The sequence below is a fragment of the Coriobacteriia bacterium genome (genome assembly GCA_016649875.1).
GTDB lineage: Bacteria > Actinomycetota > Coriobacteriia > WRKU01 > JAENWW01 > JAENWW01.
Map to the genome: position 1 here is coordinate 173,015 of JAENWW010000001.1, position 49,499 is coordinate 222,513.

Here is a 49,499-nt window from a genome sequence, read left to right on the forward strand (position 1 = left end):
AGGTCACGATGAATTTATCGTTGTTCGCACCATATGCAAGGTGACACTTTTGACAGGTCTGTGCATTACCGTCCGCAATTTTATGAGGTGAGACGCCCTCGTTGACGATGGAGGGCACCTGCTGCACGGAACTCCAATGCAAAGTCGAGGTGTCGACGGTATCGATGCCGTCACGGGTCGCACCCGACTGGATTGCATATGAATGGTTGCTTCCCAGTTCGAGAAAAATATCTTTAAAATTCGTATCTTCAGTCTCGCCCACACGTTGCGCATTCTTACCCGTGGCGTCATCAGCGCGATAAATCACATACACGTGAGCGCTGCTGACGGCAGGCCAAGAAATGGTCATGTTTCGGTAACCGGGAGTGAATACGAGTGCGCTGGTTGCGGTATTATCAAACGCAAAAACAGAGGTTGTAAAAAGACCACAAGCCACCACAGACACTACAGCAGCGACAACTCCGATATTCCGTATAACCTTTTTGCTCAGCCGCATACGCACACCCTCAATTTATAGAATTCTACGAGTAATTCTACCACATACATTGCCCGAGCAAACAGCACGTTTTTTTCGCTGACACCGTCAAAAGCTTACGAGTAATTATAACCTCTCGGACAGAGTTTTGCATCAATTCGTTACAGTGAATGTTATACCCGAAAACGTGTATTCACAACACACTCGAATTATTTTCCCGCCTCGTTTTGCTCTTTGAGCATGACATCGTGTGCGCCGCCCTCGACGATACTCGTCTCGGAAACCAACGTGAGGCGAGCTTTCTCTTGGAGTTGCGGAATGCTGATGGCGCCACAGTTGCACATGGTCGACTTCACCTTCGAAAGCGTGGTCATCAAGTTATCGTGCAGCGAGCCAGCGTAAGGAACGTAAGAATCGACTCCCTCGACGAAGGATAACTTCGCATCGCCGCCATTATCATAGCGCTGCCAATTACGTGCCCGCGCCGATCCTTCGCCCCAATACTCCTTCATGTAGTGGCCGTTGACCATGACTTTGTTGGTCGGGCTTTCGTCGAACCGCGAGAAGTACCGACCCAGCATGCAAAAGTCCGCTCCCATGGCCAGTGCGATTGAGAGATGGTAATCGTAGACGATTCCACCGTCCGAGCAAACCGGAACGTACACCCCGGTTTCCTTGAAATATTCGTCGCGTGCCGCGACGACTTCGATAAGTGATGTCCCTTGGCCGCGCCCGATACCTTTCGTCTCACGCGTTATGCAAATCGAGCCGCCGCCGATACCGACTTTGACGAAATCGGCGCCGCTTTCTGCGAGGAATCTGAAGCCCTCGCGATCGACGACATTGCCGGCTCCCACCTTGACGGAATCGCCATATGTCGCGCGAATCCACGAAAGAGTCTTTTCCTGCCACACCGAAAAGCCCTCGGATGAGTCGATACACAAAATATCTGCACCGGCCTCGACGAGCTCGGGTACACGCTGCGCATAGTCACGTGTGTTGATTCCGGCTCCGACGACGAAACGCTTGTGCGAATCGAGCAGTTCGAGGGGATTTTCCTTATGTGCATCGTAATCCTTGCGAAATACGAAAGCGATTAAACGGCCGACCATGCTTAGAATGGGAAGGGCATTGAGCTTGTTATCCCAAATGATGTCGTTTGCCTCCGAAAGTGTCACTCCTTCGGGCGCCGTGATAAGACGATCGATCGGCGTCATGAACTCGGAAACGTGTGTTCCGCCGTTCAAACGGGAAACGCGGTAGTCTTTGCTGGTGACCATGCCGAGGAGTTTGCCGTTCGAGGAGCCGTCGTCGGTGACTGCAACGGTCGAGTGTCCGCTCGCCTCTTTGAGCGCGAGGATATCAGCCAATGCCTGGTCGGGACGGATGTTTGACTCGCTCGGTACGAAGCCGGCTTTGTGCGCCTTGACCCGACGAACCATGTCCGTTTGATCTTGTATCGGCTGTGAACCGAATATGAAAGAAATACCTCCTTCTTTCGCCAACGCAACGGCCATTCCGTCATCGGAAACCGCTTGCATCACGGCTGAGACGAGAGGTATATTCGCAGAAATCGCAGGCTGCTCACCTTTTTTGAACTTGACTATAGGCGTCTTGAGGCTTGTATTGGTCGGAACGCATTGGTCCGAAGAATATCCCGGAACTAAAAGATATTCACTGAAAGTGTGCGAAGGTTCCTCGTAATAAAAAGCCATCGGTTAGCATCCTCCCATAGGTTTATACATTTTTGAGTGTTTCTATACTATAAGCAATTCTACCCCATCGCAAGCAAGGCGAAACTCAGGCGGAAAAACACACATCTTTCGGGAAAATTCGGAGAGAAGACATAGTCCGGGTATTACTGTACATTGATATCGACGGACGCAGGAGAAACGCAATCGGGAGGCATCATGAAATTCATTAGGGATATGTTCGACGATCTTCGTAGGGGCATTTCCCACTACACACTCTCCTTCCTCTTCACGCTCATCCTCTTCTTCGGGTCGACGATTATGATCTTCTCCGATTCATCGGCGGAATGGGCCAAAAACCTCATATACGCAGGCGGTCTCGGTTTTCTCGTTGCGACCTACCTCGAGACTGTCAGCCACAAGGAGAACTTCACCCGTATTTCCGATGTCGTCCAAAAAATGACGAGCATCGCCGTCTCGGTCGCCTGTTATTTCATCATCGATTCGAAAAGCATTCACAGCACCACGGGTTTTGCCGGCATCGCCGTCGCGTTCTTCCTCGCCGGGCTTTTCGCCTTTTCGACCGAGGAAAATAAAGAGAAACTCGGCTCGCATATACTCAAGAGTACGTTACTTGCGGGAGTCATCACCGGCATCATCGAAGGCGGAGTGATCTTGAGCGTGTCGGCGTTCAACTACCTGTTGGTCGAGATACCCGACTTTACCAAATGCATCGGCGTGATATCCGCGTTCGCCTTCGAGGTGATCTTCTTAAACCTCGCACTCTCCTTCATGCCGAAGCCGAAAGAGGAAATCAAGGTCCCCAAGACCATAAAAGTGATTTTTTACTACGTCGCCTTCCCCGTCTACCTGCTTCTCATCGTCGTACTGTACGCCTATCTCGTCAAGATTCTCATCACGTGGATCCTCCCGTCCGGGCAGGTCAACTGGTACGCTTCATTCGCATCGCTCGTCTTCATAGTCTTGTCGTTCATTTTGCCGCAGTATTCCGGCAAAATCGTTGATGTGTTCAAACGATTCGGAGGCATCGTCTTACTTCCGATTATCGCGATACAGGCTTACATGGTCTGGGTGCGTTTCGACGCATACGGTCTGACGACGGTCCGGTGGGTTTCAGCAATCTGTACACTGCTCGCCGTAATCTTTATGGTCATCTCACTCTTCAAAGGGATGCGCTACATCCGATACATGGTCTTGATCGCCGCCATAGCGGCGCTCGTCTTGACCATCGGACCGCTCAATGCAATCGACTTCCCCGCGTGGGAGCAAGGCAGGCGCCTCGAATCTGTACTCGTGGCAGACGGCATGCTCACCGGAGGAAAGATTACCCCGAACCCCGCGATCTCGAAGGCCGACCGTATCAAGATAACCAGCTGCTATAACGCCCTCGATATGTACAGTAGAACCAAAGAGGCATCGAACTATCCGGAATGGCTCGATCCGAAAGTTAAATTCAAAGATGCCTTCGGCTTCAAGGTCACTTATGCCGACTCGAGCGAGCAAGATCGGGAAGCCCCGGACAGAAACGTCTCTCTGCAACATTCTTGGAATTCGATTTCACTCGCCGGTTACATGAGATACACATCCGTCGATATCGGCTACGACAAAGGACCGGATCAAAATGCTCTTGCCGGAAAAATCATCGTCGGCGATAAAACATACGATATAAAGAAGTCCCTGTTAAAGCTGAACGACGACAGCACGGCAGCCGAGATGATTATCCCGCTCGATGCAACGAAGAAACTCTACCTTGAAAACTTCGAATACTCAATCACCGGCACCGGCGATTTCGACTACCTATCGATGCGAGCCTTCGTTCTTTGGAAGTAGTTTCTTTGGAAAACCTATGTCGACGTTTCTCGCGACTGCATTTTCTCGTATACTGGCTACCGTATAAAAAGCCGCCGACGGTAATGCGCCGCGACGGGACAACGATGTCATCGGAGGCTCCTTTGTCTAGAAAGCTCATCGCACTGGTCGCAACAATTTCGCTCATCGCAACGCTCGGTCTTTTGGGTGGCTGTTCGGCGAAAACATCGGGGAACACCACCGATGCATCGGGCAATCCTTCAAGCATGAAAACTCTTCCTGAAACGAAAGCGAAAACCTACACCGTCAAAAAGCTCAAAATCGAGGATCTCCGAATAGGTGAGGGTCGTAAAGTCAAAAACGGCGATAAAATATCGGTTATCTACACGGGTACATTGACCGATGGGACCCAATTCGATCAAAACACAGTGACCAACTTGTTCACTTTCACGGTCGGGCACGGTGAGGTAATCAAGGGATTCGACGAAGGAGTCGTCGGAATGAAAGTCGGCGGCGGCCGCAAGGTCACCATTCCGGCCAACATGGGATACGGCAGCGAAGGATCGGGCAAAATTCCCGGCGGAGCAACGATTATCTTCACCATCGATTTTGTCCGTTTCGCAAACTAGCTAATCTCAATAAAAATGAATCAAACAAAAAACAAATAGTCATTGACAGCCCAAAACCCATGCGCGTACTATATAGGGTACTTACGGTTCCCAACTACCACAACATGTTGGGTTAAAAGGGAAGTTTGTCAGGGATTTCACCCAATTCAAACGCTGTCCCCGCATCTGTAGGTGCTTGTTTTGTCCGATCAAGCTGCTCATAGAGTTGAGCGCGGTCACTGGATTGTATTCCGGGAAGGCTACCTGGACAAAACGCTAAGCACAAGCCAGAAGACCTGCCGGATAAGTAACCATAGTATGCGGGCGGGGTGTCCCGAGTTACAATGACGACGAATTTGCTGCTCGCACACGCGGTGCCGCGCTTTATCTTCATTCTCTCTCCCGCCTCCATGATCGTTTTCAGGAGGTCTACATGCACGAAAAACAAGAACGAATCGCGCCACAGATCGACACACCGAGCGAGATTATCACGCGTCACGGCGAATCGGTGGCTTTCGATGCACAACGCATCACATCCGCAATCGAGAAGGCGGGCTTTGTGACCGCCGAAGTCGACTCACAAGAAGCACAGCTCCTCACCGCGCAAGTTTTGAAGGTGCTCAAGCATCGTCATATGTCACAAAATGCGGAGGAATCGGCGGCACAGGCATTGCCGAGTATCGAGGAAATCCAAGACATCGTCGAACAAGTGCTCATCTCGGCCGACCACTTCGAAACCGCGCGAACCTACATCGTTTATCGTGAGCAGCGCGCTCGGGCTCGCCAAGACGCGAAAACCTACGTCGACGTAGAGGCATCGGTCAACGAATACCTCGACCAGGTCGATTGGCGCGTCAACGCCAATGCGAACCAAGGCTACTCCTTGGGCGGCTTGAACCTCAACGTCTCGGGCAAAGTCATCGCCAACTATTGGCTCAGCCACGTCTACCCTCCCGAAGTCGGCGCCGCGCACCGCAACGGCGACATGCATATCCATGATCTCGACATGCTCACCGGCTACTGCGCCGGTTGGTCGCTTCGCATCTTGATAACCGAGGGCTTCAACGGCGTACCCGGCAAAGTCGAATCGGCTCCCCCGAAACATCTGGGAAGCGCCGTCGGACAAATCGTCAACTTTTTGGGTACGCTTCAAAACGAATGGGCAGGCGCTCAAGCATTCAGCTCGTTCGACACCTATATGGCGCCCTTCGTTCGCCTCGACAACCTCGCGTACAAAGAGGTCAAACAAAATATCCAAGAACTCATCTATAACCTCAATGTTCCTTCGCGCTGGGGCACACAAACGCCCTTCACCAATCTGACGTTTGATTGGACCTGCCCCGACGATCTTAAAAATGACCGACCCGTCATCGGAGGAGTCGCCTGCGACTTCACCTACGGTGAACTCGATGCGGAAATGAACATGATCAACCGCGCCTACATCGAAGTCATGACGGAAGGCGATATGAAGGGACGCGTGTTCACGTTCCCCATTCCGACCTATAACATCACACCGGAATTTCCCTGGGAATCCGACAATGCAAAGCTTTTGTTCGGTATGACCGCGAAATACGGTCTCCCTTATTTCCAAAACTTTCTCAACTCGGACCTCAAGCCGAACATGGTTCGCTCCATGTGTTGCCGCCTCCAACTCGATTTGACCGAGTTGCTCAAACGCGGTAACGGATTGTTCGGCTCCGCAGAGCAAACGGGCTCCGTGGGCGTCGTCACCGTCAACTGCGCGCGACTCGGACACCTCTATAAAAACGACGAAGCGCGCCTGCTTGCCGAACTCGACAAGCTTTTGACGTATGCGCGCACCTCTCTCGAGCTGAAGCGCAAACTCATATCACGCCTCATCGACAACGGACTTTTCCCCTATACCAAGCGTTATTTGGGAACGTTGCGCAACCATTTTTCAACTATCGGCGTAAACGGCGTCAACGAGATGATTGCAAACTTCACCGAGGGAACAGACGACATCACAACCGCGACCGGAAATGCGTTCGCCGTGACCGTGCTCGACCATATCCGAGCGCGTATGGTCGAATTCCAAGAAGAAACCGGACATCTCTACAACCTCGAGGCGACACCGGCGGAAGGCACAACCTATCGTTTCGCCCGTGAAGATCAGAAACGCTACCCCGATATCATCCAAGCGGGCACGCATGAAAGTCCCTACTATACCAATTCGAGCCAACTGCCCGTCGGCTACACCGACGACCCGTTCAAGGCGCTCGGTATGCAAGAAAACCTCCAGAAAAAGTACACGGGAGGCACCGTATTGCACCTCTATATGGGCGAACGCATGGACAGCGCGGACGCTTGCCGCGATCTCGTGAAACGATCGCTGGAAAACTTCCGTCTTCCCTACATCACCATCTCACCGACGTTTTCGATCTGTCCCAACCACGGCTATCTCGACGGCGAACAAATAACCTGCCCGCAATGCGAGGCGCAAGGCATTGAGCAAGGCTGCGAGGTCTGGACACGCGTCATGGGATACCACCGACCCGTCAACTTGTTCAACATCGGCAAGAAACAAGAATATGCAGACCGCAAGAACTTCGTGGCGCCGCTCAGTCTGTCGGACTGATGGCCGAAAACGCGCACACGATATGCATGCCGCCCGTCTCAGATGTCGCTTGGTTTTCAAGCATCGACTGGCCGGGACGACTGTGTGCGACGGTGTTTTTGCAAGGTTGTCTTTGGCGATGCGTATACTGTCATAATCCCGATTTGCAGCCGATGCACGCGAACAAAGATGAGAGCTTCAGCATCGCAAGGATTTTCGAAACGCTGCAGCAGAGGGTAAAACTCCTCGACGGAGTCGTACTTTCCGGAGGAGAGCCCCTCTACCATGAGGGAAGCATCGAACTGGCTCGCTCGATTGCCGCGTACGGCTTCGATGTCGGGTTGCACACGGGCGGATCCCACCCACGACGTTTGCGCGAAATGCTCGGCGATGTCGATTGGGTCGGATTCGATTTCAAAGCACCGTTCGAATTGTATGAACGTATCACCCGTATACCGGAATCGGGCGAACACGCACAGGAATCATTCAATCTGCTTCGCGAGTCGGCCGTAGCTTTCGAAGTTCGGACCACCGTCGACGCACGTGTACTCACACTTCATGATCTTGAGACCATGGAAACACACCTCAAAACCCATGGCATCGATTCATGGGTCCTTCAAACCTGCAACATACCATCAGGGCTCGGAGCAATCGCTCCAAGCCCTGAATCGCTTACGTTGATACATACCTATTATGAATTACACGAGGACACAATCGCCCGGGTTCGCTAGAGCATAAAGCACCGCATACGAGCTTTGCGAATCACTCGGACCTTTGCGAAGCATCGGTTCCCCGGTTGCGGCGACGAGGGATTCTCGCCCCCGGCTCGACCTTATGTGCGCTGTTTGCCTCTTGCGTGTTGTGTTCCGGCTGACGATTGTTGTTCCGCCCGTTCGAAACGGAACGCCTCGGCCTTTGGGCGGGCCTCTCCGCGGCACTGTTTTTCTTCTGTTCTCCCGACGGCTTGCTTTCGCCGGACTTATTCTCAGTGGAAGCACCGTCAGCATTGACCGCCGCGCTGTTTTTTGCTCCGCCGTTATTTCGATTCCGCCCACCGCGATTTCTGCGAGGACGCTTCTTCTCATTTTTCGGCACATCCGCATTCGGCACATCCGCATTCGACGCGTCCTGCGAAGGCTCGGCTTTACCGTCGCTATCCTTAAACGTCAGCTTCGGCAGCAAAAAGTCATCGACCTCGGTATCGGGCTTCTCCATGATTTCTGCAAGGGCCTCCTTGGAAATCGAACAAGGACACTTGCAGTCGCCGCCTTTGCCGCACGACATTTTCGAGAGAGGAACTTTCAACTCTTCGGAAGAGTTATCCTCTTCATTTCTGAAACGCACGGTCACTATCTCACGAAGTGCATCGAGAGCGGTGACTTTCCCCTCTCCTAGCGGAGAGTCGATGGTCGCATTTTTGCGAGGAGAGCGTGCATTGAAGTCCTTGTAAGCCTCGACTTCGTAGCGCAAACAGCACATCAAGCGCCCGCACAGACCCGATATCTTCAACGGGTTGAGCGGCAAGCCTTGCTCCTTGGCCATCTTGATGGAGACGGGAGCGAACTCGCCGCCGAGACGCGCGCAGCACAAAACCTCACCGCAGTGGCCGATTCCGCCTACCATGCGCGCTTCATCGCGCACGCCGACTTGGCGCATATCTATGCGCATGTGGAAGTGCGCAGCAAGGTCTTTGACCAGACTACGAAAGTCGATGCGCTCTTCGGCGGAAAAATAAAAGATTATTTTATCTCCACCGAAAATATATTCGATATCGACCGGTTTCATGTCAAGATTGCATCTCTTGATAGACTCGCGAAAAACGACGAGAGCCGCTTTCTCTTTCTCTCCGAGCCCAATGGCCTTTTCAAGGTCCTCCTCGGTGGCGATGCGAATAATCGGCTTGAGTTCGGCCTTAAGTGCCGAAACTTCGGCATCGTGGGGAGCGTGCTGCACCAAACCGAGTTCTTGTCCGCGGTCGGTTTGCACGATGACTATGTCACCTTCGAGTGGATTGGTATCGGCCTGGTCGAACCAGAGCGTCTTTGTGTAGCGTAAACGTACTCCTGTTACTTTGGGCATTGCAAAACCTCTCGTATTTCAAACAACACCGTCTCAATGACGAGCTGTGTACTGATATTTAACTGCACTCTTTTGCGCGCGTGGGCGATTTGCTCGAACACCTGCGCGATTTGAACGGGACGAAACGTATGACAAATACCGCTGATATCGTCGGTGATGTCGACATTCAGAACAAGTTCGTTGGTTCCCTGTGAAATACATAGTGTATCACGGAGGAGGCTTTGAAGCGTACTCAGCACCTCATTCACATTCTGCTTTTCGTACGCAGAACGCTTCCGGTCATTGTATTTCTTCAATTTTGCAATCGCCGAAGAGTCCAGCAGTTCGGCTTGAGCCGCCAAATCGATTTCCTGTTTTTGCGCCATTTCCTCAACGGGCCCTTTGACGTTTCGCATCAGCTCTTGGGCCATTTTCAAAACATCGAGGTCATCGGCATCGACCAAATCCCGAAAAACACGTACCACTGCGGCGCGAGAGGCCCGACGGGCCGGAGATTGCAAGAACTGGGCCGCTTCCGATATCACCGAACTGCAGGAGGCGAGCGCGATAAGCGCCTCGTTACGATCGCACCCCGTCTTTTCGATGAGACGTGCAACCATTTCTTCTTGGGGCAATGTCTTGAATCGCATGACGATGCAACGCGACAGAATGGTCGGCAAAATCGGTTCCGGCGAATGCGCCAACAAAATCACCGTGATGTGCGCAGGCGGCTCCTCCAATGTCTTGAGAAAAGCATTCGCCGAGGAATCGTTGAAAAGATCGGCGTCTTTGACGATGTAAAACTTATGCGTGGCTTCCATGGGCGCAAGCGTCGCATCGTGTATCAACGTGCGGATCTGGTCGACGAGATAGGTCGACCCTTCCGGTTCGATGATACGAAAATCCGGATGGGTATCCCTTTTGAGGCGCTGGCACACATTGCACGTGCCGCATCCTCCCTTTTCGCAGAGCACACCGGCGGCAAGCGCGCGGGCGGCGTTAATCTTTCCCAGCCCCTGCGGTCCGACGAAAAGATACGCGTGGCTGAGGTGATCTGTCGCGATGGCATTCTTCAGCGACTGCACGATATCGTCTTGTCCGATGACGGAATCCCACATCGAATGAGTCATCGGACGTCACCGGAAGATGACGGTCCGCCCTCTACCGATCCGCTCTCTGCATGATGCAATTCCGGGAAAATATCTTTCAGTTGCTCGACAACCTCGGCAAAAACATTGACGACCCCGCCATCGGCCTTGATGACGCGAACCCTCTGCGGGTCGGCTGCGGCGATGGCCAAAAATCCTTTTCTCACGCGCTCATGAAATTCTCGATTTTCGTTTTCGAGGCGATCTTGCGCTCCAGAGGCGCGACGGGCGCGCTCCAGGCCGGTTTCGACATCGATGTCGAGCATCAAGGTGCGGTCGGGAATCACCTCACCACAGGCAGCCGAATTGAGTCTCTCTATCATCTCGAGATCGAGCCCGCGCCCGAACCCTTGATAGGCAGTCGTGGAGTCGAAGAATCGATCGCACAGAACGGTCACTCCCCGACTGAGCGCCGGTTCGATTATTTCTTCAACGACTTGGGCGCGCGCAGCCTCATATAAAAACAGTTCCGTTTTATCAGCGAGATCGGTATTGTCCGGGTTGAGCAATATGTCGCGAATCGCTTCGGAAACCTTCGAACCGCCCGGCTCTCGCACGACCTCGCACTCTATGCCGCGCATTTCGAAATGTCGTTTGAGCGCATAGATTTGCGATGATTTACCGACGCCATCCCCTCCCTCGAAGGTGATAAAGCGACCCCTGCGAGAATTCGACTTCGCAGAAAGGGGAGTTTTCGCGGCGGAAGCGACATCGCCTTGTTCGTCGACACTTGAAAACGCAGCGGAGGGAGACTGCATCCGAGCACGCCATGCGGCGGGTGCTGTTTCGTAGAAGTCGTTTCCCAAACTGTCTATCGCCACGAATGCCGGAAAATCCTTCAGCTCCAAGCGCATGAGCGCCTCGGTCCCCAGCTCGGGATAAGCAACCGTCTCCGCTCTCACGATATGGCAGGCGAGAAGTGCCGCAGCCCCGCCGATTGTACCGAAGTATACCGTCTTGTGCATCCGGCATGCCTGTTTGACGACATCGCCGCGCGCGCCCTTTCCCAAAGTGGCCACAATACCCGCTCGGTAAAGTGCGGAGGTCGCCTCGTCCATGCGTCGCGCCGTCGTCGGACCGACGGCACCTATCGGGCGGCCGGCACGCGCCGGTGTCGGACCCGCATAAAACAAAAGCTGCCCTTCGAGATCGAACGGCAGTTTGTCATGAAGATCCAAATACTCGAGAAAACGCACATGCGTCGCATCCCGGGCGGTGTAAACCGGCCCGCTCAAAAGCACGTCATCTCCTGCGCGCAATATTGCGGCGGTATCTTTATCGAGAGGTAAATCTATTCTCATGCCGACTCAGCACTCTTTCCAAACGGTCGCCCGTCGTCGCCATCCGAATCTTTTCCGACCTTTTTGACGAAATAGAGTTTTTTAAATCCGTAAACCGCCGCACAAGCGATGATGAGTCCTGAAAACATGAGCGTTATCCGCGATCCGCCCAAAGCGATACCGAAGAAAGAAGTGATTCCTTCTTGTACGAGAAAACGCTCGATGACTTTGGACAAAATATCGGAAAGCGGAGAAATGACGATCATAGAAATCAACAGGGCGACACGTATGACCGCTTCGAGGGCGGTGAACACTCTGCCCCGAATCGAATCATCGACCTCGGCCACGATATAGTTGTTACCGGCCACTGTGAGCGCCGAAATGCACAAGCCGGCGCCGATTGCATACAGGCAGGCGACAAAATAACTCGATGCCATCGCAAACCCGAACATGCCTGCCGCAAAAACCGCGACGCTCAAAGGGAACAGCAGTTTGACCGGCACGACTTTCTCGATGCGTGGAATGGCAAGTGCTCCCACCACCATGCCTATGGCGAGAAAGACCAGTATGAACGTCTGCCGCGACCCGGAGAATTTCGCCAGCCACTGCGCGTGATTGGCAAACGGAATCACACCGCCGAGCGTGTTGATGTAATCGAGACCGACGGTCACCAACGCACCGCCGCCGATGAGGGCGAAAAACATCGTCACGAGCAAACCGCGCAACTCTTTGTGTGTACCCATGAACTTGAACGATTCGACGGCGCCTTGCCCGACCAAACTCGCATCGAGTTTCTTTTTGCCATCGTGCGCGGGCTTTGCCACGATGTTATGCATGGATAGTATGAGGAGCAGCGAGACGATGAAGGTGAACGAGTCGAGAACATAGCCCGCCTTCGATCCGACGAGAATCGGCGTGATGAACACTTTTGCCGGTTCAAGCCATGTCAGAAAGTCCATGCGAAGAACAACCGCGACTATCTTTTCAAAACCGGCCAAAATCGCACCTGAAGCGGCGAGGCCGACGACCATGGCTGCCTGTTGTGTCGTGTACATGATACCGTTGGCGATCGGTACGTCGTTTTCACCCACTATAGCGGGAATGAACGCATTTCGTGCAGGCCAGAAAAAGAGCGCCGCCGCTTCCATCAAGAGCACGACGAGATAAATCGCCGCAAGTGAGTTCGTCGTCAACAATATGAGCACTAGCACGAACCGAACGATATCGGCCCACATCATGATTTTTCGGCGGTCGAAATAGTCGACGAACACGCCGACGAACGACGAGAGGAACAGCGAAGGAATGATTTTAGCGATGAGAATTCCGGCCACCGCCGAAGCCGAACCGTTCGAAAGCGCCATAACGGTCGGGATCAGAATTCCGATGATCAGCCAATCGCCGATTCCGGAGACGAACTGTGCAAACCAGAGCTTCTGAAACCAGCTGCTCGAGAACAGGCGTTTGTAGCCGCCTTTGTCAAAGCCGCGATTCACCTGCTCGGCGGGAGTCTCCGCGCAATCGGGTGCCCCGGACAAGTCCTCACCGGTCAGCACTCCTTCAATGACTTGAAGCTCTTCGAATTTATTTTCCGATTGATTATTTTCCATAGATTGATTTTACACTACAAGAGACGGCGAGTACGGGAGCGCATGGCCGAGCATCCCATATTGACGGCCACGGGAAGAGCGGCTATATGACACGGCGCCGTCTGAATGTGAATGGCGAGCGCGGTCGTGTCTCCCCCGAGACCTCCCGGGCCGATCCCTGTACGATTTACCTCCTGTAAAAGGTCATCCTCGAATGAAGCGACGGTGGTATTCTCATGCCGAGAACCGACCGCGCGCAACAGTGCTTTTTTCGCCAGCCCGCCGACTTTATCGAAGGTCGAACCGACACCGATACCGATTATAAGCGGCGGACACGCCATGGATGCTTTTTTATGAACCAATTCCACGAGGAGCGCTTTGATGTCTTCCATCGTTTGGTTCGGGTTGAGCATCTCGAGGCGGGAGGCGTTGTCCGATCCCGCACCCTTCAGCATGACGCTGACGACGATTCCGGGGTGCGCGACGGGGATGATTTCGATGAAAGCCGGCGTATTCGTATTCGTATTCACGCGCGCTATGAGGGCGTCTTCCACAACCGACATACGCAGGCCTTTTTCTCGATACGCCCGCTCGACGCTTGAATGTATCTCCGCAACCAACGAACCGGAGATTTCGGTATCTTCCCCCAGTTCGATGCGGACCCATACCGTGCCCGTATCCTGGCAGATCGGAACATCGTCTCGTTCGGCAATTTCAGCATTTTTTATAAGTTGTTCGATGATATGGCGCCCGCGCGCGTTTCGCTCATTTTGCAAAGATCGATGCAACGCCTCGAGGATATCGGGCCGCAAAATCGAAGCGGACTCAGCCACCATCTCAAAAACAGCTTGTCCGATATCTTCGGCCGCGATGCGCACGACGACTATCCTCTGAGCCCGAGCGCGTCAAGCGATGCCGCGACCGTCGCAGCTGAACCGCGCAGCGCTTCGAGTTCCGCTTCGTTGAAATCGAACTCGACGACTTCCTCGATTCCTGATGCACCGAGACGTGCCGGCACACTGATGAACACATCCGATATACCGTACTCTCCCGTAAGATACGTGCAGCACGGCATGATTTCTTTCGTATCGAGAATGATTGCCGACACCATGCGGGCGATGGACGCGGCAGGCGCATAGAACGCCGATCCGGTTTTAAGATGGGCGACGACTTCTGCGCCACCGAACACCGTCCTTTGCACAAGTTCGTCGACTTCCTCGCGCGATAAAATCTCGGTTATCGGCGTTCCTTTAACCGTTGTGAAACGAGGCATGGGAGTCATCGCATCTCCATGCGCGCCCATGGCCCACGACGTTATATCGGCCACATCGGCGCCGGTCTTCTCGGCGACCGCGAACGTGAACCGCGCCGAGTCGAGCACGCCTCCCATTCCGAAAATTCTGGACTTATCCAATCCTGATTTCTTATAAGCGAGATAAGCCATGATGTCGAGCGGATTCGTCACGCACACAACGATTGCCTCAGGAGACACGGCCATGACGTTCTCGATGACATCGGCCATGATTTTCGCGTTGATTCCGAGGAGATCGTCACGCGTCATACCCGGTTTACGGGCGATACCCGCGGTAATCACCACGACGTCGCTGTCGGCGGTATCTTTGTAGTCGTTGGTTCCCGTCACGCGGGATTCGAACTGCTCGACCGAACGCATGTGCATCATATCGAGCGCTTTTCCTTGAGGCACGCCTTCGACCACATCGATGAGACATACATCTGCGACATCGTGAAACGCGAGAAGCATTCCCGCAGTCGCTCCGACATTACCCGCTCCGACTATCGTGACTCTCTTCTTAACCATCAAAACTACCCTTCCCCTTGAAAAACCTGACGATATAACAATCGAAATCCATTCAGAATCGCTTTATTCGGCTGCCGTCTTTTTCGACGTCTTTACGGCTGCTGGCTTTTTCGGCGCCTTTACGGCTGCTGGCTTTTTCGACGTCTTTACGGCTGCCGGCTTTTTCGGTGCCTTTTTGGCCGCCGGCTTTTTCTTGGCGGGCGTCTTCTTTTTTGTCCCCGCCGCCTTCTTTTTCTCGTCTTCCTCGCGCTTAGGGCAACTCATACTCGGACAAATCCGCCAAGGGCCACGTCTCGTCTCGACCTCGATTTCGGGAAATCCGCACGCATCGCACAACTCGCCTGTCGGCTTGATCTGACCCTGAGCCGGTAGAGGAAAACTGACCTCGCATGTTTCATAATTCTCACATCGAGCATATCGCTTCAGCGTACGCTGGCTGCGCTTTCCGATGATCCTGCCCTCTCGTCCGGCTTTCGCACAGACCGGACACGCGCCCAAATCGAGGGGGGCCTCATAGTTTGTTTCACACTCGGGATTCAAACAACGCTCCATAGGTTTTTTGCGGAACTGAATGATACGAACCCGAGGGGCGCCGCACTTTTCGCACTGCTCGGGAAGCGGTTCGATTTTGCCCTCGGGAAGCGGATAGGTGTTGTCGCAATCCGGATACCCCTTGCAGCCTACGAATTGGCTGTGGTTCTTCTGAGATGTTTTCACGGCCATCTCTTCTCCGCACTTCGGACAGATTCCCACCAGTGCATCGAATTCGGCGGCGGCCTTGAGAAGCTCGCCCACCTCTTCGGACTTATCAAGGAGAATGCCCATGGCCTCTGCGAGCATTTTGCGCGAGTGATCGACTACCGCAGTCCGATTTTGAACACCGAGCGCGATCTTGTCCATTTCGGCTTCGAGATCCGACGTCATGACCGGTGAGGTGATCCGATCGGCAAACGTGCTGAGCGCGTCGATAACACCGATACCGAGCATCGTGGGTCGCAACGCCTTGTCTTCGAGAGCGACGTATGAACGATTGATGAGCTTTTGAACGGCATCTTGACGAGTCGACTTGGTGCCGAGCCCTTCCTTTTCCATCTTCGTGATGATGGCGCCTTCCGAGTAGCGCGCAGGCGGCTTCGTCTGTTTCGCTTCCAACTCGGCATCGACCACGCTCACCTCATCGCCGATTTTCAGCAAAGGCAACTGGTCTTCTTTCTTTTGACCGTAGAAGTAAATCTCGCGAAATCCGGGCTTTATGATGACATTGCCCTTCGCAATGAAGTTTTCATCCTGCGCGGCGAGAACCACGGAGGTTTCCTCGACGAGCGACCTGTCCGAAAGGGTCGCCATGAAACGCCGGGCGACGATGTTGTAAAGTTTCCACTCTTCAGGTTTGAGCTTATCGGGATTTCCCGCGCCCGTCGGATGTATCGGCGGGTGGTCGGTGGTCTCTTTGTCTCCGCGCGTCGCATGCAGCGGTGCTTTCAAGAGTTTACCTGCATATTCGCGGTAATAATCTACCTTCTGGAGTTCTTTCAGGATATCTTTCAAATTAAGCGACGCGGGATACACCGTGTTGTCGACACGCGGATAGCTGATGAGTCCGTTCATATACAACGACTCAGCGATGCGCATCGTACGCGACGGCGAAAGTCCCTCTGCCGCCGCGGTCACCATCAACATTGTGGTGTTGAAGGGAACGGGTGGGTTCTTTTGCTTCTTTTTCGAATCGACCTGCGAAACCGTGGCTTTCAGGGATCCGTCTTTCATGGCCGAAACCACATCGAACGCTTTCTTCGCACAGGCCTCATCTTTGAAATGATCGCTTTCGTGGCGGGCTTTAAACGATTCACCGTCGTGCGTGGCGGCCTCTATGGACACGACCCAATAATCTTGCGGCACGAACGCATCGCGCTCTTTTTCTTTGTCGACGATGAGCTTGAGCGTCGGCGTTTGCACGCGGCCGGCACTACGAGGATTCCCTATCCCTGAAAAACGGACCTTCGTCAAATAGCGCGTGAGAACCGCACCCCAAATGAGATCGATGTCTTGGCGGGCCTCGCCAGCTTGCGCCAAATTGTCATCGACGAGTGTCGCATTTGCAAAAGCGTGGGTGATCTCTTCTTTGGTGATGGCGGAATAGCGCGCTCTCGTGATGGGCGCATCGGGGTTGACCGCCGACACGATACCGCGAGCATCGGAGCCGATGAGTTCGCCTTCGCGATCGAAGTCGGTGGCGATGACGATCGAGTCCACACGTTTCGCCAACACGCGAAGCGCACGCACGATCTCGCGCTCGGCGACTTGTTTGCCCACCGGCGCCCAAATCAGATAGGTCAATGCTTTGAGGTTCCACGATTTCAGTTCGACACCGGTCTTGGGAAAGACTTTACTCGCCTTTTTCCAAGGAGGAACAGCAAGACTAGCGGGAAGCGGCGCGGATGTCTCCTCGCTCTCCGCCCAGCGCGCTCGCCATTCTTTTTTCTTGTATTCGAGCCCTTCGGGAAAAACCACTTCGAGAATGTGCCCGCGCAGTCCCACCGTCACGCATTCTTCGCCGTTGTCGGTGAAGTAATATACTGCGGTGTTATATACTTTGTCCGCTTTGCTTTTTGTGTCGCTGAGAATATCGGCGATTTTCTTCGCTGCGATATTTTTCTCAGTAATGATTAACTTCATTCATCCTCCGTAGACTGGCTGGAAGCCTGCGCGCTCAACCGAGCCTCCTCGATACGTACGCTTAGATAATCGACCCACTCCTGTACGCCGCTCCCTTTTGTCGCGGAGATTTTAAAGATGGGAGCTTTCGGATTTAAGGCTTTCACCGATTCATCAAACTCTTTTTCATTAAAGTCGAAGAATTCCATAGTATCGACTTTGTTGAGGATGACCGCCTCGGATACCTGGAAGATACCGGGGTATTTATGGGGTTTGTCATGCCCCTCGGGAACCGAAAGAATCATGATTTTCGCATTCTCTCCCAGATAAAAGTCGGTCGGACATACCAGATTACCCACATTTTCAATGATAATCAAATCGAGATTATCGAGATCGAGCACATCGATCGCCCTTTTGATCATATCGGACTCGAGGTGACAAGCACCGCCGGTGTTGATTTGAACCGCAGGTATATCGTTGGCTTTTATCTTATCGGCATCAACGCGACTGGCGATATCGCCTTCGATGACGGCGATGCGATAACGATTGCGCAAAGCTCCTATGGTAGCCAGAATCGTCGAAGTCTTACCGGCGCCGGGACTTGCCATGAGATCGACGACGAACACTCCTTTTTCATCAAAAAGTGCGCGATTTCGCGCTGCAAGTTTATCATTGAGATCGAGAATGGGTTTGTGAATGTCAATTTTGGTCATGAGACAATCCTTTTTCCTCAACCGAGTCTTCGGCTTCTTTACTGCTATCGGCAGAAGTCGATTCCGTTTCGGAATCCGCTTCGATGGTATCGATTTGCAATTCTCTACCCTGCAGTAGCTCGATGTCAAACGAACTACATTTCGGGCACGTCATGGTGAACTGATCGTGCACATACTCATATCCGCAATCACGGCATCGGCTCTTCGGCTCGAGCATGGTCACTTCCATCTTCGCGCCTTGCGCCATAGTACCCGGCGACAGCGCCTCGAAAGCGAAATCGAGAGCACCGACCTGTATTTGTGTAAGCTCACCGATAGCGAGATGAATATAGGTTATCCGTGACTCTCCGGCGTTTTGCGCGGCTTCGACCGAAGCATCCAAGATGCCTTGCATAATGCCCATTTCATGCATAGGATACCCGCTTACTCTTTTTTCTTGTTTTTTTCTTGCACTGCACGCTCGATGAGCTTTTGCTTTCGAGTCTTCTTCGACTCGTCGGAATCGCTTTCGTCAGTGGCGTAATCTGCCTCGTATTCCGCATCTTCTTTGCGCTGTTCTTCGATGCGTTTGCCGTAAACGACGCGAGCCGCGGCAAGGCTTGCTTCATATAATACAATCAACGCCACCGACAAACCGCCCATCGTCCAAGGCGACCAGTCGGGAGTGGCGATGGAGGCGACGATGATGATGATCACATACACGTAGCGCCATACCTCGCGCAGCTTATCATACTTGATTATATTGAGACCGATGAGATAAAAGACCACCAGCGGCAGTTCGAAAGCGATGCCGAATCCCACCAAAAGCAAACCGATACCCGAAAAGTACTGACTCGCCGAGGCTAGACTGTCGACGACACCAGCCCCTTGCGAAGAGAGCCATTGGAACGCCGGTGTCAAAATGACGAAGTAAGCAAATGAGACGCCGGAGGCGAAAAGAAGCACTGCGACGACGACCGTCGGAAATATCCATTTCTTCTCATGCGGCTTGAGGGCGGGCGTGAGGAACGCGAAAATCTCATACAGTAGCACCGGCATCGAGGCGATGAGAGCAGCGAAGAATGCGACTTTGAACCGAAACGTCATCTCCTCGAAAGGACCGAGAACCGTCAACTTCCCTCCGGGCAAATACGCTTTCACCGGTGCGAGAAAGACACCCATGAGAAACTTGAAGACCGGTGTCATGTAAAAAATGAGCGCAAAAACAAAAAGCACGACGGCGATGACGGTGAGGCGTTTTCTCAATTCGTAGAAATGTTGAAGAAAAGGCATTCTCTTAGGTTCGACGGGCATTACTCATCTCCTGCCATTTCAGCTGGCGCAGAATCGGTGTCCGAAGAAGTGAGCGAGTTCGCCCAAATTTCAGCCGCAACGCTTTTTCGCTCTTGCTCCTCAGGTTTTGTTTCCCCTGACACTTCGGGTTTTGCTTCTTCTCGCTCCTCTACAGCCGGCTCCTCCGGCGGAGTCGTTTCGAGTGACTCCCTGATGCCGGCGACTTCCTTTTTCACGGCATCGGCGGTCTCCTTGGCATTGTCGTCCATATTGAGGAGGCTTATGGGATTTTTGACGGTAGAAGTGATGGTGCCGATGCCATGTTGCAATGTTCGAACGGTTTGCATATCTTCAGGTCGGAGAATTTCAGTTTTGACGACCGATTCGAATTCATTTTTTGCATTATTGAACATTTTGGCGGCAGTAGCGATAAGCTTCATAATCTCAGGAAGCTTATCGGGTCCGAAAAGAAAAAGGATAACTCCTATTATGATTACAAGCTCGAGCCCGCTTATTCCAAACATGTAAACTCTCCTTAACGATTAAAAACCATACGCGCCACTAATCGACTTCGCTCGCCTCGGCGGTCTCGCCTTAATTGCTTGCCTTTTTCAAACTATCCAACGCCGTCTGCGCCTGCTTCTTGGTCGTCGCGTCGGTGTCATACTTGACGGCATTCTCCAAAGCGGTGACTGCCTGTGTTTTGTCGGTGTTCGACAAGTATATACCGAGGTTGAACCATACGGTGGCATATTTGGGATTTTTTGCAAGTACTTCTTTTGCGATTTTCACCGCACCGGCCGTGTCTCCTGTGTAATAAAGAGAGGTGGCATAGTCACCGCCGATTTCTTTATTGTTCTTATCGAGTTCGTACGCTGCCGCCCATGCCGTAGCCGAGCTTTTGAACTTTTCCGGAGCCGCACTTTGTGCGGCCTTATCCGTGCTCGTCGAAAGCGCTTGTGCCCACTGCGAGTAAAGAGAACCGAGCTCGACCTGAGTCTGCGCATTTTTCGGGTCTTTCTTCACAAGCGCCTCCGTGGAGACTGCCTGTGTTTGATACTGCGCATTTATCGTCGCAAGCGTGGTGGTTCCGGCCGTAGCCGTACTGGTCGCATCCGAACTCGAGCTTGTAGCTGAAGAACTTGAATTCGAGTTGGTGAAGAACTCGGCGAGTCCCAAACCGGCGAACCCGAATATAAAGGTGATGGTGGTAACCCAAACGGTAACTCTCACCCAAGTCGGACTATTTGACTTATCGATTTTCATATGTTTTAACTCCATCTTAGTTGAAATGAGTACTGAGATTACTTTGTGGTACTCGAACTCGACGAACTCGGCGAAATTGCGCCACCCGTGGCAGCTGACATTCCGCTGGAAGTAGATGAACCGGTTCCCGAAACATCGGCCTGCGTGTACGTCACCTTGGGGGCGATTTGCTTTCCGACGAGAATTCCGCCGATTATCCCGACGAACAAAGCGATGACCGCAATTGCAACGACGAACATCGGCTGAATACCCTGCGACAGAGTCGCCGATTTCGTCGGAGCCGAAACGTTCGAATCGGATTTGTTCGACACCGGTTTTTTCGCGGAGTCGCTCTTCTTGTTCGAGCCCTTCTTTACGGGCTTCTTCTCATCGACCTCGTCATCAAAAAAGAATTCGTTGCTCACAGACACTACCTCCTGATATTTTATCGCCGTTGCACCGACGATTACCTACTTTTTTACAGCTTGACAACTCTTTTATAATACACTATACGCGCAATTTATCTCTGAGCTCCTCGGCACGGAACTTGAGGCGATCGCTATCGAGATGCGCCCACCGGCCGGACTCGTACACGACTCCTCCGTCGATCATGGTCATAATCACATTGCTTTGGTGCGCGGTATGCACGAGCGCACTTGCAGGTTGGTGTGTCGGAGTCTGCGCGGATTTCGAAAGATCGACGGCGATGATATCGGCTTTTTTTCCGACTTCGAGAGTGCCTACCTGATCGAGAATTCCCAATGCGCTTGCGGCATCATTGGTGGCAAGCTTCAAAAACCTACTCGCGGAAAAGAAACGCTCACTGCCGAAAGCGGCACGCTGCACGAGCAGACCTATGCGCATTTCCTCGAATACGTCCATGGAGTTGGACGCCGCCGGAGAGTCCGTGCCGAGACCTATGCGCAGCCCGGCTTGAAAGAACTTTTGCAGAGGAGCGATTCCCATGCCCAACTTCGAATTGCAACGGGGACAATGCGCTATAGCCACATCATGCGCGGCCAGGATCTCTATGTCCTCGTCATCGACTTGCGTGCAGTGAATGGCGAGTACGTTCGGGGCATCGAAAATACCCCATTGCAGCACATATCGGACCGGGCTGACTCCGGTGGGAAGCCACAGCGGCGCCGATGAATCGTAATCTTCGCGAACTTCGCGGCCGAGTATCGATGAGCCATACTTCACGAACTGATATTCCTCGCGGCTGCCGGCGAGATGCATCGCGACCGGTGTTCCGTCCGAGGCATAATCGGCCACTCTCTTGAAGAGTTGTGGGTGGCATGAATAGACTGAGTGAGGAGCGATACCGATGCGCATACGCGAGGAATCGATTTTGCCCTCCCAGTCATCGATGTCTTCCAGTGCCTGCTCCATGGTCGCATCGATGCGACTCTTCTCCATCGTTTCGACTTCGCGGTAGATAATGCCGCGAAGTCCCGCCTCTTCGGCGGCGACGGCCGACGCCCCACTTTCGGTGATATCGGCAACCGATGTAATACCTGAGGAAACCGCCTCGAGGGCACCGAGCCGTGCCGAGTCTTGCCAATCTTGATAGGTGAGCAACTTTTCGCGCTTCATGACTTCATGCTTCCATTGAGAATACGGAGAATCCTCAATCATGCCGCGCATGACGGTGTACTCCAGATGCGTGTGCGTGTCCACGAACCCGGGGCACAGTACGGCAAGGCCGAAGTCTTTTATGTCTTCTCGCGGGTACTGACTTTTAACCTCGTCGAGCGTGTCGACGGCGACGATCTTGTTCCCCTGTACGCACACGGCACCGTACTCGATGTGAGAATCGATACCCGATAACAAATAACGAGCGGTAAGAATCATGAACTACCCCTTAACGGATGTTCCCTTGGCTGTCGAGCATTTTCTCGACGCGATACTCTTTGTGTAATTTCGACGATGCCGGGCGTTGTCCCAACGTCACAAGATTACCGAACTCCTCGACGAACCACAAACATACAATCGCCAAAACATTGTAAACGGTGGCGGTGACGGGCCACTGTAGCTCAGACTTCTCACACACCGTCGATTCCGACAGCGCTTTCATTTCATCACCGAACGCACAAATCGCATTTTCCCGATCGATTGCAGGCAGCTTCATAAGCTCGTCCACTTTAGCCATGGCATGTTTCGCCTCAAGTATCCGCGCCCGCGTCGTTTCGTACGTCGTTCGATCGATCACGCCGGCTTCTGACTTGATCTCGTTGAATATCAGTCCCGCCTCATACGTGACATCGACCATCTCATCGCGCGTCATGTAGTCGCTTTCGTAGTTCATGATATGCTTCCACGACGGCTGGAGAAGAAGCTGACGATGCTCCTCGACGCTGTGCGCACGAAGTTTGTAGCCGTACTTTTCCGGATTATCAAACGCCATCGAGCCGGGATCGAGAAACGGCGCCATAGGCGAAATGAATGCGAGGAGGCGCTTATCGTTGTCCATGCGTTGATATAACCCGCGTGTGTATTCGGCCGTCTCGAGCACGGACTGCGCGGTCTGGGTGGGTATTCCTATCATATAATACAAGTCGAAGCGTGTGGCCCCGTATTTGAGAGCCAGTGCTATGGATTCCTCGATTTCATCCATCGTGTAATGACCTTTGCCGAATGCTTTACGCACCGTATCGTCATGGCTCTCGACGCTCACCTCCACCGACCAATCGGATAAGTTTTCCGAAAGAAGAGCATAGAGTTCTTCGGGTGGCGGTTTGAATAACTCGAAACCGACGGAGGTGTTTAATTTCGCCTTGCCGAGAAGTTGAATGAACTCACGCGTATAGTCGGGACCCGCCTGCAAAAAATCATTCAGCACGAACACGGGACCGGGAATATATTTTTGCGAATGCAAAATATCGCGCACAAGCAGTTCCGGATCGCGAAAAGCGATTTTCTCGCGACCGAAGTGATTCTTGAACGCTTGCGCGGAGCCCCCACAGGTGACGCAATTATGCGTACAACCGCGACATATCAGGCTCGCCGACATCGGGTACCCGAGCCACGCCTTGAACGGCACGGCACCCCAGAGGTCGTGATAGCGGATAACCGATTTCATGTTGTAAGAAAAATCGAGCGCCGGCAAATTGAAGTCTGCGGGCGAATAGGAAAGATCATTGACGATGATGTCGCCGGAATTGTCGCGCCACGTCAGATTTTGAACCGCCGCGAAATCTTGCGCGGTCGCCCCCGGTCGTGAAACGACATCCATGAGTTGACGAAAAGGTTCCTCGGTGGAATCACCGCGAAGTACATAATCGATGCATTCGTAACCGAGCAACTCCTCATGAAAAACGGAGGAGGAAAGCCCTCCGAGCAGCACCGGAATATCGGGGTGCAGTCGTTTGCAAATGCGTGCGAGCTCAATGGCACCGTGTGCATGAGGCATCCAGTGCAAATCGATTCCGAACAGTTTCGGTGTGAGCTTGGCGATATAAGCCTCGACATCGAACTTGGCATTACGCAACATCAAAAACGCGATGTTGAGTGTGCGAACTTTATAACCGAATCTTTCAAGGTACTCGGCGATGGTGCAAAATCCGAGAGGATACGTCTCGAATATCGCAGTCGACGGGACCAAGTCCGAGACTGGACCGAACATAATCGGTCTGTCTCTGAAATCATAAACGGATGGAGCATGTAACAAGATTACATCGGCGCGTGCCATATGCTTTCTATCCCCTTTCTCTTTTGCGAGAGATGATTTCGGCGCACTCTCTCTCAAACAAGATGCCTGCTCATGATGCACATAAGCAGGCGTCTTTTATTAACTTGATTGTCTTAAGAACTCTTCAAACACCGCACATATCTCGACTTAATTCACCAATCCGGTCACGTGGCAGTGTGCACAATACGTCGACTGGTGGCACTTGAAGCATGATGCCGTTCCGGCCTTGCCGGCAGCGATGTTGTGCTGTGACAACCAACTCTTCTTGGTATCGTACGTGTAACCAGGGACGTTGGTGTCGCTGTGGTGACACGTGGTACAGCCCTGAACACCGTGGCAACTGGTACATGCCGCGAGATGCTCGGTGGCTTCGGTCTTGTGGGTATTCAAGAAGCCTTCGGGGTGCGGCATAACGACACCGCCATGACAATCCTCACAGAACTTTTTAGCGTGACAGGTATAGCAACTGTTGACTTCGCGGATGCTCGGAACATCTTTGACCGCGGCACCTTCTCTGGTCTTTGCCGACTTCTCATCAATTACTTTGCTCTTCGCCTCTTGTGTCGCTTCTTCGACACGTTTGGTCTCTACGACGGCCAACTTGCCGTGCATACTACTCAGGAAGTTCGCCGCGTCATGCGACGCCGGCTTGAGCTTGAAGGATGCGGGGTGACAGGTTTTGCACTCACCGGAAGCCGTAAAAGGCGTCGAGGCGGCGATACCGTCGTCTGCGAGACGATGGCAACGGAAGCAACCGTCCATCGTCGAGAAATCATCATGCTTGGTGCTCAATTTTTTCGTTTGAGGATCATTGTTCACCGGAGTCCAGTCGCCCGACTCATTGTGGGCGACGCGGTTGTGACAGATGGTACAGGAAATATTATTTTCCGAGTGAACCGAGTGGTTGATGATGATACCGGCGCTCGGAGTCACTTTGCGCTTGGAGAGGTCGTGACACTGAGTGCATTGTGTCGACGGCATTACATATCCGCTGAGGGCGACACCATCCTCCGCGTTGAGCGGCAACGAATAGGTATTGAATATCGCCATCGGCAATTCAGGCAACGATTCTATTTTGTGGATGGTGAATCCAATCGGGCCGTCGTTTGCGGGAATGTGGCACGCGAGGCAGTTCACCTTGTTATGAGGAGAGCGGTTGTATGCACTGATGGCATCATCTTGAACTTTGTGGCAGACTTCGGCGCAGAACCAATACGATGAGCTCGCGGCGAACATGACCACGATTACCATACACAGGACTGCCAGAATCGTGCCGGTCCAGATAATCGCTCGCGGACGTGTGACCGGATTCCTAAACGAATCAATTAGTTTCATTCTTTTTCCCCTAAGTAGGTGGATTTCTACACTAATAGACATTATAAACTACAAATCCACATTTTTCCCACATTTCGTAGATGCCGAGATGAGAACGACGTCGGTCGTCCAGCCGCCAACTGCTCGTTTCATCATCACTTATTCGTCGCTGCTTGGAATTGGCTGAGAATCTGCGCGGCACCGGTGAAGTTGGTGTCATGCTCGACGCAGAACTTTATCTGCGCGATTGCCGCTTGCCTTTGTCCGAGCCCCCACAAAGAGAGCGAGTAGGCATATCGAAGAGGAAGGGCATTCGAAGTCTTTTCGACCATGGGTCCCATCATGTCGGCTCCTGCTTTGCAATAGCTTTTATCCCCGAAAATATCTCCGAGTTGGTTGTAGAGCATTCCGAGAAGAGAATAGTTGTCATACTCCCACGGTACGAAGTCGATGGCGTCTTTTCCCGCTTGGATAGCCTGCGCGATCGAAGTCTTCGTGGACTGCGCCTGAGGGTCGGCCTTCGCCGCGTTTATCGCCAACTGTCCGAGTGCGGTAAGACGCTGTGATTTATATTGGTCGTTATAGGGGTTGAGTTTTACAGCACTCGTGCAATAACCGAGTGCGGTTTCATTGTCGCCCGCGGCGGCATACGCACGGCCCTTTTCGCAAGCCGAATCGGCAAAATAAAACGTCGCCGAAAATGAGATGACGACCAACGCCAAAATCGAAGTCACCGCAAAAACCGGATACGCTACACGTGAAGGTCTGATCTCGATTTCTTTCGCAAGAGGAGAGATCAAAACTCCCATCGAAACGAAGAGCAAAAACGTACAGCCCGGAAGTGAAAGTCCGAAAAAGAGGTGCGTCACATAAGCCGCGCACGCCGCCCAAAAACCGCAATAGAGCATTTTTCCGCCGTTGAACCGCGTCGTATCGTCGTCTGCCCGGGCAAAACCCACCTTGAAAGACGCGGCGGCCGTCCAAATGACGGTGGCGTAGAAAAGCAACATGCCGAAAATCCCCACGCCGGCGGCCATTTGCAAAACGGAGTTGTGCACGTTATCGGCAACCGATAGATATCCGGCGTCTTGCGAGTAGGCAAGCGGCTGATAGCGACGAAACACCAGACGAAACGTATCGAGTCCGAAACCGAAAACCGGCCGATCCTTGATTGCATCGATTGCCGCACGCCATATTTCAAAGCGGGTCAGCGAACTGCCCTCACTGAACTGAAAAATCGAGGCGAAGCGCGCGCCGATGTTGGTCACAGCGCTATCGTTGGTCAAAGACTTGGTGACAAGCGCCACGACGGCGAGCGCGGTTCCTCCCAAAAAGCCCCCATCGACTGGCTTGATGCGAACGCGTTGTCGCAATGCGAATACCGAAATCGCCACAATGCCGACGACGCTTCCGATCCAAATCGAACGCGAATAAGCGGTAATCACCACAAGCACATTCATGAGGAGAATAATCCAGAGCGCCGCACGCCAGAGATGATTCTTTTCGGAGAGGACCAAACCGAACGTGATGAACACGCTGAACGCGAGGAACCCGGCAAGCAGGTCGGGGTTACCGTATGTCGAAAACGACCGACCCGCCTCGAAAAGCTTGGAGCCGATCATAATCGGTTCGATGCCGAAGGCTTGCAAGACGCCGTAGCCGGCGACGAAAAAACTGGAAAGTACGAGCGACTTCGCAATCATTCTGATTCTTGTGCCGTTTGTGGCATATTGTACGACGAGAAAAAAGAGAATCGCATATATCAAGTAGGACCACAGGCCGTCATAACGGCGATACTTCCCGAAAAAGCTGGTGAAGGGGGCGATTGAAGTAAGCGTGGCGATCGTCGCCCAAGCGAGGAACCCCGCGAACACGAAAAACACGGGTGACCAGCGAAGTTTTCCGCCGTTTTTCAAGATATCGTAGACCCATGCGACCAAAGCTATCACGCTTCCGATTCGCAGAATGGTCACCTTCGCCGTGTCATAGACATCGGCACTGAAAGAAAGTTTAAAGCCGAGGAACATGAAATTCGACATCGCCAACGGGACAATGAACACCAACACGATCAGCGCCCACCACGCGACTTTTCCCGAAGAGGTCAAGCCGACGGTACCTTGCGCTCTCGAATTGTTTGTTTTCGCATTGCTCATCTTCAACGTGCTCCTCTGCCCGTAAGTACCACTTTTAACGTTTCCACGACGACTTGAATATCCATACTTACGCTCTGATGGTACAAATAAATCAAATCATATTTCAACTTACGGCGCGGCGTAGTCGCATAGCCACCGTTGATTTGGGCAAGTCCCGTAACGCCGGGCTTGATATTGAAACGCTCGGCATAGCCAGGTATCATCTCGATATACTCGGCGACGAACACAGGTCGCTCAGGTCGAGGACCGATGAAACTCATGGTTCCTTCCAAAATGTTGATGATTTGCGGAAGTTCGTCTATGCGATAACGTCGCAAGAAACGCCCGACACGTGTGATACGCGGGTCTTCTTCAGAGGCGAGCACGGGTCCTGAAATCGACTCGGCGTCTTTGCGCATGGTGCGCAATTTATAGATGGTGAAATCGTTTTGTTTGAGACCGACGCGCGTCTGTTTGTAAAAAACCGGACGACCGCTCTCGATCACTATTGCAAGCGCGCTCAAAATCCAGGCGGGAGACGTGACGACAGCCACGATAAAAGCGCCTACGATGTCGATGGCTCGCTTCAACCAGCGTTCATAGCGAGGACGCTGCGCCGATACGAGCCGCATAAGCGGTATGTCACCGACGATGGAATCGATCTCCCCGAAAAATATCTCATACATCTCAGGCACGACGTCGATGGTCACCCGAATGTCGTTGTTCAGGGTGATGGTCTCCAAAATCTCTCTGATATCGACCGGTTCGGCGACCAAAAGACGGTTTATCTTGCGTTTCTTGAGTTCTTGCGCCAAAGATTCCTGCGAGCATCCGTCGAGTGCGATGAACCCGATGAACTGCCATCCCCACTTGCTGCGCTCCGTAATCGAGCGAGCCAAATCCCGGGCAACCGCGTTCGTGCCGAGAATCATCGTACGCTGCACGGGCCAGCGAATAGAAAACGCCCGCAGGAACGCGATACGCCACCCGATGAGAAAGGCAACGTTGAACAGCCAACTCAAAATAAGCGTCCAACGCGCAAACGTGACGGTGGCCGTTCCCCCGAAGAACGCTACGGCGGCCACGACGACGGCACCGAAGGTCATCGAAGACACCACCGCGCGCGTCGTGCCCCACGGTGTGTCGATTTGCTCGGGCTCATACAGCCCATAAATCCATCCGCTCGCTAAATAAACGAGCGTCAATACCCACCAGATATTGAGATAGGAGGAAAAGTTGAATGCCGGAATGTCGCCTCTGAAGCGGATGAGAAATGCCAGCAAAATCGTCGCATTGACTATAACGGCATCGACGATTATCGAAAGGAAGGTGAATCGCATTTTCGACATTATCTACGCAACGCTCCCCTATAGACCTCGGATACCTTTTCGACCATTGCATCTATTGTAAACTCACTGAGAGCCCGACGCTGCGCCTGCTCGCCTAATTTCTTTTTCAACGGTGCATCGAGCAGTATCTCATTGAGACCCACCGCAAGCGCGTGCGAACTGCCCACCTCGACCGAAAAGCCAGTCACCCCGTCGAGGTTGGCGTAAGGAACGCCTGATTCGAGCAAAGTCGACACCGTCGGAGTGCCTGCGGCGTGAGCTTCGATTTGGACTAAGCCGAACGCCTCGGAGGGCAACACGCTGGGAAGCGCGAGAACGTCTGCCGCGTGGTACCACGCGATCAGCTCCTCATCGGCGGCGTAGTCGATGATGTGAAGCCTGTCGCAAACGCCGAGTTCGCGTGCGCGCTCCTCCATCACAGTTTTGAGCGGACCCGAACCGATGGCGACATACTCGGCATCGACGAGCGGCATGGAGTCGATGAGCACCTCGACTCCCTTGTAGTACACGAACCGGCCTACGAACAAGACGATCGGCCGAGCGTCCAGTGAGGCCCGCAACTCGACCGCTCGTTTTTTCGCCGCCGTGTTATGGGCGATATGCTCGACAGGCAAGCCGAAGTTGACTTGCTCGCATTTGTGCGACCGGCGGGATAGGAAATCCGAGTATTCGATGAGCTGGGGAGAGCTTGCCATGATACGCGCCGCACCGTCCAAAAACTGCTCAAGATAGGGGCGATACACCGCCAGCGCGAACTTTTGGCGGACGATATCGGTGTGGTAGGTCACCACATAGGGAGTGTTGAGAAACGCTTTCGAGCGCAACCACTCGAACTCACCATACGGATAGGGGAAATGAAAGTGGACGATATCGGCTTGCGCGGCATATTTGTCGAGCATGCGCCTGAATTCGAAGCTGACCGGGGTCGACGCTTTCTCGAAGGCTCGCTTGCACCGCACCACTTCGACACCGTTGACGGACTCGACAACATGCCTGCCCGATTCGTTGCAGACGAGAACACGCACCTCATGTCCGGCGCGAGCAAGCGCTTCGGCTAAGTCTCGCACGTGGAATTCGATACCGCCGACATGCGGAGGATAGTATTTATTGACCAAGAGTATCCGCATGCCGCCTCTATCCCCTTACAGCGTCTCGATGAGAGAGGCGCCGGCAGCCAAGAACTCATCGAGAGCCTCTTGCGTGTTCGTTTCGGCATAGACGCGAATCAACGGCTCGGTGCCGCTCGGCCGCAGTAACAACCATTCATCATTCGCAAACAGGAATTTGATACCGTCGGTACGAATCGTATCAATCACGGTGCGCCCGGCGATTTTTTCCGGGTCCACCTTATCTTGATTGGCTACGAAGTTATCTTTGACCGACAGTTCGAGCCGCAAATCGTCACGCCGATAGTACATATATCCGACCTGTGCGACAAGATCGTCGACGAGTTCTTTGAGCGTCTTAGAACGATGCGCCATCATCTCGGTGAGCAAAAGCGCCATGAGCAGGCCATCGCGTTCGCGCACATGCGAGGGGATGCCGATGCCGCCGCTTTCCTCGCCACCGATGAGCACATCGCCTTTCAACATTTCGGCGTAAATCCATTTGAAGCCGATCGGCGTGGTGACCACAACGCAGCCGAGAAGCGCGCCGAGCCTGTCGATGGTCGTCGAGGTCGAAAGCGTCTTTATGATGCGGCCGGAAAGTTTGCGGTCCTCCACGAGGTGCTGGGCGACGAGCGCGATTATGCGGTGAGGAGATACGAAGGTGCCCTCTTCGTCGATGGCGCCGATGCGGTCGGCGTCTCCGTCGGTGACGAATCCGGCGGCAGCTTTGTTGGCCACCACGACCGTGCTTGCGGTCTGCGTCCAGGGCGGAATCGGCTCGGGGTGAAGACCGCCGAAGCCGGGATTGAGCTCACCGTGGATTTCGCGCACGTCAACACCGAGTTCGCACAGCAGCCGAGACAGATAGGACTGTCCGGCACCGTAGAGCGGATCGACCACGACGCTTAATCCCCCGCGCTTCTCAAGGTAATTCGCTATGTTTTCAGAATCGATGAACGCACGCAACGAGTCCAGATACGGGCTCACGAGATCGGTGGTCTCGATGAGTTTTTCATCGAAAACGAAGCTTTCAATCTCTGCGGGAATCTCCCTGCTGAGTGCGAGAAGCTCCGCCTCGATCTCATCGGTGAACTCGACCGGAGATGCCCCGCCGTCTGACATACGCACCTTGAACCCGAGATATTCGGCCGGGTTATGGCTGGCCGTGAGTTGGACGCCACCGACGGCACGGGAGTTTTGCGCCACCGAATAGCACAGACCGGGTGTGGGAATGTAGGCATCGCTGAGTTGTACGCGCAGTCCGCATGAGGCAAGCACCTCGGCTGCCGCGCGCGCGAACGCTCCGGCTTGAAAACGGGTGTCATACCCGACGACGATCGTCGCTGCCGGCTCCTTTCTCGCCCACACGCGACCCGCCGCCAAAGCGACACGGCGCAAAGAGGCGTACGTGAAATCGGCGCCGATGACCGCTCGCCAACCATCGGTGCCGAAGTGAATTTCGTTTGATGGCACTAGCTTTGTCCTTCTGTCAGTTTTTTGAAAAGTTCAATGTAGGAATCCACCATCTGTCGCTCGGTGAATAACTCGCGCACGCGCTTGCCGCCGGCCTCGCCCATGGCATGGGCGCGTTGCGGGTCGGTGACCAAGTCGCGAATCGCATCGGCCAAAGCGGCCGAATCATCGGGCTCGACCAAAATACCGGTTTCCCCATCTATGACGACTTCGGGGATTCCGCCGACGTTACTTGCAATCACCGGCTTGTCAAGCGACATCGCCTCAAGCGCGACGACTGCGGCAGCCTCGGCGCGAGACGACATGACGGTGATGTCACACGCCGCATACCACGGTGCGATCAGCGGAGCATAGCCGACGATTTGGAAGTCATGCTCAATACCTTCGCCTTTTGCGTAATCGCGCAAAACATTTTTCTCGGGACCGGAACCGGCCACGAAAAAGTGCGGCTTGAGCACCGGCGCATCAGACGGCCACGTGTGCAACATATGGGCGGCCGCCTCGGCCAGTACGTCGATACCTTTCGATGAGTCCATATTTCGGGCCGCACAAAAAATGAGCGGGCGGCGCTTCTCTTTGACCGTCGACACCGGAATCTTTCCGGCACCGTCCCCAGTCAGGTCGGTCGACGCCTCTTTGAACGCGTCGGCATCGATTCCATTGGGAATCACGGTGATGATATCTTTGGGAACGCCATGTCTGACTAAGGCATCGGCCACGGCTTGCGATATGGCGACATAGGCATCGGAACGGTCGCGCTTGACCGTGTCGATGAGGTCGCGAAACGTCACCTCGACATTCCCGCCGAAAAACTCAACGGGGACATTGGGCATACGTGCGGCGGTATTGACGACTTTGACGTTTGCCGGTGCGGCTTGGCGAACCAAGAGATTGGTGAAATAGCCGGTACCGCTGATTACGTTGGCATTTATGCGCCATGCGGCATCTTTTATGGCGTGGACGATGGCGGGAGCTCGAAAACGCGACATGGATATGGCGGTCACATCCGCTCCCGCGTCGATGGCCGCATGCGCGAAACCCGAACCGGCGGCAGCCACGACGGCGACACGTGCGCCCGAAGCGAGCAGTCCTTTCACGAGAGGAAGGGCGCGCAAACCGTAACGCCCGACGCTGGGACCCGAGAAGTTATTTACGATTACCACACGTAATTTGCTCGACATCGGCTGCCCTTTCATCATAGAAAACCAGGCCTGTTTATGCAGGCTGTACTCGTGCTATCAGTGTAACACTTCTCCCCTGCATGCTAGAATGGGAAGAGCTTTCGTTCGACCCATATTTCCTTCGAATCTTCACTCTTCGGGAGTTAGAACTTATGAAAATCATCAGTATCGTCGGTGCACGTCCGAATTTCATGAAAATCGCTCCGTTTTGTCACGCAATTTCTGCTTCTCCTACGTCCATCGAGCATCTCTTGGTACATACCGGTCAGCACTACGATGACAAAATGAGCGAAGCCTTTTTCACTTCGCTGTCCATTCCGGCCGCCGACATCAACCTCGGCGTGGGGTCCGGCACCCATGCAGAACAGGTCGGTCGCACGATGATCGCCATCGAACGCGTGTTGATCGAAGAACAGCCCGACTGGGTTGTCGTAGTCGGAGATGTGAACGCCACGGCGGCCTGCTCCATAACAGCCAAAAAACTCGGAATCCGCGTGGCGCATATCGAAGCGGGCCTTCGCAGCCGCGACATGAGTATGCCCGAAGAAATCAACCGACTCGTCACCGACCGAATTTCGGACCTGTTGTTGACGCCTGATCGTCTGAGCAGCGAAAACTTGATCCGTGAAGGAGTCGACCCTGAATCCATCGTGTTCACCGGCAACATCATGATAGACACGCTTGAATCGCAGCGTGATAAAGCCGCAAAGCTCGACCTGAATGAAATCATCGACCAAAATAAGCTCGCCGAAGAGAACTCGACGACTGCGCTCGAAGATGGCGGGTACGCCGTCATCACGCTGCATCGACCGAGCAATGTCGACTCACCTGAAACGCTGATGCCTCTCGTGCGATTTTTTCTCGACGAAGTCGCTACGGATATGCCACTCGTTTGGCCGGTGCACCCGCGCACGAAGAAAAACCTGCAAACATTCGGGTTGTGGGATGAATTGGTGGCGCACGATAACATGCTACTCGTAGAACCCTTGGGATATCACGATCTGTTGCGTCTCAATATGGGGGCAAAACTGATGTTTACCGATAGCGGAGGTCTGCAGGAAGAATGCTGCGTACTCGGCACCCCATGTCTGACGCTTCGCTGGAATACCGAGCGTCCCATAACGCTGCGCGAAAACGGCGGGGCAAGCGTGCTTGTGGGCAACGATATATCAAAAATCAGAGCGGAATATCACCATACTCTTTCCGCACAACGAACGCCGCTCCGCCCCGAACTGTGGGACGGACATGCCGCCGAGCGCATGGTGGAGGCACTCATCGAAGCAAATACGCGATGATATGACAAGCCCGATTACTCGCCGGCGATAACCCGTTCATAGACTTCCACGAGTTGATCCACCATGGCCGATAAGGTGTAGCGCTCCTCGACAATGTGCGCTCCGCGCAAACCGAACTCCCGACATTTCGTTTTATCCTGCTCCAACTCGTTAAGCCTTTCTCCGAGCGCCGAGGGGTTCTTCGGCGGCACAAGCAACCCCGATGAGTCCTCTTCGACTGCCTCGACGACTCCGCCGACCGCAGTGGACACGACTGCGCAGCCACCTTGCATCGCCTCAAGAACGGAATAGGGAGTCCCTTCCCCCACCGAGGACAGGGTGAAAATATCGGAGTCCGCGTATGCTCGCGCGAGATTCGGTCTCCCTGGAAGTATCTCGATTTTTCCCGCATAGCTTTTCGATTCCACATACGATTGCATCTCGCGCCGAGCCTCGTCTTCGCCCGGGCAGATCATCACGAGTTTGAAATCATAGCCCACCGGTTGTTTGATGGAAGCAACCGCATCGATGAGCGTTTTTTGATCTTTTTGAGGATTCAAACGGCCGACATGTAGCACAAGCACATCATCTATAGACAGTCCGAATTCCTTGCGAAACGAACCTTTTTCATCTCGGTAGACGGCATCTTTTATCCCGTTGTACACGACCCTGCATCGGCTCTGGTCGAGGATTCGCAATTTTCGTCCGAGCTCTTCATCGGCACGGCAGGTGACTATGAAATAGGCTGTGTGGGAACACAACCTACGCTCGATGGCCGTTTTAACCGGGGCGAGCATTCCCCTGCCCACGTGTATGCCATGCAGGGTATACACCACTCGCAGGGAGGCTTGTCGGTCGGCGAGACGGGCAAACATCGCGGCTCTGTGACCATGCGCGTGCACGATATCGGGCTTGAAATCCTCGATGGCTCTCCGAACAGCCTTCACCCGTGCCGAAGAATATCCCGAGGCAATCGATGCCGGATAATATTTCACGCCCAAATCTTCGGCGACACGCTCCAAATCTCCCCCGTCGGGGGCGACAAGCGCTACGTCATCCCCGCGTTTCGCCAACTCTGTCATGAGGTCTGCGACATGCTTTTCTCCGCCGCCTTGCAAGGAGTTCGCAGCTGCCACATGTAAAATTCGCATTGTCATTTTTCCCCGCATGGCATCGATAGATACTTCTGTTCGTTTTCAACTGAAAGAACTTGCAAATGTTATTCTAGTAACAGTATATCAATGGCGTGAAACATGCCATATTCAATCAATGGAGGAAGCATGTCGAAACTACGCGGCGCAGTAATCGGTGCGGGAAGAATGGGACGCAATCATATCCGCATCATGTCTCAACATCCGGATGTCGAAATCGTCGGCGTGGTCGACCCCGACACCGTCCATGCAAAAGAGGTCGCCGCACCTTGGGGAGCGCCGGTTTTCGCAACAATCGAAGAACTTCCCGAAATCGACGTCGCCATCGTCGTGACACCCACACAGTACCACGCCGATGCGGCACTTAAATTGATGGAACGCGGCGTACACCTCCTCATTGAAAAGCCTTTAGCTCAAAACCCGGAAGTGGCGAAACAACTCGTTGAGACGGCGCACGCCAAAGGTCTGACGTTGGCAGTTGGTCATGTCGAGCGCTTCAACCCCGCCGTCAGCACCCTGAAGAAACTCTTGCATGAGCCGAAAATGATTCTCATCGAGCGCCTCTCCCCCTATACCCCTCGCATCAAGGACAGTGTGATTTACGATCTCGCAATACATGACATCGATCTGGCCTGCTGGCTTGCCGGCGGAAACCCGGTAAAGGTCGAAGCAATCGGAATGAGCGTGTTCAGCGAAACGACCGACGTCGCGACTTCGATCATTCGCTTCGACAGCGGCTGTATCGCAACGCTTCAGACGTCACGCGCAACCCAAGACAAAGTTCGTCGTATCAGCGTATCGGAGCCGAACCGTTATATCGTCGCAGACACACTCCGCCAAGATATTGAGATTAAACGTCAGGCAGAAGTGTCCTACGAGGGCGAGGGCGAAGATCTGGTTTTCGCACAAGCCAGCATCGTCGAAATTCCGACGATCGATCGCGGAGGTGAACCGCTCGCACGCGAACAGGATGATTTTTACAAGGCGGTTATAAACAAAACCCGCCCCACCGTTTCGGGCGAGGACGGGCTTCAAGCGGTCACTTTGGTCGAACAAATCGAGCAACTCTGTAAATAATGCCACGAATTAAGTATTATGCGTAAATCTCTTTGAGAGCAGCAACGACTTCGTCTTGCTGCTCTTTTGTTATTCCGGGGTAGCACGGAATTGCAAATGTCTTGTTCGCAGCATCCTCGGCAACGGGAAGCGAAGGCTTTACCCAGCCCTCCAATTTCTCGAAGCACTCTTGCTCATGAAGCGAAAGCGGATAGTAAAGCGCTGAACCGATACCGCGCGCTTGTAGCGCCTTCATAGCCTCGGGTGCGGACTGCGACTTCAAAATATACAGGTGATAAACAGGCTCAGCGTACGACGCCTCACGAGGAAACTCGATATCGCCGACACCTGCAAGCTGCTCACTATAATAATGCGCGGCGGCACGGCGCTGGTCGTTCCACTCGTCGAGTTTGGTCAACCTGAGCGAAAGCAAACCTGCTTGCAGCGCATCAAGGCGGGAGTTCACCCCGAAGTCTGAGTGAATGTATTTCTTCGCGCTGCCGTGTGCCGCGATGAGGCGACACCTATCGGCGATTTCTTGACTGTCTGTCGTAATGCATCCACCGTCTCCGCCGCAACCGAGATTCTTGGTGGGGAAAAAGCTGAAAGCGGCCGCATCTGCAAGCGAACCGGCTTTTTTCCCTTTATAGGTCGCGCCCATCGCCTGGCATGCATCTTCAACGACGAACAAACCATGTTCTTTTGCCAGTGCATTGATGGCATCCATATCGACGCACTGTCCATAAATATGCACCGGTAGAATCGCTTTCGTGCGCTCGGTTATCGCAGCACGAACCTTCTCAGGATCGATATTATAGGTACCCGGTTCGATGTCGACCATAACGGGTCGCGCGCCCATATGCTGTATCGCTTCAAGCGTGGCGAAAAATGTCCACGGCGTCGTGATGACTTCATCGCCATGACTGATTCCCATGGCCTCGAGTATCAAAAAGAGCGCATCGGTCCCGTTCGCACACGCAATGCAATGTTTGACGCCGACATATTCTTCAAGGTCGCGTTCGAGTTGAGATACCCTGGGTCCACCGATATATGCGGCATGCGACATGACGTCGGTCCACAGCGCATCCGACTCTTCTTTAAGTTCGAAATATTGGTTCGTGAGATCTAAAAGCGGTACACCCATGATTGCTCCTCGGCTAAACTGACAACGTAAAATATCATATTGACTACTTAATGATAATACTTCAAATACATTCTATTGGTTTTCCAAGAGCTCTTCTTCAGGAACTTTCCGCACCACACGTGCAGGAGTGCCCATCATCACCGTGTACGCAGGAACATCCTTCGTGACAATGGCAGCGGTCGCAATGAAAGCCTCTTCACCGATTTCTATCGCAGGAAGAATGTGCACGCCGCCGCCGACTCTCGCCCCACGGCGAATCGTGCAGCCTTTCATTTCTTTGACACGTTCGGTCCGCCCCATGAAGTTATCATTGGTGGTGACGACCATGGGAGCGATGAATACATCTTCTTCGATGGTGACATATGCGGTAATGTATGCGCCCGCTTGGATGCGTGTGCGTGACCCGATGGAGGTATCGTTTTCAACCGTGACCGCTCGTCCCACGACGACGTTATCACCGATGACGCATCGCTCTCGAATGCTCGCGCCGTCTCCGACGAGGCAATCGTCACCGAATGTAGTACCGGCCATGACAACGGTATGCGCCCCGATGCTGCACCCTTTGCCCATTTGCAACGAAGGCAGTACCCCTTTGGCGGCCGTCGATGATTGCGCGAGTCTCGGCATTTTGCCCACGACCGCACAATCGGCAATCAGACAATTCTCTCCCAACACGACATTGGAATAAATCGTACAGTTGTTACCGATGACACTGCCGGCGCCGATTTTCGCACCGGGTTCGATTACCGTGTATTCACCGATGGACGCATCTTTGAAGTCCTGCATCATTTCCCCTTTATGGTCCGCAGCATTCCCGCCGCACTCGTGAAAATCCAGAAAAAGAACCTGTTCGAATAATCGCCGAACACCGGTTCCACTTTTTTGCGAATTTTTTCGAGATATTTGCTTTGCTTAATCTTTGTAGTCTTTTCCTCTCTATGTTTTTCCGCAAGCTCCCTACACTCCGGAGAAAGATTGTATGTCGCCATCAATTTCTCGAGGATGCCGCGTGTCGCGTACAGACTACGCACGGGATTAGAGCAAAGACTCCCGATCGAGTTGTAATAGTGGAGTAACGGCTCCTTCAGCATGACTATACGCAGTCCCTCTGCAAGGATGCGAAGCCACAAATCATAGTCTTGGGAAACGCGAATTTCAGGGTCGAAGCCCCCGATACGGGAAAAGACGCTCGCTCGCATCAAAGCACCACCGCTCACCGTTCGGTTTCCTGCAATCATCTCGCCGAGCGTAACTTCATAATAATCGTCGAGCTCTCGATATAGTTTTCTCTCACCGCGGGCATTAATTCGAATGGCATTGCACATATAGACGTCATACTCGGAATGCTGGGATATGAACCGTCCGAACGTGTCGAGATAATCTTTCGACAAAGCGTCGTCTGAATCCAAGTACGCAACCCAATCGGTGGTCAACAACGAAAACGCACGATTTCGCGCAACGGGGGCACCGCAATTTTTCTGCGTCACCACCGTGATACGCTCATCGGTTTTCGCAAGATTATTTGCGATGCTCAGTGTGGAGTCCGTCGAACCGTCATCCACGATCACGATTTGTGCCACGGACTCACCTTGCGTTTGTATCGATGCAACCGCACGAGCCAGCGTATCTTCGGCATTATATGCCGCTATCGCAAGCCCCACCGTTTCTCGGTTGAATACTTCATTATTCATGACGCATCGAGCCCTTCATAGATTTTTTGAATTTTCAGCATTTGAGCCTCGCGCGAATATCGCGCGCCCTCACGCAGCGCCGAGCGACGCATCGAGGATAAACGTCCCCTGTCAGAAGACAGCTCATCGACAGCCTGCGCGATTGCACTCGGCGTAGCCTCTTCGATCAACAGCGCGAACTCATCGATGCGGTCAAGTGATTGCATCCCGGAGGTGTCGACCGCGATAACGGCGAGCCCTGCACGCAGATAATCGAAAATTTTATTCGCCACAGTCCCATCCGTCTGCATCGAGTCGGGGGAATGCAGTTGCAGTCCGATTTGAAACTCCTGCAGTGAATCGATCAGCTTTTCTGCGGGAACGGAATCGATGAACTCGACTCGGTCACTGCAGCCGTTTTTCTTTGCGATAGCCTTGAGACGAGATTTTTGCGGGCCGTCGCCTTGGATCGCCAAACAAAAGTCATCGGTTTCATCAAGAGCGTACAAGGCCTGTTCGATCTTTCTGTTCACAAAGAGATTCCCTGAGTGAACCACTCTCAAACAGTAATTCTTATCATTGTTTACTACGCCTTCGCTATGAGAATCGGGAGCATTGACATTAAAAATTATAGCGGGGTCCACAACATCGAGATATCTGCGGTACCAATCTCCAAATGGCTTGCTCACCGTGATGAATGCATCGACGGTCGGGGCGATCTCTTTTTCAGCCTTTTCCAAGTGCTCGGCAAGCGAAGAAGGAATGCTCGTCGTTTTAGAGTGCAGATGCTCCGGCCAATACTCATATGCCTCATACACCAGTCGCGCGTCGAGTTTTTCAGCAGCTTTCGCGCAAGGCTCCAGCGCAAATACATTTATGCAGTGAATGACCGTCGGATTTTCTGCAAGCAAAACCTCATAGATGTGCTGAGATCGCTCGTCATAAGCACGCAGCGGAAGTACTCTGTTTTTAAGATGCCAGATGAATCTTCCACTTTTCGATGGAGGAACAGCACCTGAATAAAGTCGATACTCTTTTTCAAGAACGACACGAGACTTGTCGACCTCAAAACCTTGATCGATGACAGAGACATCGGCACCGATGCGAGCGAGAGCATCGACCGTGCGTCGGGCTCGAAGATCTCGATAAAAAGGAGCATCTGTCACTACTGCCACACGCATCATACGCCGCTCGCAAGGACTGAGAGAATCTCTTGTATGGTCGAATTCTTCGCCCGACTTTGAGAAAACTCGTCCGACACGACAGAGCACTCTTCACGCTCAAGGATCTCAAGCGTTTTGCCTACTATGGAATCTTTATCGGTGCCGGCAAGATGCACGACCCCTGCATCAAGCAGTTCATGATATTCCGTCTTGTTTCGGAGCACCACAACCGGCACGCCGAGTGTGGGCCCTTCCTCTTGGATGCCGCCGGAATCCGACAATATGAGTCTTGACTCGGCCATGAGGCGCACAAAATCTCCGTACCCTTGCGGTCCGATGAGATTGACGTTTTCAACTGAACCGAGAATCTGTCGCGCATCGTCTGCAACAAGGGGGTTCGCGTGCGTCGCTACATTGATTTCATACTCGGGAAGCCGGCGCGCGATTTCGGCGACAGCACCGAAAATCCTGCGCATGGGCTCTCCCCAGCTCTCGCGGCGGTGCGCCGTCACGAGAATCTTCTTGGTTTGCGGACGCGTGCCCGTAGCGGAAAGACCCAAGATTTTCTTTGCCAGAAGAAGCGCCGAAACTCCGGTGTTATACTCGGTCCTGATGATGATATTCGGGTTGATCCCCTCGGCTAAAAGATTGTCGACGCATTCTTGCGAGGGGGCAAAATGCCAACGTGCAAGACGCGCGACAAGCGTTCTGTTGAGCTCTTCGGGGAACGGTTGTCTGATGTCTCCGGTACGCATGCCGGCTTCGATATGCCCGACGTCTATCCCTTTGTACGCGGCCGATAAAGCAGCAGCAAACGTGGTCGTGGTGTCACCGTGCACCAGTACGATAACCGGCTTGGACCGGCTGAAAATTTCGCTTGTGCCGAGAAGAACTCGAGAGGTGATCTGGTCGAGAGTCTGTCCGTGAGTCATGATATCGAGATCGTAATCGGGAACGATGTCGAAAAAGTCCAGAACTTGGTCGAGCATCTCGCGATGTTGCGCCGTGACCAGCACGTGCGAATCGAAACGGGGGTCTGCTTCAAGGGCTTTTACGACGGGAGCCATCTTGATGGCCTCGGGTCGTGTGCCGAATATCGAGAGAACTTTTACTGGCATGAACATCTCCGATGTAATATTTACTTCTATTTCAGATGTGCTATTTTCTCATAATCGCTCAGCACGCGCTGTGCATTCAAAATTGCGTCGTGTCGTTTAAGAACAAACTCCCTATTTTTCAAACCGATGTCTGCGAGGTCATCCCTTTGTGCGTAAAGTTTTCGCAACACTTCGCCGAGCGTGGCCTTCGTCGCCTGAGAAAAAGGCGGTCGTTGCATCCCCGAAAGTTTCACATAACCGTCGTCGAAAGATACCACCACCGGCTTTCCATACGAGGCCGCCTCAACCGATACGACACAGTACCAACCGATCTGAACATGATCGATAACGACGTCAGCTTTCGACATTTCATTGAGCGCCTGCTCGTGCGTAGCATTTTCGACAAGCCTGAAATCGATGTCCAATCCTTCGGAAACCAGTGAATTGCACGTTTCGATAATCGACTCCGTACCCTTTGTCGAGCGTCTGCTTGGAGCGTGGACGATTCTCATCGGTAGCTGATTACTCGGCGGAATGAGCGGATTGGCCTCGATTCCCCACACACTCTGAGGCAAGAGCATCGCCCCGGGCACCGCAGGTAATAAATCGGGAGTAGTCACATAGACGAGATCCGCATATTTCATCGCTTCATCGAAGCGCCCTTGCCTGTTGTTCAGCAAACAAACAGGGGCCGAGCACGGCCAAGGACAACCGCCCTCTTGTAGATTGCGCACCTCACAACCATGATAGGTGACGGCGATGGTCTGCCCGCGCCTATGAGCCGTCTTCATATCCATCAACATGAACGGACCGTTGCCGTAATCCAATATCGAGTGACCGGTGTGAAAATGAACGACATCGTATTGTGCCATTTCTTTTCTCACAAAACGCCACTTTTTATATTGCCGGGCGAGAGAATTACAGTCTTTGAACGTCAAATCTATATCGCCGGAATTCACGAATATATTTTCGGAAATGGTAGCAAGATGAGCATCCACACCGATTGCGCGCAGCCCTTTAACGAGACTCCAGGCGTCGCTGGCTAAATTGAGAGGAGTATGCAGCACCTTCATTATAGATTCTCCTCATCAAAAACGTTCTCGTAAAGATTAGCAATACTTTGTATGTGCAGTGGCCCGCAATATTTCTTAGCGGCGCTATAAGCATTGAGCTTCTTCTGGGAAAGGCTACCTTCATCTTTTAACAACAATAGATCCCTGCGTATGGTATCAGCGCTTTCAGGGTCAATAAACACCCCGAAAGAGTCAAACTCAGGGAAAGAGGAAAATACTTTTGTTTTAGTCATCGCAGGAATGAGACCAGCAGAAATATATTCAAAAAATTTATTTGGTAATGCACCTTGCATTTGCTCATTGTAAATCTGGGGGCAAAAAATTCCGACATCATAATCGGCGATAGAATCACTGACTTCGTCTTGAGGAACCATGGGCAAAACCGATATTTTATCATGCAAGCCACGCACATTAATTTCATCTTTGAACCATTTTTCGAGCGCTCCCTCGCCTTGAAAAACAAGCTCTACACCTTTCAGCGCTGCTACTGCATCGAAAATATTCTTTAGATTTCGTTGCGCTTGAAAATAGCCAAGGCACACAATCTTCAACGGCGAATGGACAGCAGTCGGATGCTTAGCAAAAGTGAAGGGCGCATTAAAAATTACGGCTGGTTCTTTCACCAGTCCAAGCGCAGTTTGGTACTGCGATGCCAAATAATGAGAAACTGTAATAAAGACCTTTGCATCTTTTGCAAACTTTCGTTCAGACTGCCGCAAAAATAAACGTTCTGCGGACGTGAGCCTATATGCTCGATCCTTCGAGTGATCAGGCCAGTATTCGTATGCTTCGTAAACAAACGGAATAGCAAGATTTTTGGCGGCAATCGCACAACCCTCTAAAACGTTTGCGTTAACAGCGCATATGCAGTCGAGCGATTCATTGGTTAAATCTTCTGCGACTTTGCTCGTCCCGAATAAGCCGTTTTTCTTTTGCAAAACTAATGTTTGAATTCTCTTTATCGTAAAATTTTCAAGTATCCGAAACGGCCGTAACTTGATTTTGCTCGGTACCGCCGCCGCAGGATTATGATATTCAACTTGGAATGATTCCCCTGCATAACTTTTTCTTGAATATGTGTACGATATTATTTTTACGTACGCTCCCGCGCACGATAGCGCGCGAGCCGTCTTAATACTCCGTCCATCGACGATTCCGTAGACCACGATGCATATTTTTTTACCGCTAATTTGCATTATTCTCCTCTATCTTGCATGCAAGTGAATTGTATAGAGCCGTTAGCTTCTCAGCCTGACGTGGCCAGACAAATTTTTCAGCCGCCTTCAAGCTTGCTTTCTTCATATTGAAAATTCTATCGGGCTCAGAAACTAACCCCAATAATACCTCGGCAGTGTGATTAACGCCTTTCTGTTCATAAGTCATGCCGCAACCGTTCTCATCAATTATCTCTTTGATCGGAGGCAAGTCAGTCGATGCTATTGCCAACCCGGCGCACATATAGTCAAAAAGTTTATTGGGAAGCGTATTCTTAAAGTTCTCGTCGATACCTATGGAGTTTATGATACCGACATCATAATGCGAAGCAGACGCTACAACATCCAAAGGTCCGCAAGGTGGAATAAGACAAACTGTTTCTTCAAGCTTCATCTCTTTGATAAGACGCTTATATGCGTCTTCGTCTTGTCCCCATCCCTGTAGCGTGAGCGTAGCCTTACCTCTCAATTTATCCATAGCTTTTATAAGCTGAATATTATTTCTATCGGTGGCGAAATAACCCTGAAAGAACAACTTCGGCAGCCGAGCAACCAGAGATGCCGTGTCCACGATATGAGTACCTCCGTTATAGACCACTACCGGCTCGATATCGCTTTGGTACTTTTGCGTGAGCACGCGCCCGATTGCCGGACTCACGGTAATAAACGCATCGATTTTGGGAAATACCTCGGATTCAACCTCAGCGAACTGTGACCGCAAGATAGGATCGAGAAAACGTAACTCAAGATATATCTCGTGTGAATCATAGATCAATTTTGCGCCGGTAGATTTCGCCACATTATAGCCTGCCCAGAGAGTATCTAAATCGTGACAATGAATAATATCCGGATTTGCAACCAAAGCGACAGATACCATCTCGGGTTTCGCGACGATATCAGGAAATCGAGCATTCTCTCGATAAATCTTACCGAACTGTCTTTGGCGGTACCTTGTGACAGTGAGATTCACGAGCACGCGCACGGGGTACCAAATATCTTCTTGGCCCAAGCGCGGACAAAGTGTTTTTCCTTTATACATCGATTCTATAAGAACAAGTTTATAATCAGCATCAACCAAATCTTCAGGAATATTCTTACCAATCCCGACAACAGTCAGATTAAAACCGGCATCAGACACAGCCTGCGCTTCTTTACGGACTCGTGCGTCAATCTCCAAGTTATTGCTAATGAGCATCACAACTTTTATGTCACTATTTTTCCTCATCGGAAATACCATGCCAACCTATCTTTTTACATTTTTCTAAATGATATTCAATTCGCTCGACGGTCTTACTCTGTCCTTTTTTTTGCGCAACTGCTTTATATACTCTCAATATTTCGGGAGTTGTAGCTTCAATTGAATGAACTTTATATGCATATTCCGGTCCACGCTTCGCTCGAAGTGTTCGTTCCTCTGAATCGTCAATTAAATACAATAGGACATCTTTTATCGTTAATGGGGTCGCTGACATTATTGGCAAATCATGTGGATACGCCTCTTGCAATTCCGGACACACATTTGCAACAACTGCCACGCCCGACGCCATAGCTTCAACCGAGAAAACCCCATAATCGCCACAGAGCAATTGGTCGATAGCAATATCTGCACCACGCATACCGTCCAGTACTTCTTCGTGTGTCATATCGGTAAGCAGTTTAAATTCAATATCCCTAATTTTTTTAATTTCTTCTATTGCCTGTAAAACATATTTCGTGCCTTTTTTCTGCGGGGAAGACGGACCGTGAACGATAACAACCCTCTCTCGTTTGGCGTAATCCACACGTGGCTCTATGGCAGAAACATCTACGCTACGTTCCATTAAAAATGCCCGATTCTTATTTTTCTCTTCAACTGATGGGAGCATACCGTATCCCATTGCAAAGAAATTGCCCGCTTCAGCAAACTCCCTTTGTGTAGTCTCCGCAAGAATGTTGAATTCATCCATTCGGTCTGAGTCGAATGACTCCATCCACCAGGGATTTGATTCCGACCATTTAATATTATTTAGAAAATCCATTCCGTGGAACTGAGCGACAACGGGTTTATTCAACAACCGAAGTAAGAAAAAATCAATATCTTTAAATATCCCATACCGGTGCCAGCAACGCTGCGAATATTGCCAATGTACGATATCTGCCCATTTAATGAGTTTGAAATAATACCTAAAATATTGATATGTCTGTTTAATGTAAAGTGGATATCCCTTAAGTCTATTAACTGGATTTCGCACAGGAATGTAATCGATTCGCTCTTGCTCCCAGTTATCAACTCCTTGAGGCGAAATGAGGAGCTTCTTTACATCAATACCCACTTCTTTTTGTCCGACGATCATATTGTCCATAATCCAACGGATATTGATCGGAAGGTGCAGCACATGCAGCGGTCGATCAATTTTCGGAAAACTACTTTCCGCCATTATCTAAACCCATAGCCTTTCCGCATACCTCAGCTAACGTATTTACCTGCTCTTCAAAGGAATATAAACGCGCAAACACAAGAGATTCCTTTTTCATTTCATCTAATACATCTCTGTTATCAATAAACCATTGCAGCGTCGTCTGTAAATCAGCTACCGATTCCGGGTTGAAATAGCGCGCACAATCGAACCCCTCCAGTATTCGCCGTTGGGCGGGATAATCCGAAGCAGCCATGGCCAAACCGGCGGAGCCGTAAGTAAAAAGCTTATTTGGCAAAGATAATCTTGTGCTCGCGCTTTCTCTGCCACCAACAATCGCGGATATTGAAATAAGCCCTACATCATATTTTCCAGCCTCATAAACAACATCATTATGAGAACATGGACCCAACAAATGGATATCGTTCGCCCTTGGGTTTTTCTTGATTTCCACAAGAAGCGCTTGCCAGTACTCCTGGACAAAAGCTTTCCCTTGTATCGTCAGAGATGCACTTCCCCTCGTTTTACCAAAAGCCTCAATAAGAGCCTCTATATTGTATGTGGGGCGCAAGTAACTTTGAAAATAAAACTTCACTTCTGCGCCCGTATTCCGAATATCCTCCACAGTCGAAGAAGCCACGTTATAAACAACAGCTGGTTTCTTGCACCCATAATAATCGACATAACCTTGCGCTATTTCATCGCCGACAACGATTACTTCGCTCGCGCATTTTTGAACAACTTCTTTTTCCAATTTAAATAACTTGTCATCTTTCCGACTTCGATGATACGAATGGTTTTTTAATTCCGCCGGAAAGTACTCATATGATTCATAGACAATAGGTTTATCTGTCAACTCCTTCAAATGAACCGCTTGTTTAAGCATATCCACATTGATGAAGTAGTATAAATCGACGTTCAATCCGACGGCAATCTCAGCCATACCGTACCAGTGATTAAGATGGATTTGAATCAATTCCTGGACGCGTAGTATTGTCGAATTCCATAACACCCGTAAAAGCCAAATCCTATTATTAGAAGGATGACAAATGTTAAGCTTTATCGGATAACAAAGCACCCGGCACGGAGCATCCACCCGCCCCCTTTCTGGGTTCTCATCATAAGACAGCACGGTTACCTCAGCTCCAGCCGAGGAAAGCGCTAAAACTGTTTTTCGCAATCGAAAGTCAGAATCCGGTGCACTCGGGTGAAGTATGCAAATACTTTTTCCTTTTAACGATATATCGCCCTTATAATCCATGCTCTCCAACTACTCCAGAAATAAGTAAAAACCGATGCCCTTAACCAACAGATAATCCCGATTATGCCAAGGCACGGTTTCGGAATTCGTCCCAACTGCGCCGATGCCTATTCCACAGGCCAGTCGGCTGTAGCTGGCCATGAAGCTTCACTCCCATAGGCTACCGATTGGGCTGGTGCTACTTTTTGAAGCCCAAGTCTCGCCTTGTCTCGTCGACACCAATCATAGTTTTGAACAAGTTTATATATTCAGGCACTACGTTCTCCTTGCTCCACTTCCGCTGAGCATAATCAAAAGCACGCGTGCCGATGACCCTGCGTAGGTCCTCATTCCCCATTAGAGTGCACACCTGCTCCGCAAGAACATTCATGTTGCCGTCAGCACAAATAATAATCTCATTCTCACGCAGATACTTTTCAAAAGACAATTCATAGGAAATATAAGGAGTTTTCGCAATACTCGCTTCAATCAATGTTCCGGGCACTCCTTCCGAAATTGATGTGGATACAACGATGCTGGCCTCATTATACAGAGCGGCGATTTCTGTCCTGCTTGCAGCAAAAACAAACTCAAGATTCTCAATAGTCATCGCTTCGGCAATAATCTCACGGTGCAATGCTCTATCGGCGGCAGGACAAACCATTTTGAATTGAAATTGTGAAAGCACCTTTGCAAGTTCGAGAAAAATCCAAGGCCTCTTCACCGGGTCACAGCGTCCTATCCATAGAATCGTGTCACCATTATTAAACGGAAGCACGTCGAAATCCGGAGATAGCGAATTGATGATAACTGAGTCTATTCCAAAGTGATCTCTTAAACAAAGCACCTGAGTTTCATTTTGTGAAGTAACATAATCAGCCGTTTTGATTCTCTCCTCAACCATCGAAATCCACTCAGGTGGCAACAGCCCAGACCCATCAACCAGCGAATCACCGTTAATACGATATATGGTTTTTACGCCTTTATTTTGGGCAATTTGCATAAGTCGAACATCTTCCATCTGACTTGCGATTAAAAATGCCGGACCATTGTGATAGCTGAAAATCTTGTTTTCTCGCGCTTTGTTTATCCAGCGAGACAAAATTGGAATTCCATGACGAATCGAATCCATGACCTGTACGATTTTAATTCCATGCGACTCGACGGACGGAGACGTTTTCTTTGTAAGAATTATTATGTCGATATCGCCACTCTGGATAAATGCCTTAGCAAGATTGTACATCTGCACCTCAGCACCGCCGTAGTTTTCAATACTCTCTTGTTTTGTAAACAAGCCGACAGATCTTTCATTTGCAAAATAGACCGTGAAATGTGATGGCGATGCGAATTCTGACATTTGCGAAAGGCTCCAAATCTAATCATCCACTAAATATCGAGTTTTTCAGGACTGTGTCTGTCCATCGGCCCCTATAAGTTGACTATTGAAGAGGTGAGCGTACGCTCCGCCTGCCCTCACAAGCTCCTCATGCTTTCCCCGCTCGACGATTTGCCCATCGCTGACCACCAAAAGCTGATCGGCGGCAACAACTGTCGCAAGACGATGAGCGATAACGATTAACGTCTTCACACCATGAAGATCATTAAGCGTCTTTTGAATATAGCCTTCCGACTCAGAATCAAGAGCGCTTGTCGGTTCATCAAAAACCAAAATATCTGCGTCCTCTAAAAGAACGCGCGCCATTGCTATCCTTTGTCGTTCACCGCCGGAAAAACGCACCCCGCGATCACCGAGCTTAGATTCAAGCCCATTAGGGAGATCATAAACAAACATCGCATAGGCCTTCTCCAAGGCCACG

The 49,499-nt window shown here is 51.9% G+C and carries 42 protein-coding genes, 1 pseudogene and 1 riboswitch (1 of these 44 cut by a window edge); of the genes and pseudogenes, 6 read left to right on the top strand and 37 right to left on the bottom strand.

Features of this window, described 5'->3' with window-relative positions:
* Both JJE36_00825 and JJE36_00830 read right to left on the bottom strand, forming a co-directional pair.
* A protein-coding gene (locus JJE36_00825; GenBank protein MBK5210863.1) for a hypothetical protein crosses the window boundary here: on the bottom strand, positions 1–349 show its 5' portion. Its footprint begins 1,319 nt before the window's first position; only the first 349 of its 1,668 coding nucleotides appear in the window; its start codon is at positions 347–349; its stop codon lies off the left edge, out of view.
* A 335-nt stretch (positions 350–684) separates the two neighbouring features.
* Positions 685–2,190 carry an IMP dehydrogenase gene (locus JJE36_00830; GenBank protein MBK5210864.1) on the bottom strand — a complete coding sequence of 502 codons (1,506 nt, stop codon included), beginning with the start codon at positions 2,188–2,190 and terminating at the stop codon, positions 685–687.
* Positions 2,191–2,385: 195 nt separating this feature from the next.
* On the opposite strand from JJE36_00830, the gene JJE36_00835 reads away from it, so the two are divergent.
* The 4 genes from JJE36_00835 (at position 2,386) to JJE36_00850 (ending at position 7,910) form a co-directional block, all read left to right on the top strand.
* Positions 2,386–4,017 carry a DUF4153 domain-containing protein gene (locus tag JJE36_00835; protein MBK5210865.1) on the top strand — a complete coding sequence of 544 codons (1,632 nt, stop codon included), beginning with the start codon at positions 2,386–2,388 and terminating at the stop codon, positions 4,015–4,017.
* 245 nt (positions 4,018–4,262) lie between these two features.
* Entirely contained in the window at positions 4,263–4,625 is a 363-nt protein-coding gene (locus JJE36_00840; GenBank protein MBK5210866.1) for an FKBP-type peptidyl-prolyl cis-trans isomerase, read from the top strand.
* 67 nt (positions 4,626–4,692) lie between these two features.
* Positions 4,693–4,923: riboswitch (cobalamin riboswitch) on the top strand.
* Between the two features lie 114 nt (positions 4,924–5,037).
* Complete coding sequence (locus JJE36_00845) at positions 5,038–7,200, top strand: ribonucleoside triphosphate reductase (GenBank protein ID MBK5210867.1); 2,163 nt, start codon at positions 5,038–5,040, stop codon at positions 7,198–7,200.
* A gap of 26 nt (positions 7,201–7,226) precedes the next feature.
* On the top strand, positions 7,227–7,910 hold the full coding sequence (locus JJE36_00850; GenBank protein MBK5210868.1) for an anaerobic ribonucleoside-triphosphate reductase activating protein: 684 nt from the start codon (positions 7,227–7,229) through the stop codon (positions 7,908–7,910).
* 31 nt (positions 7,911–7,941) lie between these two features.
* Here the strand turns inward: JJE36_00850 and JJE36_00855 are convergent, their stop codons facing one another.
* The 22 genes and pseudogenes from JJE36_00855 to JJE36_00960 form a co-directional block, all read right to left on the bottom strand.
* Positions 7,942–9,258 carry a hypothetical protein gene (locus JJE36_00855; GenBank protein MBK5210869.1) on the bottom strand — a complete coding sequence of 439 codons (1,317 nt, stop codon included), beginning with the start codon at positions 9,256–9,258 and terminating at the stop codon, positions 7,942–7,944.
* Positions 9,246–10,367 carry a DNA polymerase III subunit delta' gene (gene holB / locus JJE36_00860; protein MBK5210870.1) on the bottom strand — a complete coding sequence of 374 codons (1,122 nt, stop codon included), beginning with the start codon at positions 10,365–10,367 and terminating at the stop codon, positions 9,246–9,248. Before holB ends, JJE36_00855 begins: the two co-directional genes overlap by 13 nt.
* Positions 10,364–11,143 (bottom strand): dTMP kinase, encoded by a 780-nt coding sequence (locus tag JJE36_00865; protein MBK5210871.1) that lies wholly within the window; start codon positions 11,141–11,143, stop codon positions 10,364–10,366. The genes holB and JJE36_00865 overlap by 4 nt, the downstream gene beginning before the upstream one ends.
* Positions 11,144–11,149: 6 nt before the next feature.
* Positions 11,150–11,686, bottom strand: a pseudogene (locus tag JJE36_00870) (fumarate hydratase C-terminal domain-containing protein).
* The gene (locus JJE36_00875) at positions 11,683–13,272 is read right to left on the bottom strand and encodes an MFS transporter (protein MBK5210872.1); all 1,590 of its coding nucleotides are present in this window, start codon (positions 13,270–13,272) and stop codon (positions 11,683–11,685) included. Before JJE36_00875 ends, JJE36_00870 begins: the two are co-directional and overlap by 4 nt.
* Before the next feature lie 14 nt (positions 13,273–13,286).
* Positions 13,287–14,087 carry a fumarate hydratase gene (locus JJE36_00880; protein ID MBK5210873.1) on the bottom strand — a complete coding sequence of 267 codons (801 nt, stop codon included), beginning with the start codon at positions 14,085–14,087 and terminating at the stop codon, positions 13,287–13,289.
* A gap of 47 nt (positions 14,088–14,134) precedes the next feature.
* The gene (mdh, locus tag JJE36_00885) at positions 14,135–15,070 is read right to left on the bottom strand and encodes a malate dehydrogenase (protein ID MBK5210874.1); all 936 of its coding nucleotides are present in this window, start codon (positions 15,068–15,070) and stop codon (positions 14,135–14,137) included.
* 63 nt (positions 15,071–15,133) lie between these two features.
* Positions 15,134–17,746: a DNA topoisomerase I gene (locus JJE36_00890; protein MBK5210875.1), complete on the bottom strand. Its 2,613-nt coding sequence runs from the start codon at positions 17,744–17,746 to the stop codon at positions 15,134–15,136.
* The gene (gene hypB, locus JJE36_00895) at positions 17,743–18,438 is read right to left on the bottom strand and encodes a hydrogenase nickel incorporation protein HypB (protein MBK5210876.1); all 696 of its coding nucleotides are present in this window, start codon (positions 18,436–18,438) and stop codon (positions 17,743–17,745) included. The genes JJE36_00890 and hypB overlap by 4 nt, the downstream gene beginning before the upstream one ends.
* On the bottom strand, positions 18,425–18,850 hold the full coding sequence (gene hypA, locus JJE36_00900; GenBank protein MBK5210877.1) for a hydrogenase maturation nickel metallochaperone HypA: 426 nt from the start codon (positions 18,848–18,850) through the stop codon (positions 18,425–18,427). The genes hypB and hypA overlap by 14 nt, the downstream gene beginning before the upstream one ends.
* 11 nt (positions 18,851–18,861) lie before the next feature.
* Positions 18,862–19,731 carry a twin-arginine translocase subunit TatC gene (gene tatC / locus JJE36_00905; GenBank protein ID MBK5210878.1) on the bottom strand — a complete coding sequence of 290 codons (870 nt, stop codon included), beginning with the start codon at positions 19,729–19,731 and terminating at the stop codon, positions 18,862–18,864.
* Positions 19,731–20,234 carry a twin-arginine translocase TatA/TatE family subunit gene (locus tag JJE36_00910; GenBank protein MBK5210879.1) on the bottom strand — a complete coding sequence of 168 codons (504 nt, stop codon included), beginning with the start codon at positions 20,232–20,234 and terminating at the stop codon, positions 19,731–19,733. Before JJE36_00910 ends, tatC begins: the two co-directional genes overlap by 1 nt.
* Positions 20,235–20,304: 70 nt before the next feature.
* Positions 20,305–20,976 (bottom strand): hypothetical protein, encoded by a 672-nt coding sequence (locus JJE36_00915; GenBank protein MBK5210880.1) that lies wholly within the window; start codon positions 20,974–20,976, stop codon positions 20,305–20,307.
* Between the two features lie 38 nt (positions 20,977–21,014).
* Positions 21,015–21,380: a hypothetical protein gene (locus JJE36_00920; protein MBK5210881.1), complete on the bottom strand. Its 366-nt coding sequence runs from the start codon at positions 21,378–21,380 to the stop codon at positions 21,015–21,017.
* Positions 21,381–21,462: 82 nt separating this feature from the next.
* The gene (locus JJE36_00925; GenBank protein ID MBK5210882.1) at positions 21,463–22,809 is read right to left on the bottom strand and encodes an amidohydrolase family protein; all 1,347 of its coding nucleotides are present in this window, start codon (positions 22,807–22,809) and stop codon (positions 21,463–21,465) included.
* Positions 22,810–22,819: 10 nt separating this feature from the next.
* On the bottom strand, positions 22,820–24,646 hold the full coding sequence (locus JJE36_00930) for a TIGR04190 family B12-binding domain/radical SAM domain protein (GenBank protein ID MBK5210883.1): 1,827 nt from the start codon (positions 24,644–24,646) through the stop codon (positions 22,820–22,822).
* A gap of 147 nt (positions 24,647–24,793) precedes the next feature.
* Positions 24,794–25,981 (bottom strand): hypothetical protein, encoded by a 1,188-nt coding sequence (locus JJE36_00935; protein MBK5210884.1) that lies wholly within the window; start codon positions 25,979–25,981, stop codon positions 24,794–24,796.
* A gap of 134 nt (positions 25,982–26,115) precedes the next feature.
* Positions 26,116–28,113 carry an O-antigen ligase family protein gene (locus JJE36_00940; protein ID MBK5210885.1) on the bottom strand — a complete coding sequence of 666 codons (1,998 nt, stop codon included), beginning with the start codon at positions 28,111–28,113 and terminating at the stop codon, positions 26,116–26,118.
* A gap of 2 nt (positions 28,114–28,115) precedes the next feature.
* Complete coding sequence (locus JJE36_00945) at positions 28,116–29,441, bottom strand: sugar transferase (protein ID MBK5210886.1); 1,326 nt, start codon at positions 29,439–29,441, stop codon at positions 28,116–28,118.
* Entirely contained in the window at positions 29,441–30,568 is a 1,128-nt protein-coding gene (locus JJE36_00950) for a glycosyltransferase (GenBank protein MBK5210887.1), read from the bottom strand. Before JJE36_00950 ends, JJE36_00945 begins: the two co-directional genes overlap by 1 nt.
* Before the next feature lie 15 nt (positions 30,569–30,583).
* Entirely contained in the window at positions 30,584–32,023 is a 1,440-nt protein-coding gene (locus tag JJE36_00955; GenBank protein ID MBK5210888.1) for a phosphoglucosamine mutase, read from the bottom strand.
* Entirely contained in the window at positions 32,023–33,204 is a 1,182-nt protein-coding gene (locus JJE36_00960) for a glycosyltransferase family 4 protein (protein MBK5210889.1), read from the bottom strand. The genes JJE36_00955 and JJE36_00960 overlap by 1 nt, the downstream gene beginning before the upstream one ends.
* Positions 33,205–33,356: 152 nt before the next feature.
* On the opposite strand from JJE36_00960, the gene wecB (JJE36_00965) reads away from it, so the two are divergent.
* The gene (gene wecB / locus JJE36_00965) at positions 33,357–34,499 is read left to right on the top strand and encodes a UDP-N-acetylglucosamine 2-epimerase (non-hydrolyzing) (GenBank protein MBK5210890.1); all 1,143 of its coding nucleotides are present in this window, start codon (positions 33,357–33,359) and stop codon (positions 34,497–34,499) included.
* A gap of 14 nt (positions 34,500–34,513) precedes the next feature.
* Here wecB (JJE36_00965) and JJE36_00970 read toward each other — a convergent pair whose 3' ends face one another.
* Positions 34,514–35,629 carry a glycosyltransferase family 4 protein gene (locus tag JJE36_00970; protein ID MBK5210891.1) on the bottom strand — a complete coding sequence of 372 codons (1,116 nt, stop codon included), beginning with the start codon at positions 35,627–35,629 and terminating at the stop codon, positions 34,514–34,516.
* Between the two features lie 129 nt (positions 35,630–35,758).
* Between JJE36_00970 and JJE36_00975 the strand changes: the two genes are divergently transcribed.
* A complete protein-coding gene (locus JJE36_00975; GenBank protein ID MBK5210892.1) occupies positions 35,759–36,706 on the top strand; it encodes a Gfo/Idh/MocA family oxidoreductase in 948 nt (315 codons plus the stop codon).
* Between the two features lie 16 nt (positions 36,707–36,722).
* On the opposite strand, the gene JJE36_00980 is transcribed toward JJE36_00975, so the two are convergent.
* The 12 genes from JJE36_00980 to JJE36_01035 form a co-directional block, all read right to left on the bottom strand.
* Positions 36,723–37,829 (bottom strand): DegT/DnrJ/EryC1/StrS family aminotransferase, encoded by a 1,107-nt coding sequence (locus tag JJE36_00980; GenBank protein ID MBK5210893.1) that lies wholly within the window; start codon positions 37,827–37,829, stop codon positions 36,723–36,725.
* 72 nt (positions 37,830–37,901) lie between these two features.
* Positions 37,902–38,618, bottom strand: coding sequence for an N-acetyltransferase (locus JJE36_00985; GenBank protein MBK5210894.1), 717 nt, complete (start codon positions 38,616–38,618; stop codon positions 37,902–37,904).
* A complete protein-coding gene (locus JJE36_00990) occupies positions 38,615–39,520 on the bottom strand; it encodes a glycosyltransferase (protein ID MBK5210895.1) in 906 nt (301 codons plus the stop codon). Before JJE36_00990 ends, JJE36_00985 begins: the two co-directional genes overlap by 4 nt.
* Positions 39,517–40,674, bottom strand: coding sequence for a glycosyltransferase (locus tag JJE36_00995; GenBank protein ID MBK5210896.1), 1,158 nt, complete (start codon positions 40,672–40,674; stop codon positions 39,517–39,519). The genes JJE36_00990 and JJE36_00995 overlap by 4 nt, the downstream gene beginning before the upstream one ends.
* Positions 40,675–40,679: 5 nt before the next feature.
* Positions 40,680–41,780 carry a UDP-N-acetylglucosamine 2-epimerase (non-hydrolyzing) gene (gene wecB, locus JJE36_01000; protein ID MBK5210897.1) on the bottom strand — a complete coding sequence of 367 codons (1,101 nt, stop codon included), beginning with the start codon at positions 41,778–41,780 and terminating at the stop codon, positions 40,680–40,682.
* A gap of 26 nt (positions 41,781–41,806) precedes the next feature.
* Positions 41,807–42,832 (bottom strand): glycosyltransferase, encoded by a 1,026-nt coding sequence (locus JJE36_01005; GenBank protein MBK5210898.1) that lies wholly within the window; start codon positions 42,830–42,832, stop codon positions 41,807–41,809.
* Positions 42,832–44,028, bottom strand: a complete 1,197-nt coding sequence (locus tag JJE36_01010) for a glycosyltransferase (GenBank protein ID MBK5210899.1) — start codon at positions 44,026–44,028, stop codon at positions 42,832–42,834. Before JJE36_01010 ends, JJE36_01005 begins: the two co-directional genes overlap by 1 nt.
* Complete coding sequence (locus JJE36_01015) at positions 44,018–45,283, bottom strand: glycosyltransferase family 4 protein (protein ID MBK5210900.1); 1,266 nt, start codon at positions 45,281–45,283, stop codon at positions 44,018–44,020. Before JJE36_01015 ends, JJE36_01010 begins: the two co-directional genes overlap by 11 nt.
* Positions 45,258–46,463, bottom strand: a complete 1,206-nt coding sequence (locus JJE36_01020) for a glycosyltransferase (protein ID MBK5210901.1) — start codon at positions 46,461–46,463, stop codon at positions 45,258–45,260. The genes JJE36_01015 and JJE36_01020 overlap by 26 nt, the downstream gene beginning before the upstream one ends.
* Positions 46,450–47,703 (bottom strand): hypothetical protein, encoded by a 1,254-nt coding sequence (locus tag JJE36_01025; GenBank protein MBK5210902.1) that lies wholly within the window; start codon positions 47,701–47,703, stop codon positions 46,450–46,452. Before JJE36_01025 ends, JJE36_01020 begins: the two co-directional genes overlap by 14 nt.
* A gap of 178 nt (positions 47,704–47,881) precedes the next feature.
* Complete coding sequence (locus JJE36_01030) at positions 47,882–49,039, bottom strand: glycosyltransferase family 4 protein (protein ID MBK5210903.1); 1,158 nt, start codon at positions 49,037–49,039, stop codon at positions 47,882–47,884.
* Between the two features lie 45 nt (positions 49,040–49,084).
* A complete protein-coding gene (locus JJE36_01035; protein MBK5210904.1) occupies positions 49,085–49,474 on the bottom strand; it encodes an ATP-binding cassette domain-containing protein in 390 nt (129 codons plus the stop codon).
* Positions 49,475–49,499: the final 25 nt, after the last annotated feature.

What these genes read in the sequence shown, in the direction of transcription:
- JJE36_00830 (MBK5210864.1), bottom strand. Translation starts at nt 2,190, where the DNA reads ATGGCTTTTTATTACGAGGAACCTTCGCACACTTTCAGTGAATATCTT.
- JJE36_00835 (MBK5210865.1), top strand. Translation starts at nt 2,386, where the DNA reads ATGAAATTCATTAGGGATATGTTCGACGATCTTCGTAGGGGCATTTCC.
- JJE36_00840 (MBK5210866.1), top strand. Translation starts at nt 4,263, where the DNA reads ATGAAAACTCTTCCTGAAACGAAAGCGAAAACCTACACCGTCAAAAAG.
- JJE36_00845 (MBK5210867.1), top strand. Translation starts at nt 5,038, where the DNA reads ATGCACGAAAAACAAGAACGAATCGCGCCACAGATCGACACACCGAGC.
- JJE36_00850 (MBK5210868.1), top strand. Translation starts at nt 7,227, where the DNA reads ATGCCGCCCGTCTCAGATGTCGCTTGGTTTTCAAGCATCGACTGGCCG.
- JJE36_00855 (MBK5210869.1), bottom strand. Translation starts at nt 9,258, where the DNA reads ATGCCCAAAGTAACAGGAGTACGTTTACGCTACACAAAGACGCTCTGG.
- holB (MBK5210870.1), bottom strand. Translation starts at nt 10,367, where the DNA reads ATGACTCATTCGATGTGGGATTCCGTCATCGGACAAGACGATATCGTG.
- JJE36_00865 (MBK5210871.1), bottom strand. Translation starts at nt 11,143, where the DNA reads ATGCAGTCTCCCTCCGCTGCGTTTTCAAGTGTCGACGAACAAGGCGAT.
- JJE36_00875 (MBK5210872.1), bottom strand. Translation starts at nt 13,272, where the DNA reads ATGGAAAATAATCAATCGGAAAATAAATTCGAAGAGCTTCAAGTCATT.
- JJE36_00880 (MBK5210873.1), bottom strand. Translation starts at nt 14,087, where the DNA reads ATGGTGGCTGAGTCCGCTTCGATTTTGCGGCCCGATATCCTCGAGGCG.
- mdh (MBK5210874.1), bottom strand. Translation starts at nt 15,070, where the DNA reads ATGGTTAAGAAGAGAGTCACGATAGTCGGAGCGGGTAATGTCGGAGCG.
- JJE36_00890 (MBK5210875.1), bottom strand. Translation starts at nt 17,746, where the DNA reads ATGAAGTTAATCATTACTGAGAAAAATATCGCAGCGAAGAAAATCGCC.
- hypB (MBK5210876.1), bottom strand. Translation starts at nt 18,438, where the DNA reads ATGACCAAAATTGACATTCACAAACCCATTCTCGATCTCAATGATAAA.
- hypA (MBK5210877.1), bottom strand. Translation starts at nt 18,850, where the DNA reads ATGCATGAAATGGGCATTATGCAAGGCATCTTGGATGCTTCGGTCGAA.
- tatC (MBK5210878.1), bottom strand. Translation starts at nt 19,731, where the DNA reads ATGCCCGTCGAACCTAAGAGAATGCCTTTTCTTCAACATTTCTACGAA.
- JJE36_00910 (MBK5210879.1), bottom strand. Translation starts at nt 20,234, where the DNA reads ATGTTTGGAATAAGCGGGCTCGAGCTTGTAATCATAATAGGAGTTATC.
- JJE36_00915 (MBK5210880.1), bottom strand. Translation starts at nt 20,976, where the DNA reads ATGAAAATCGATAAGTCAAATAGTCCGACTTGGGTGAGAGTTACCGTT.
- JJE36_00925 (MBK5210882.1), bottom strand. Translation starts at nt 22,809, where the DNA reads ATGATTCTTACCGCTCGTTATTTGTTATCGGGTATCGATTCTCACATC.
- JJE36_00930 (MBK5210883.1), bottom strand. Translation starts at nt 24,646, where the DNA reads ATGGCACGCGCCGATGTAATCTTGTTACATGCTCCATCCGTTTATGAT.
- JJE36_00935 (MBK5210884.1), bottom strand. Translation starts at nt 25,981, where the DNA reads ATGAAACTAATTGATTCGTTTAGGAATCCGGTCACACGTCCGCGAGCG.
- JJE36_00940 (MBK5210885.1), bottom strand. Translation starts at nt 28,113, where the DNA reads ATGAGCAATGCGAAAACAAACAATTCGAGAGCGCAAGGTACCGTCGGC.
- JJE36_00945 (MBK5210886.1), bottom strand. Translation starts at nt 29,441, where the DNA reads ATGTCGAAAATGCGATTCACCTTCCTTTCGATAATCGTCGATGCCGTT.
- JJE36_00950 (MBK5210887.1), bottom strand. Translation starts at nt 30,568, where the DNA reads ATGCGGATACTCTTGGTCAATAAATACTATCCTCCGCATGTCGGCGGT.
- JJE36_00960 (MBK5210889.1), bottom strand. Translation starts at nt 33,204, where the DNA reads ATGTCGAGCAAATTACGTGTGGTAATCGTAAATAACTTCTCGGGTCCC.
- wecB (MBK5210890.1), top strand. Translation starts at nt 33,357, where the DNA reads ATGAAAATCATCAGTATCGTCGGTGCACGTCCGAATTTCATGAAAATC.
- JJE36_00970 (MBK5210891.1), bottom strand. Translation starts at nt 35,629, where the DNA reads ATGCGAATTTTACATGTGGCAGCTGCGAACTCCTTGCAAGGCGGCGGA.
- JJE36_00975 (MBK5210892.1), top strand. Translation starts at nt 35,759, where the DNA reads ATGTCGAAACTACGCGGCGCAGTAATCGGTGCGGGAAGAATGGGACGC.
- JJE36_00980 (MBK5210893.1), bottom strand. Translation starts at nt 37,829, where the DNA reads ATGGGTGTACCGCTTTTAGATCTCACGAACCAATATTTCGAACTTAAA.
- JJE36_00985 (MBK5210894.1), bottom strand. Translation starts at nt 38,618, where the DNA reads ATGATGCAGGACTTCAAAGATGCGTCCATCGGTGAATACACGGTAATC.
- JJE36_00990 (MBK5210895.1), bottom strand. Translation starts at nt 39,520, where the DNA reads ATGAATAATGAAGTATTCAACCGAGAAACGGTGGGGCTTGCGATAGCG.
- wecB (MBK5210897.1), bottom strand. Translation starts at nt 41,780, where the DNA reads ATGCCAGTAAAAGTTCTCTCGATATTCGGCACACGACCCGAGGCCATC.
- JJE36_01005 (MBK5210898.1), bottom strand. Translation starts at nt 42,832, where the DNA reads ATGAAGGTGCTGCATACTCCTCTCAATTTAGCCAGCGACGCCTGGAGT.
- JJE36_01010 (MBK5210899.1), bottom strand. Translation starts at nt 44,028, where the DNA reads ATGCAAATTAGCGGTAAAAAAATATGCATCGTGGTCTACGGAATCGTC.
- JJE36_01015 (MBK5210900.1), bottom strand. Translation starts at nt 45,283, where the DNA reads ATGGTATTTCCGATGAGGAAAAATAGTGACATAAAAGTTGTGATGCTC.
- JJE36_01020 (MBK5210901.1), bottom strand. Translation starts at nt 46,463, where the DNA reads ATGGCGGAAAGTAGTTTTCCGAAAATTGATCGACCGCTGCATGTGCTG.
- JJE36_01025 (MBK5210902.1), bottom strand. Translation starts at nt 47,703, where the DNA reads ATGGATTATAAGGGCGATATATCGTTAAAAGGAAAAAGTATTTGCATA.
- JJE36_01030 (MBK5210903.1), bottom strand. Translation starts at nt 49,039, where the DNA reads ATGTCAGAATTCGCATCGCCATCACATTTCACGGTCTATTTTGCAAAT.
- JJE36_01035 (MBK5210904.1), bottom strand. Translation starts at nt 49,474, where the DNA reads ATGTTTGTTTATGATCTCCCTAATGGGCTTGAATCTAAGCTCGGTGAT.